41 protein-coding genes, 3 tRNA genes and 1 pseudogene (1 of these 45 running past the window's edge) are annotated in these 57,671 nt (G+C 68.3%); 22 read left to right on the forward strand and 23 right to left on the reverse strand.

Going from position 1 to position 57,671, the window contains the following annotated elements:
• Positions 1–315 precede the first annotated feature (315 nt).
• Positions 316–3,357 carry a TonB-dependent receptor domain-containing protein gene (locus AC1RTO_RS10580; protein ID WP_493160841.1) on the reverse strand — a complete coding sequence of 1,014 codons (3,042 nt, stop codon included), beginning with the start codon at positions 3,355–3,357 and terminating at the stop codon, positions 316–318.
• Positions 3,358–3,610: 253 nt separating this feature from the next.
• On the opposite strand from AC1RTO_RS10580, the gene AC1RTO_RS10585 reads away from it, so the two are divergent.
• The gene (locus tag AC1RTO_RS10585; RefSeq protein WP_493160842.1) at positions 3,611–5,446 is read left to right on the forward strand and encodes an amidohydrolase family protein; all 1,836 of its coding nucleotides are present in this window, start codon (positions 3,611–3,613) and stop codon (positions 5,444–5,446) included.
• 221 nt (positions 5,447–5,667) lie between these two features.
• On the opposite strand, the gene AC1RTO_RS10590 is transcribed toward AC1RTO_RS10585, so the two are convergent.
• From AC1RTO_RS10590 to AC1RTO_RS10600, 3 genes are read right to left on the reverse strand one after another with little or no spacing between them, the layout of a single operon-like run.
• The gene (locus tag AC1RTO_RS10590; protein WP_493160843.1) at positions 5,668–7,215 is read right to left on the reverse strand and encodes an N-acyl-D-amino-acid deacylase family protein; all 1,548 of its coding nucleotides are present in this window, start codon (positions 7,213–7,215) and stop codon (positions 5,668–5,670) included.
• Positions 7,212–8,342 carry a serine hydrolase domain-containing protein gene (locus AC1RTO_RS10595; RefSeq protein WP_493160844.1) on the reverse strand — a complete coding sequence of 377 codons (1,131 nt, stop codon included), beginning with the start codon at positions 8,340–8,342 and terminating at the stop codon, positions 7,212–7,214. Before AC1RTO_RS10595 ends, AC1RTO_RS10590 begins: the two co-directional genes overlap by 4 nt.
• Before the next feature lie 3 nt (positions 8,343–8,345).
• The gene (locus AC1RTO_RS10600) at positions 8,346–9,176 is read right to left on the reverse strand and encodes an HpcH/HpaI aldolase/citrate lyase family protein (protein WP_493160845.1); all 831 of its coding nucleotides are present in this window, start codon (positions 9,174–9,176) and stop codon (positions 8,346–8,348) included.
• A gap of 80 nt (positions 9,177–9,256) precedes the next feature.
• Between AC1RTO_RS10600 and AC1RTO_RS10605 the strand changes: the two genes are divergently transcribed.
• Complete coding sequence (locus AC1RTO_RS10605) at positions 9,257–10,447, forward strand: BaiN/RdsA family NAD(P)/FAD-dependent oxidoreductase (protein ID WP_493160846.1); 1,191 nt, start codon at positions 9,257–9,259, stop codon at positions 10,445–10,447.
• Here AC1RTO_RS10605 and AC1RTO_RS10610 read toward each other — a convergent pair whose 3' ends face one another.
• From AC1RTO_RS10610 to AC1RTO_RS10620, 3 genes are all read right to left on the reverse strand, one after another.
• On the reverse strand, positions 10,448–11,686 hold the full coding sequence (locus AC1RTO_RS10610; RefSeq protein WP_493160847.1) for an arsenic transporter: 1,239 nt from the start codon (positions 11,684–11,686) through the stop codon (positions 10,448–10,450).
• A gap of 154 nt (positions 11,687–11,840) precedes the next feature.
• Positions 11,841–13,100: an MFS transporter gene (locus AC1RTO_RS10615; protein WP_493160848.1), complete on the reverse strand. Its 1,260-nt coding sequence runs from the start codon at positions 13,098–13,100 to the stop codon at positions 11,841–11,843.
• 97 nt (positions 13,101–13,197) lie between these two features.
• The gene (locus AC1RTO_RS10620) at positions 13,198–13,467 is read right to left on the reverse strand and encodes a hypothetical protein (RefSeq protein WP_493160849.1); all 270 of its coding nucleotides are present in this window, start codon (positions 13,465–13,467) and stop codon (positions 13,198–13,200) included.
• Positions 13,468–13,549: 82 nt separating this feature from the next.
• On the opposite strand from AC1RTO_RS10620, the gene AC1RTO_RS10625 reads away from it, so the two are divergent.
• From AC1RTO_RS10625 to AC1RTO_RS10635, 3 genes are all read left to right on the forward strand, one after another.
• Positions 13,550–15,292 carry a DEAD/DEAH box helicase gene (locus tag AC1RTO_RS10625; RefSeq protein ID WP_493160850.1) on the forward strand — a complete coding sequence of 581 codons (1,743 nt, stop codon included), beginning with the start codon at positions 13,550–13,552 and terminating at the stop codon, positions 15,290–15,292.
• A 2-nt stretch (positions 15,293–15,294) separates the two neighbouring features.
• Positions 15,295–15,759 (forward strand): YaiI/YqxD family protein, encoded by a 465-nt coding sequence (locus AC1RTO_RS10630; RefSeq protein ID WP_493160851.1) that lies wholly within the window; start codon positions 15,295–15,297, stop codon positions 15,757–15,759.
• A 100-nt stretch (positions 15,760–15,859) separates the two neighbouring features.
• Positions 15,860–16,966, forward strand: a complete 1,107-nt coding sequence (locus AC1RTO_RS10635; RefSeq protein ID WP_493160852.1) for a type I restriction endonuclease — start codon at positions 15,860–15,862, stop codon at positions 16,964–16,966.
• 98 nt (positions 16,967–17,064) lie between these two features.
• Here AC1RTO_RS10635 and lepA read toward each other — a convergent pair whose 3' ends face one another.
• From lepA to pnuC, 3 genes are read right to left on the reverse strand one after another with little or no spacing between them, the layout of a single operon-like run.
• Complete coding sequence (gene lepA / locus AC1RTO_RS10640) at positions 17,065–18,888, reverse strand: translation elongation factor 4 (RefSeq protein ID WP_293872805.1); 1,824 nt, start codon at positions 18,886–18,888, stop codon at positions 17,065–17,067.
• A gap of 41 nt (positions 18,889–18,929) precedes the next feature.
• Positions 18,930–19,451, reverse strand: a complete 522-nt coding sequence (locus tag AC1RTO_RS10645; protein WP_293872806.1) for an AAA family ATPase — start codon at positions 19,449–19,451, stop codon at positions 18,930–18,932.
• On the reverse strand, positions 19,448–20,041 hold the full coding sequence (pnuC, locus tag AC1RTO_RS10650) for a nicotinamide riboside transporter PnuC (RefSeq protein ID WP_493160853.1): 594 nt from the start codon (positions 20,039–20,041) through the stop codon (positions 19,448–19,450). The genes AC1RTO_RS10645 and pnuC overlap by 4 nt, the downstream gene beginning before the upstream one ends.
• 130 nt (positions 20,042–20,171) lie before the next feature.
• On the opposite strand from pnuC, the gene AC1RTO_RS10655 reads away from it, so the two are divergent.
• The 3 genes from AC1RTO_RS10655 to AC1RTO_RS10665 all read left to right on the forward strand — a co-directional run bounded on the left by AC1RTO_RS10655 (position 20,172) and on the right by AC1RTO_RS10665 (position 20,888).
• Positions 20,172–20,248 (forward strand) — tRNA-Pro (locus AC1RTO_RS10655).
• Between the two features lie 64 nt (positions 20,249–20,312).
• A tRNA-Arg gene (locus AC1RTO_RS10660) sits at positions 20,313–20,389 on the forward strand.
• A gap of 31 nt (positions 20,390–20,420) precedes the next feature.
• A complete protein-coding gene (locus AC1RTO_RS10665) occupies positions 20,421–20,888 on the forward strand; it encodes a hypothetical protein (RefSeq protein WP_493160854.1) in 468 nt (155 codons plus the stop codon).
• Between the two features lie 77 nt (positions 20,889–20,965).
• Here AC1RTO_RS10665 and AC1RTO_RS10670 read toward each other — a convergent pair whose 3' ends face one another.
• Positions 20,966–21,103 (reverse strand): hypothetical protein, encoded by a 138-nt coding sequence (locus AC1RTO_RS10670; RefSeq protein ID WP_493160855.1) that lies wholly within the window; start codon positions 21,101–21,103, stop codon positions 20,966–20,968.
• 297 nt (positions 21,104–21,400) lie between these two features.
• Between AC1RTO_RS10670 and dinB the strand changes: the two genes are divergently transcribed.
• The 4 genes from dinB to rplA all read left to right on the forward strand — a co-directional run bounded on the left by dinB (position 21,401) and on the right by rplA (position 25,127).
• Entirely contained in the window at positions 21,401–22,492 is a 1,092-nt protein-coding gene (dinB, locus tag AC1RTO_RS10675; RefSeq protein WP_493160856.1) for a DNA polymerase IV, read from the forward strand.
• A gap of 63 nt (positions 22,493–22,555) precedes the next feature.
• Positions 22,556–23,695, forward strand: a complete 1,140-nt coding sequence (locus tag AC1RTO_RS10680) for an SET domain-containing protein (RefSeq protein ID WP_493160857.1) — start codon at positions 22,556–22,558, stop codon at positions 23,693–23,695.
• Between the two features lie 303 nt (positions 23,696–23,998).
• A complete protein-coding gene (gene rplK, locus AC1RTO_RS10685) occupies positions 23,999–24,430 on the forward strand; it encodes a 50S ribosomal protein L11 (RefSeq protein WP_017978227.1) in 432 nt (143 codons plus the stop codon).
• Positions 24,431–24,434: 4 nt separating this feature from the next.
• The gene (gene rplA / locus AC1RTO_RS10690) at positions 24,435–25,127 is read left to right on the forward strand and encodes a 50S ribosomal protein L1 (RefSeq protein ID WP_293872820.1); all 693 of its coding nucleotides are present in this window, start codon (positions 24,435–24,437) and stop codon (positions 25,125–25,127) included.
• Between the two features lie 81 nt (positions 25,128–25,208).
• On the opposite strand, the gene AC1RTO_RS10695 is transcribed toward rplA, so the two are convergent.
• The 3 genes from AC1RTO_RS10695 to AC1RTO_RS10705 all read right to left on the reverse strand — a co-directional run bounded on the left by AC1RTO_RS10695 (position 25,209) and on the right by AC1RTO_RS10705 (position 29,317).
• Complete coding sequence (locus AC1RTO_RS10695) at positions 25,209–26,054, reverse strand: oxidoreductase (protein ID WP_493160858.1); 846 nt, start codon at positions 26,052–26,054, stop codon at positions 25,209–25,211.
• 93 nt (positions 26,055–26,147) lie between these two features.
• A complete protein-coding gene (locus tag AC1RTO_RS10700; RefSeq protein WP_493160859.1) occupies positions 26,148–26,666 on the reverse strand; it encodes a PilZ domain-containing protein in 519 nt (172 codons plus the stop codon).
• 161 nt (positions 26,667–26,827) lie between these two features.
• Positions 26,828–29,317 carry a PhoX family protein gene (locus AC1RTO_RS10705; RefSeq protein WP_493161200.1) on the reverse strand — a complete coding sequence of 830 codons (2,490 nt, stop codon included), beginning with the start codon at positions 29,315–29,317 and terminating at the stop codon, positions 26,828–26,830.
• A gap of 432 nt (positions 29,318–29,749) precedes the next feature.
• Here AC1RTO_RS10705 and rplJ point away from each other — a divergent pair, with 432 nt between their 5' ends.
• Both rplJ and rplL read left to right on the forward strand, forming a co-directional pair.
• Positions 29,750–30,265 carry a 50S ribosomal protein L10 gene (rplJ, locus tag AC1RTO_RS10710; protein WP_293872825.1) on the forward strand — a complete coding sequence of 172 codons (516 nt, stop codon included), beginning with the start codon at positions 29,750–29,752 and terminating at the stop codon, positions 30,263–30,265.
• Between the two features lie 75 nt (positions 30,266–30,340).
• Complete coding sequence (gene rplL, locus AC1RTO_RS10715; RefSeq protein WP_293872827.1) at positions 30,341–30,715, forward strand: 50S ribosomal protein L7/L12; 375 nt, start codon at positions 30,341–30,343, stop codon at positions 30,713–30,715.
• 197 nt (positions 30,716–30,912) lie between these two features.
• Here the strand turns inward: rplL and AC1RTO_RS10720 are convergent, their stop codons facing one another.
• Positions 30,913–32,001 carry a hypothetical protein gene (locus tag AC1RTO_RS10720; protein ID WP_493160860.1) on the reverse strand — a complete coding sequence of 363 codons (1,089 nt, stop codon included), beginning with the start codon at positions 31,999–32,001 and terminating at the stop codon, positions 30,913–30,915.
• A gap of 379 nt (positions 32,002–32,380) precedes the next feature.
• Here AC1RTO_RS10720 and rpoB point away from each other — a divergent pair, with 379 nt between their 5' ends.
• The 3 genes from rpoB to AC1RTO_RS10735 all read left to right on the forward strand — a co-directional run bounded on the left by rpoB (position 32,381) and on the right by AC1RTO_RS10735 (position 41,458).
• Positions 32,381–36,535: a DNA-directed RNA polymerase subunit beta gene (gene rpoB / locus AC1RTO_RS10725; protein ID WP_493160861.1), complete on the forward strand. Its 4,155-nt coding sequence runs from the start codon at positions 32,381–32,383 to the stop codon at positions 36,533–36,535.
• Positions 36,536–36,699: 164 nt separating this feature from the next.
• The gene (gene rpoC / locus AC1RTO_RS10730) at positions 36,700–40,989 is read left to right on the forward strand and encodes a DNA-directed RNA polymerase subunit beta' (RefSeq protein WP_493160862.1); all 4,290 of its coding nucleotides are present in this window, start codon (positions 36,700–36,702) and stop codon (positions 40,987–40,989) included.
• A gap of 241 nt (positions 40,990–41,230) precedes the next feature.
• Positions 41,231–41,458: a hypothetical protein gene (locus AC1RTO_RS10735; protein ID WP_493160863.1), complete on the forward strand. Its 228-nt coding sequence runs from the start codon at positions 41,231–41,233 to the stop codon at positions 41,456–41,458.
• 17 nt (positions 41,459–41,475) lie between these two features.
• Here AC1RTO_RS10735 and AC1RTO_RS10740 read toward each other — a convergent pair whose 3' ends face one another.
• Together AC1RTO_RS10740 and AC1RTO_RS10745 are read right to left on the reverse strand one after the other, a co-directional pair.
• The gene (locus tag AC1RTO_RS10740; RefSeq protein ID WP_493160864.1) at positions 41,476–42,147 is read right to left on the reverse strand and encodes a response regulator transcription factor; all 672 of its coding nucleotides are present in this window, start codon (positions 42,145–42,147) and stop codon (positions 41,476–41,478) included.
• 112 nt (positions 42,148–42,259) lie between these two features.
• Positions 42,260–43,087: a metallophosphoesterase family protein gene (locus tag AC1RTO_RS10745; RefSeq protein WP_493160865.1), complete on the reverse strand. Its 828-nt coding sequence runs from the start codon at positions 43,085–43,087 to the stop codon at positions 42,260–42,262.
• A 203-nt stretch (positions 43,088–43,290) separates the two neighbouring features.
• On the opposite strand from AC1RTO_RS10745, the gene AC1RTO_RS10750 reads away from it, so the two are divergent.
• Both AC1RTO_RS10750 and AC1RTO_RS10755 read left to right on the forward strand, forming a co-directional pair.
• Positions 43,291–45,414, forward strand: a complete 2,124-nt coding sequence (locus tag AC1RTO_RS10750) for a histidine kinase dimerization/phosphoacceptor domain -containing protein (protein ID WP_493160866.1) — start codon at positions 43,291–43,293, stop codon at positions 45,412–45,414.
• A gap of 99 nt (positions 45,415–45,513) precedes the next feature.
• A complete protein-coding gene (locus tag AC1RTO_RS10755; protein WP_493160867.1) occupies positions 45,514–46,689 on the forward strand; it encodes a GGDEF domain-containing protein in 1,176 nt (391 codons plus the stop codon).
• A gap of 3 nt (positions 46,690–46,692) precedes the next feature.
• Here the strand turns inward: AC1RTO_RS10755 and AC1RTO_RS10760 are convergent, their stop codons facing one another.
• Complete coding sequence (locus AC1RTO_RS10760) at positions 46,693–47,214, reverse strand: biliverdin-producing heme oxygenase (protein WP_493160868.1); 522 nt, start codon at positions 47,212–47,214, stop codon at positions 46,693–46,695.
• A 248-nt stretch (positions 47,215–47,462) separates the two neighbouring features.
• On the opposite strand from AC1RTO_RS10760, the pseudogene AC1RTO_RS10765 reads away from it, so the two are divergent.
• From AC1RTO_RS10765 to AC1RTO_RS10775, 3 genes and pseudogenes are all read left to right on the forward strand, one after another.
• A pseudogene (locus AC1RTO_RS10765) lies at positions 47,463–48,122 on the forward strand (DUF47 domain-containing protein); the annotation flags it as partial.
• A 3-nt stretch (positions 48,123–48,125) separates the two neighbouring features.
• On the forward strand, positions 48,126–49,127 hold the full coding sequence (locus tag AC1RTO_RS10770) for an inorganic phosphate transporter (protein WP_493160869.1): 1,002 nt from the start codon (positions 48,126–48,128) through the stop codon (positions 49,125–49,127).
• A 4-nt stretch (positions 49,128–49,131) separates the two neighbouring features.
• Positions 49,132–49,539: an MAPEG family protein gene (locus tag AC1RTO_RS10775; protein WP_493160870.1), complete on the forward strand. Its 408-nt coding sequence runs from the start codon at positions 49,132–49,134 to the stop codon at positions 49,537–49,539.
• A gap of 227 nt (positions 49,540–49,766) precedes the next feature.
• On the opposite strand, the gene AC1RTO_RS10780 is transcribed toward AC1RTO_RS10775, so the two are convergent.
• From AC1RTO_RS10780 to galA, 5 genes are all read right to left on the reverse strand, one after another.
• Positions 49,767–50,513: a DUF3658 domain-containing protein gene (locus AC1RTO_RS10780; protein ID WP_493160871.1), complete on the reverse strand. Its 747-nt coding sequence runs from the start codon at positions 50,511–50,513 to the stop codon at positions 49,767–49,769.
• Positions 50,514–50,931: 418 nt separating this feature from the next.
• A tRNA-Gly gene (locus AC1RTO_RS10785) sits at positions 50,932–51,005 on the reverse strand.
• 71 nt (positions 51,006–51,076) lie between these two features.
• Positions 51,077–52,774: an N-acetylglucosamine-specific PTS transporter subunit IIBC gene (gene nagE / locus AC1RTO_RS10790; RefSeq protein WP_493160872.1), complete on the reverse strand. Its 1,698-nt coding sequence runs from the start codon at positions 52,772–52,774 to the stop codon at positions 51,077–51,079.
• Positions 52,771–55,263 carry a phosphoenolpyruvate--protein phosphotransferase gene (gene ptsP / locus AC1RTO_RS10795; RefSeq protein WP_493160873.1) on the reverse strand — a complete coding sequence of 831 codons (2,493 nt, stop codon included), beginning with the start codon at positions 55,261–55,263 and terminating at the stop codon, positions 52,771–52,773. The genes nagE and ptsP overlap by 4 nt, the downstream gene beginning before the upstream one ends.
• A 547-nt stretch (positions 55,264–55,810) precedes the next feature.
• Positions 55,811–57,671 carry the 3' portion of a beta-galactosidase GalA gene (gene galA, locus AC1RTO_RS10800; RefSeq protein ID WP_493160874.1) on the reverse strand. 1,058 nt of this gene lie beyond the right edge of the window, so 1,861 of the gene's 2,919 nt are visible here — the last part of the coding sequence; its start codon lies off the right edge, out of view; it ends in the stop codon at positions 55,811–55,813.

Here is a 57,671-nt window from a genome sequence, read left to right on the forward strand (position 1 = left end):
TTGAATACGCCGCAGACCGCAAGCCGCCGCCCACATGTCCCTTCATCAATCAACAATGTCAAAGAGCCGACAAAAACACCGGCACAGCTCCCTTACCCCTTTTTCTCGGGGCGGTCAGCGCGCCAGGTCTGTTGTGACTGCCTCAGCGACCATCCGGCCACCGCTGCGGTGACACCCATCTAGGCCCACACCCAACACCCGTCAACTCCAAATTACAGTTTTTTGGCAAAACACCCAAACCAACCCCTCAACAGCCCACTCCGGGGCATCAAGGGCCATGCCAAAGCATGACCCTGCCCCACCTCGCTGCGAGGCTCAGAACTTCACCTCCGCGCTCATCGTGAACGAGCGCCCGCGCGGATCCGCGATCCTCGGTTCCCATGAACCGCCCGCCCCGGTGTTGCCGTCATAGGTGACGGCAAACGGCGGATCGGTGTCGAACAGGTTGCGCACGCCCGCGGTGATCTTGAACCCCGGCAGACCGATATAGCTGACCGACGCGTTGTAGATGGTATAGTCGTCCACGTTCGTGTTGTAGTCGGGCCGGGTGATCGTTCCCGCCGCGATGCCGGGCAGCGCGAAGTTCCTGTAGCCCTTTCGGAAAATCTGGGTGAGCGACAGTACGACGTCGTCGTTCGCATAATTGACGAAGGCGTTGTGCTTCCAGCGCACGCCGAGGTCGCCTGCGAAGGTGAACACGCCGATCAGACTGGCACCATAAGGCGAGGTCGGGGTCAGCTTCTCGCGCTTCTTGAGCAGCAACGTGCCATCGATGCCGGTCGAGACAACGCCGCCCAGGGCCTCCACCCCGCCGCGCGCAGCGACTTCGAGGCCCTGTGTTCGGCGCGAGCCAGCGTTGATCCATGTATCGTCGATCGCGACGATCTCGTTGATTGCGGAATCGCGGAGGAAGCGGTCGGTGAACAGCGCCGCATTGTCGATCAGCTGCCGCAACGTCAGCGTCTGGATCGTGTCGTCGACGTCGATCTTCCACCAGTCGACCGATGCACTGAAGCGTGGCGAAGGCTGGATGACCACGCCGGCACTGAACTGACGCGCGGTTTCCGGACCGAGCGTCCGGTTGCCGCCCGTCAGGATGTTCGGCCGGATCAGCACGCAGGCCGGATTGGCCGTGTTGGGGACGCCGCCGGGGCACCGGGTCGGATCGGCTAGGTCGCTACCCAAATAGGGAGATTCCGTGAGGCCATTGAAGATCTGGTTGAAGGAGGGAACGCGGAAGCCGGTGTTGTAGGAGGCGCGGAACAGCAGCGGTTCCCACGGGCGAAACTTGATCGATACCTTGGGATTGGTCGTGGTGCCGAAGCCGGTGTAATCGTCGACGCGCACCGCGCCAGTGACGTCGAGCCCGGGCAGGATCGGCACCAGCATTTCGGCATACGCCGCCTTCACCGTCCGCGTCTGCTTCCGCAGCGCGTTGACGTTGTCGAAGGCGGCGAGGAAGATCACAGGCGCGGTGGCGGCCGCTGCATCCGAGCCGTTGAAACTGTAGATTTCGCGGCGGTAGTCGATGCCGGCGGCAAGTTGCACCGACTGGTCGCCCCAGAGGCGGACGAGCGGGCCGGACACCGAGTAATCGAACTGCTTCACCTCATACTGGCCGCCGTACAGCGTCTGGCCGAACGCCGACACCGCCTGCAGGCCGGCAAGACCCGCATCGCTCTGCGTCAGGCTGAACGGGTTGAGCAGGCCGGCGTTTATGAGCCCCGCGAGACCCGGCCCCGCCGCCCCCGGCGCGGTCGGCGCCGACGGGTCGTAGGCGCCGCTGGCCAGCGTGCCGCGGTAGTAATAGCCGGTGCCGAGCACGGACGCCGCCTCGCTGCGCGCATAGGAGGCGCCGGCCCGATAGTCCCAGCCGGTCCACAGCGGCCCCTCCATCGCCGCGGCGACGCGGATCGTCTTCGTCTCGGTCCTGTATTCGCGCGGACCGCAGGCGATGCAGCGCCAGCGGAAGGCGATCGGCTTGCCGTAATTGGCGGCGACGCCGGGGAATTGCGCCGCGATCGCATTGTAGACCGCATTGTAGCTCGACGCGGTCAGCGCATTGAGCGGATAGGCGACCTGGAAGTTCGAGGTGTTGCTCGACACCTGCGCATTGGAGAAGCTCTTCGCCGATTTGGCGTCCGAGCCGGTCACCTCCAGCGACAGCTCGTGCTCCTGCGCGATCCGCACGACGCCGCGGGCATAATAGGTCAGCGTCCTGATCGGCTGCTGGATCACCGCGGCGCGGCCGGTATCCCAGGCGCAGGCATAGCGCGCGTTGGGCGCATTCCACAGCGCGGCGTCATAGGCCATGCCGCCGTCCATCGTCTCGCACCCCGCCCCGCCGGGCAGGTTGAGGAGGTTGATGCCGCCAGCGCCATAGGTCGTGGTCAGTCCCGGCACCTGCAGCCCGGCGAGCGGCGCGGTGTTGGTCGCGCCCCCTGCCCCCAGGGTTCCCGTGGTGCCGCCGAGCAGCGTGCCGATCTGCCCCGCCGGCCCGCGCGGCAGGAAGGCGCCGTTGTTGAGCGCGAAGGCGGTGGCGATCGGCGTGCCGCGGGTGTCGATCGACAGGCCGCGATTGGGCTGGTTGCCGTTGACGAAGTCGCGATCCGACCCGCGCAGGATGTTGTTCCAGCTGTAGCTGACCGCACCCATCACGTTGAAGCCCTGTTCGGCGAGATCGCCGTAACCGGCGATGCCGGACAGGCGATAGATGTTGCCGCCGCCCGCTTCGGTGATGTCGTTGAACGCCTGGAGCCCCAGCCCCCGGTAATCCTTGCGCGTGATGAAATTGATGACGCCGCCGATCGCATCGGTGCCATAAATCGCCGAGGCGCCGTCCTTCAGCACCTCGACCCGCTCTATCGCGGCGAAGGGTATCTGGTTGACGTCGACCGCCGCGCCGGACAGGCCGTGCGCCGCGACGCGCCGGCCGTTGAGCAGCACCAGCGTCGCTGCCGACCCCTGCCCGCGCAGATTCGCCGCCGACAGGCCGTTGGTGCCGCGTTGCGCACCCGAGGTGACGTCGGCGTTGGAGGCGAGATTGTCCGCACCGCTGCCGTTGGTGGTCAGGAAGGCGATCAATTGTTCGGGATTGCTGATGCCGTTGCGGGTCAGTTCCTGATTGGTGATGATCTGGAGCGGTAACGCGCTGTTGTTGGGATCCTGCTTGATGCGGGAGCCGGTGACGAGGATGTCGCCGTCCGCCGCGGGGACGTTGGTGATGCCCGCTCCGGTGGCGGGCGTCGCCGCCCCGGTCGGGGTCGCGGCATCGGGCGTCGTCGTCTGCGTATCGACGCCCTGCGCGACGGCCGCACCGGCGCCGCCACAAACCAGCGCGAGTCCGCACCCGCTCATCAAGATACGCCGCAACGCGTTGTTCGCCATGTGTTTTTCTGCCCCCTGATACCGTCCCCCGACGGCGTTGACGGATTAGCAACGAAAACGTCACGAAACGCCAGCGCAGAAACGCGGCGGCGCACCATTTTTTGCGTGCCGTGGCTGCGGGGCGACAGATTGGATCACGCGCGCCAATGGCACGCCATAAAGTGCTTGCCCGTTGCCGTCCGCTGCTGCGACTGTCGCCTACGATGCAGGAAGGAACGCCGGCATGATCCGCACTCTCGTCGCGATGCTGATGGCGCTGCTGGTCGCGGCGGCATCGCCCGCACCCGGAGACATCATGCTGATCCGCGGCGTGCGGGTGTTCGACGGCAGCGGCGCCGCGGTCTTCGTCGCCGACGTGCTGGTCCGCGGCGACCGGATCGCGGCGATCGGCACGCGCCTCGCCCGGCCGCGCGGCACCCGCATCGTCGAGGGCCGGGGCATGACGCTGCTGCCGGGGCTGCACGACCTGCACACGCATATGCGTGCGCCGGGATTTTACGCGGCGGACGACCTTGGCAAGGCCTATGCCGCCTATCTGCTCGCCGGGGTGACCGACGCGAACGATTATTCGCTGAGCGGCGAGATGCTCGCGCCCATCCGCGCGATGACCGGCGACGGCAGCGTCCCCGCGCCGCATCTGGCATTGGCGGTGCGACTGGGGGTGCCGGGCGGGCATGGCACCGAATTCGGCTGGGGCAGCGCCTTCACCTTGCAGGCAGCGACGCCGCGCGCCGCGCATCTCGCGATGCGCACGGCCCTGTCCTACCGCCCCGACGTCATCAAGGTGTTCGCGGACGGCTGGCGATATGGCCGGTCGCCCGACCTCGGCGACATGAACACGCCGACGCTGGCGGCGATCGTCCACGACGCGCATGCCGCGGGGATCCCGGTCATCACGCATACGGTGACGCTGACGGGCGCGAAGATCGCCGCCGCCGCGGGGGTCGATGCGGTCGGCCACGGCGTCGGCGACGCGATGGTCGACGATGCGCTGATCGCGGCGATGCGGGCGGGCGGCACCGCCTATATCCCGACGCTGGTCGTCTACGAACCACAGGAGGACCGGACGTTCGTGCCCGCAGAATGGCAGGCGCTGCGCCCGCCCGAACGCGAGGGCGAGGCCGCGCGGATAGCGGCGGCACCGGAACCGGTCCCGGCGCTGGATAGCCGGCGCTGGACGATCATGCAGGCGAACGTCGCCCGGCTGCGCGATGCGGGCATCCCGATCGGCGTCGGCACCGATGCGGGGGTCGGCGGCGTCTATCATGGCTGGTCGACGGTGCGCGAGGTCCGGCTGCTCGGACGGTCCGGCCTGTCGCCGCGGCAGGCGCTGGCGGCGGCGACCGCCGTGTCGGCGCGGATCATGCGCCGCACCGATGCCGGCCGCATCGCGATCGGGCAGCGGGCGGACCTGATCCTGGTCGACGGCCGGCCCGACGTGCGGCTCGACGACCTGCACAAGGTGGCGCGCGTCTTCCTGTCCGGGCGCGAGGTCGCGCTGCCACCACTGCGGCGGCTGGTCGACGGCGACCCGCCCTCGCCGCTGCCGGCGGTGCGGATGACCGGGCCGATCGATACGGGCATGCGCGGCGACGGACGCACCGACCTCGACACGCTGCCGGTCGACAGCACCGAACCGGGGATCGACCACAGCCATCTCGACATCGTCCGCCCCGACGACAGCGCCGCGCGGCGGCTGTTCGCGGTCGCGCGGCTGGGGGCGGCGAGCCGGCCCTATGCGCAACTGGTCGTGCCGCTGACCCGCGGTGCGATCCTGCGGGCGGATGCGCGCGGGTTCACCGGGGTGGCGTTTCGCGCGCGCGGGATGGGGCGATACCGACTGACGCTGGACGGTTACGGGCTGGCCAGCCCGTTCCGCGCGAGCTTCGCCGCGGGCGCGGACGAGGCGAAGGTGCGACTCCCGTTCGCGGCGTTCGCCAGCGGCGACGGCTCGGCGCGGCTGAATGTGGCGGCGCTGCGCGCGCTCGTGTTCCGGTTGGAAGGCGAGCCGGGCGGGCGGGCCTGGCTGCAGCTGGGGGATCTGCGCTTCTACCGGTAGCCCGGCGGGGGTTAGTTCGCGCAGAGGCGCGGAGGACGCGGAGGTGTCGCACTCGCCGGACCGGAGGTCTTCTTCTTATACCGGAGAGATGACAGGTGCTTAGCTGCCCCGCGCGCAACACCTCTGCGCCCTCCGCGCCTCCGCGCGAACACATTCTTCTTTTCAGGGCGCGGCGTACCCCGACGACGTTGATGGGGAATGACGGATATTCTCCAGCCGCTTCAGTCGCAGCCCCTTGGCGTGTGGTGCGGCAGGGCGCGGCCGGCGGCGGCGCCGGTGAGGCGGCCGTTGTCGACCGCGATCACGCCGTTGACGACGACCGTGCGGACGCCCGCCGCGGGCCGTTCGGGCTGTTCGTAGGTGGCGCGGGCCGCATAGCGGCGAGGATCGAACACCACGACGTCGGCGAACGCGCCGGGGCGCAGGCGGCCGCGGCCCTCGAGGCCAAAGGTGTCGGCGGTCAGCGCGCTGCTGCGCTCGATGAAGGCGCGCAGCGGCAGCACCCGGTCGGCGACGACGTATTTCGCATATTTGCGGGCGAAGGTGCCGTAGACGCGCGGATGGCCGGTCGAGGCGTCGGAGCCGGTCATCACCCAGGGGCGACGCATGAAGGCGGCGATGTCCGTCTCGCTCTGGTTGAACGAGGCGACCGCGGGATCGGCGACGCGGATCACTGCGATCGCTGCGGCAATCGCGTCGGTGCCCCGCGCGGCGGCGACCGCGGCGAGCGTGCGGCCCTTTTCCGCGCCTTCGGTGATAAGCAGCGCTGCCGCGCCGCCGCGCTTGCGCAGGTTCTCGACCATGTCGGTGCGCAGCCGCGCCGCCAGCGCCGAATCGGCGAAGCGCGCGAGCAGGGCCGGGCGGCCGCCGTCCTGCGCCCATAACGGCACCAGCGACGCGACGAGGCTCGTGCCCGAGGCGCTCCACGGATATTGATCGGCGGTGACCGCCTGCCCCGTGCGGCGTGCCGACTCCACCTGCGCGATGATCGCGGGCGCGCGGCCCTGCACGTCCACGCCGAGCGCCTTGATGTGGCTGATGTGGACCGGCAGGCCGGCGTCGCGGCCGATCTGGATTGCCTCGTCGATCGCGGCGGCAAGGCCGACGGTATAGCTCGATTCGTCGCGGATGTGGCTGTCGTAGACGCCGCCGCGCCGCGCCGCCTCGCGCGCCAACGCGACGACCTCCGCGGTGGTGGCGAAGCTCTGCGGAGCATAGAACAGTCCGGTCGACAGGCCGAGGCCGCCGCCGCACATGCCCTTCGCAACCAGGGCGCGCATCGCCGTCAGTTCCGCCGCGGTCGGCGCGCGCCGCGCCTCGCCGATCACCGCGGTGCGCACCGCGCCGAAGCCGACATAGGCGCCGTAATTGATCCCGACCGGGCGGCTCCGGGCGCCGGCGAGCACCCGCGCGACATCGGGATCGCCGCCGCCGTCGTTGCCGATGAAGGCGGTGGTGACGCCCTGCATCAGGAACGGCACGACCAGCCGGCGGCGCGGATCGACATCGGCGAGCATCACCTCGACATGGGTGTGAGGATCGATGAAGCCGGGCGCAACGATCAGGCCGCGCGCATCGATCGTGCGGCGGGCGGTCACCGGACGCGGACCCACCGCGACGATCCGGTCGCCGCGGATGGCGACGTCGCCGACGAAGGGCGCGTCGGACCCGGTGAAGACGGTGCCGCCGCGGATGAGGAGGTCGACGCGCTCCGGCGCGGGGGCGACACCGAGCGCGGCAAGCGCGACGAGGATTGCGGCCTGCCTCATCGCCCGGCCGCCAGCCGTTCTTCGGTCGCGGTATAGGCGGAATGCGCACCCGGCGCGGCGGACACGTCGGTCGCGACATAGGCGACGCCGGTGCCGGCGGCGGGATCGACCCACAGGCCGGATCGCAAGCCATACGCCTCGCCGGCATGGCCGAACCGCTGCCGGCCGTCGCCGAACGGATCGTCGTGGCAACCCGGCGCCTCGGTCGCGAGGAAGGCGACCGCGAGGCCGTAGCGGCAGGTGAAGCCATTCTCGCTGGTGCCGTTGCCGCCGTCCTGCCGCCACAGCGGGGTCGCGAGCAGCGCGGCGGTGCGCGGTGAGAGCAGCCGCACGCCGTCGACGGTGCCGCGGCCGAGCAGCAGCCGGCCGATCGTCGCGAGGCCCCTTGCCGAGATGCGCAGGCCGCCCTGCGGTGCGAAGATCGCGCCGTTGACGCCCGGTAGCCAGCGGTCGAGGTCGCACGATCCGTCGCGCGCGGGGGTGACCGGGCAGGTGGTGGCGGCGGCGGCGTCCTTCACCGGCTGGCCGTCGCGGTACAGCACGACCGCGCGCGCCACCGTCGCGCGCCTGCACGCCGCCCAGTTGAAACAGGCGTCGAGCCCGAGCGGGCGGAGCACCAGCCGGTCCATCAGCCGGTCGAAGCGTTCGCCGGTGGCGCGCTCCATTACCGCGGCGATGACGGGGAAGTTGAAGTTGGTGTAGCGGAAATACGTCCCCGGTGCGTGGTCGGCGTCCCAGGCCGCGGGGTCGGCGAGCGTCGCCCGCATGTCGGCATCGAGCGGCAGGACATAGTCGATCCGGTCGGTCAGGCTCGACCGGTGCGACAGTAGCAGGCGCAGCGTGATCGGCACGTCGGGATGCGCCGGGTTGCGCAGCCGCCAGCCGAGCAGCGCGGAGACGTCGGCATCGAGGTCGAGCCGCTTCGCCTCGACCAGCCGCAGCACGCCGATCGCGGTGACCAGCTTGGAGATCGAGGCGACGCGGACGGGATCGTCGGGGCGCATCGCCCGGCGCTGCGCCACGTCGGCGAGGCCGCTCGCCGTGGCGGTGACGATGCCGTTGCGGTCGAAGGTCACGCGGGCGGTGGCGACCGGTTGCGCGGCGGCGAGCAGCAGGAGCGACAGCATCGGCTAGCCGCCCGCGCGGGCGAGCAGGGCGCGCGCCTGCTTGAGATGCGGTGCATCGATCATCCGCCCGTCGAGCTGCAGCGCACCCGCGCCGGGGTGGGCGGCAAAGGCGGCGACGATCCGCTCCGCCTCGGCGAGCGCGTCAGCGGTGGGGGAGAAAGCGGCGTTGATCGCGGCGACCTGCGCCGGGTGGATCGCCATCATCCCCGTAAAGCCGTCGCGCGCGCCCCGTGCGGCATAGGCGGATAGGCCCGCGAGGTCCTTGATCGCCGGATAGACCGTCTCGATCGCCGCGACGCCGGCGGCATGCGCGCCCATCAGCGCGAGGGTGCGGACCAGTTCGTAGGGCGGGGTATAGCGGCCGTCCGCCTCGCGCGCGGTCGATGCGCCGATCGCGGCGGGCAGGTCCTCCGCGCCCCAGGTCAGCCCGGCCAGCCGCTCCGCCACCGCGCGATAGCCGCCGAGGCCGAACACCGCGAGCGGCGTTTCGGTCGCGACCGGCAGCACCGGGACGACGTGTGCACCCATCGCCGCGACCAGCGTCGCGACGTCGGCGGCGGATCCGGCCTTGGGCAGCATCACGCCGTCCGCGCTGCGCGCCGCCGCGAGGTCGTCCGCCAGCCCGTCGCTGCCGAGGGGATTGACGCGGACGAAGCGCGTCACCGCCGCCGGCTCGCGCAGCCACCTCGCCACCGCCTCGCGCGCCGCCGGACGCGCGGCGGCAGCGACCGAATCCTCAAGGTCGAGGATCACCGCATCCGCGCCGCTGTCCGCCGCCTTGGCGAAGCGTTCGGGGCGGTCGCCGGGCACGAACAGCAGGGACCTCAACCGCATGGCATTCTCCTCGACGTCAGGGCGTAGCGTGCCGGGAGGATGCAAGACAAGCGCGCGGCGAACCGCTACACGCCGCCGCCATGCCGCCTGCCCCTTATCCTGCCCCTTATGATGCGATCGTCCTCGGCGCCGGTGCCGCTGGCCTGATGTGCGCCGCCGTCGCGGGCCAGCGCGGCCGGCGCGTGCTGCTGGTCGACCATGCCGACGAGGCGGGCAAGAAGATCCTGATCTCGGGCGGCGGCCGCTGCAACTTCACCAACATCCACACCGCACCCGACCGCTATCTGTCCGCCAACCCGCATTTCGCCAAATCGGCGCTCGGCCGCTACACCGCCACCGATTTCCTCGGCCTGGTCGAGCGCCACGGCATCCGCTGGCACGAGAAGACGCTGGGGCAGCTCTTCTGCGACGGATCCGCGCGGCAGATCGTCGCGATGCTGCTCGGCGAATGCGAGATGGGGCGGGTCGAGCTCGCGCTGTCGTCCGCGATCCGCGAGGTCGGACATGACGGCAACGGCTTCACCGTCGCCCTCCCCGGCCGCAGCGTCACCGCGCCGCGGCTGGTGATCGCCACCGGCGGGCCGTCGATCCCTAAAATGGGCGCGACCGGCTTCGCCTATGACCTTGCGCGCCGGTTCGGGCTGAAGGTGGTCGAGCCGCGGCCGGCATTGGTGCCGCTGGCGCTGGGCGGCGAGGAGGCGCTGTTCCGCACGCTGTCCGGCGTCGCCGCGGATGTCGTCGCCAGCGCGGGCAAGGCGCGGTTCCGCGAGGCCGCGCTGTTCACGCATCGCGGCCTGTCCGGCCCGGCGATCCTGCAGGTGTCGAGCTACTGGCGCGCGCGCGAGCCGATCACGATCGACTTCGTGCCCGACGCCGCCGCGCACTGGCTGGTCGAGGCGAAGCGCACGCAGCCCCGCACCACGCTGCGCCGGGCGCTGGCCGCCACCCTGCCCGACCGGCTCGCCGAGGCGCTGGCCGAGCGGCTGGCGGTGACGGGCGAACTCGCCAACGCCCCGGACCGCCGGCTGGACGAGGCGGCGCGGCAGCTGTCGGCGTGGCGCTTCACCCCCAATGGCAGCGAAGGCTATGCCAAGGCGGAGGTGACCGCGGGCGGGATCAGCACCGCCGACCTCTCCTCGCAGACGCTGGAGGCGCGGCGGGTGCCGGGTCTGCATGCGATCGGCGAGGCGGTCGACGTCACCGGCTGGCTGGGCGGCTATAATTTCCAATGGGCATGGGCGAGCGGCTGGGCGGCGGCGCAGGCGCTGTAATCACCCGATCAGCACCCGCACGCCGATCGCCAGCACCAGCGCCGGGACGGTCGTCACCACGCCGACGCGCAGGAACTGGAGGAAGGTGACATCCTCCCCCTCGCGGCGGATCGCGATCAGCCACAGGATCGTCGCCAGCGATCCGGTGATCGACAGGTTCGGGCCGAGGTCGACACCGATCAGCAGCGCATCGACGACGACCGCGGGCGGATGCGCCGCCGCGATCGTCTGCGCCGCGATCAGGCCGGCGGGCAGGTTGTTGACGAGGTTGCTGCCGACCGCGAGCAGCCCGCCCGCCACCGCCGCGGTCGTGCGCGGATCGCTCGCCGCGCCGCCGGACAGGCGCACGGCGAGCCAGCCGATCAGCCCGGTCCCCGCCAGCGCCTCGACCATCACGAACAGCCCGGCGACGAGCAGCAGCACCGACCAGGACACCGCACGGACGAGCGGCAGCGGCGAGGCGCCGGCGCGCCACTGCACGACGAGGGCCGTCGCCACGCCGGCAACGAAGGTCGGCCAGCCAAGGTCCCAGCCCAGCGCCGACGCCAGCGTCAGCAGCGCCGCGGTCGCCCCGATCCCGGCCAGCGCCATCCGGCCGCCCCCGCTGAGCGCGACCGCAGCGCCCTGCTCGGCCGGCCCCGACAGATCGGCGCGGAACAGCCAGCGCAGCGCCAGCCATGTCGCTCCGATCGCCATCACCGACGGCAGGGCGAAGGCCGCCAGCCATGCGCCGAGCCGCGGCAGGTCGCTGGCATAGAGCACGAGGTTGGCCGGGTTGGAGATCGGCAACAGGAAGCTCGCGGCGTTCGCCACCAGCGCGCAGGCGAACAGCAAAGGCAAAGGCGCGACCTTCGCCTGTCGCGCCACCGCATAGACGGCGGGGGTGAGCACCACCGCGGTCGCATCGTTCGACAGGAAGGCGGTCACCACCACGCCGACGAGGAACACCAGCGTGAACAGTCGCGCCGCCGATCCGCGCGCGCCCGCGGCGGCGCGATGCGCGACCCAGTCGAACAGGCCGTGTCCGCGCGCCGCTTCGGACAGGAGCATCATGCCGATCAGGAACAGATAGACGTCGCCGCCCTTCAGCACTGCCGCCCAGGCGGCCGGCGGCGCGATCAGCCCGGTAACGAGCAGCAGCGCCGCGCCGAGCACCGCCCACACCGCCTCCGGCCAGCGATACGGGCGGACGATGACGCCGGCGGTTGCGGCGGCGCAGATGGCGACCGTGGCGATCATCGGGCGGGCGCGCGATGCGGATGCGGGGGTGGGCTTTCCCCTCCGTCACCCCGAACTCGTTCCCGGGTCGACCGGGCTGCCGGGGGCACTGCTGAATGCACGAACACTGCCCCTCGCCGCGGGGTGGAGGGCGTTATGGCATCACCGCCACCCATCACGCCGGCTTCGTCTCCGGCATCGCGACCGCGTAGAGGCCGAGCCCGACACCGGCGATTGCCGCAAGCGTCATGAAGCTCGCGCCATAGCCAGCCCAGACGATGATCGTCCCCGCCAGCGTCGCGCTGAGCGCGGCGCCGAGACCCTGCGCCGTCGCGACCGCACCCTGGCTGACGTTGAACCGGCCGGTGCCCTTGGTGAGATCGGCGATCACCACCGGGAAGAGCGCGCCGAAGATGCCCGCGCCGACCCCGTCCAGCGCCTGCACGCCGACGAGCCACCATGGATCGTTCGACAGCGTATAGAGCGCACCGCGCGCCGCGAGCACGCCGAACGCGACGAGGAACAACGGCTTGCGGCCCCAGGCGTCGACGTTGCGCCCGACGATGACCGCGACCGGCACCATCACCAGCTGCGCCGCGACGATGCACGCCGCGGTCAGCGAGGTCGCCGAATCCTTGCCGACAGTCTTGGCGAGCAACTGGCTGACCGAGGTCAGCATCGCCGCATTGGCGAGGTGGAAGAGGAAGGCGATGGCGGCGAACAGCAGCAGCGGCCGGTTCTCGACCAGCACCCGCCAGCCGCCGGGCTCGTCGCAGCCCTCCTCGGGTTCGCAGTCGAGCCCCCGCGCAACCGCATTGTCGATGTCGCCGTTGCGCACGCGCAGCGCGGCGAAGACGCTTGCCACGGTCAGCGCGCCCATCAGCCAGAACACCACGACCGGCCCGAAATTCCACGCCAGCGCGCCCGCCAGTGCGGCGGACACCGCGTTGCCGGCATGGTTGAACGCCTCGTTGCGGCCGACCCGCTTCGAAAACAACTTCGGTCCGAACAGGCCAAGCGTGATCGCGCTGATCGCCGGCGCGAACACCGCGCCCGCCACCGCCGCGATCGACTGCGTCGCGGTCACCACCGCGAACCCGCTGACGAAGGGCAGCGACACGCTGCTGAGCGTCACCAGGATCGCCGCGATGATGACGATGCGCGGCTTGTTGCGGCTGCGGTCGATCAGGCCGCCGGCCGGCGTCTGCGACACCAGCCCGACGATGCCGGCGATCGTCAGCACCAGCCCGACGGTCGCCTCGTTCCAGCCATGCGCCGGGCCGCGCACCGCCAGCAGGTAGATGGCGAGATACGGCCCCAGCCCGTCGCGCACGTCGGCGAGGAAGAAATTGAGCGCATCCAGCGTGCCGCCGGCATGATGACCGGGCGTGTTCCCCGGCGGGTGCAGCGGTGCAGGCGGGGCAAGGCTGGCCATCGGGTCGTCGCTCCGTCGCGGGGTCGGTCCACGATGGACATCCGCTCGCGTCGCGGCTCAACCGGCCATTCGCACAATCGATCCGGCCCGGCCGGAATTATGTTGCGAACCATTGCTGTGGTGGCGGATCGGCGGCGACCGCGGGTTCCCGACCGCCCGTCATCCGCTGCAATTGCAGCCGGTATCCGGCGGCGAGTTGCGCGAACGCGCGATTCAGCGTAGGAGCTGCGGCGCGGCCTCGCTCGGCCTCGGCTTCGCGGATTAGGCGACGCAGGGTCTCTGGGGTCACGGTCACGGCCATGATGCGCGGATACAAGCGCCACATTGCGCCCGTATTGCCGCCCGCACTGGCCCGCGATTTTGCCATCGCGACTCTGTTGTCCCTGCTGCGTTCCCGCCCTGGCCCAAGGCCGCGGCTTCGGGGGCGTCGCCGTATTCTAGGTTACCCCATGCCCTTTTCCTCCCTGCCCCCGCTTCTCGCCGAAGCGCTCGTTGCCCGTGGCTATGAAGCGCCCACCGCCGTCCAGGCCTCCGTCATCGAACCCGAGGCGACGGGCCGCGACCTCGTCGTGTCCGCCCAGACCGGGTCGGGCAAGACAGTCGCCTTCGGCCTCGCCATGGCCGGCGAGCTGATGGCGGACGGCACCCTGCCCCCGCCTGGCCTGCCGCTCGCGCTCATCATCGCGCCGACCCGCGAACTCGCGTTGCAGGTCAGCCGCGAGCTGATGTGGCTGTACAAGGGCGCGCATGCCCGCATCGCCACCTGCGTCGGCGGCATGGACGCCAGCAAGGAGCGCCGCTCGCTCAGCCACGGCGCGCATATCGTCGTCGGCACCCCCGGCCGCCTGCGCGACCATCTGGAGCGCGGCGCGCTCGACCTGTCGGCGCTGCGCGTCGCGGTGCTCGACGAGGCCGACGAGATGCTCGACATGGGCTTCCGCGAGGACCTCGAGGGCATCCTCGACGCCTCACCGACCGAACGCCGCACGCTGATGTTCTCGGCGACGATGCCACGGCCGATCGTGGCGCTCGCCAAGCGCTACCAGCGCGACGCGCTGCGCATCTCGACCGTCGGCGAGGATCGCGGCCATGGCGACATCGCCTATCAGGCGGTCACCGTCGCGCCAGCCGATATCGAACATGCCGTCATCAACCTGCTCCGCTTCCACGAGGCGGAGACGGCAATGCTGTTCTGCGCCACCCGCGACAACGTCCGCCACCTGCACGCCAGCCTCGTCGAGCGCGGCTTCGCGGCGGTCGCGCTGTCGGGCGAGCATAGCCAGAGCGAGCGCAACTCGGCGCTGCAGGCGCTGCGCGACCGCCGCGCCCGCGTCTGCGTCGCCACCGACGTCGCCGCGCGCGGCATCGACCTGCCCTCGCTCAGCCTCGTCGTCCATGTCGAGATGCCGCGCGATGCCGAGACGCTGCAGCACCGTTCGGGCCGCACCGGCCGCGCGGGCAAGAAGGGGACCGCGGTCCTCATCGTCCCCTATCCGCGCCGCCGCCGCGTCGACATGATGCTGAAGCAGGCCAAGATCGCCTGCGACTGGATCCCCGCCCCCTCCGCGGACGACATCCGCAAGCAGGACCGCGAGCGGTTGATCGCGACCTTGCTCGCGCCGATCGAGTTCGACGACGAGGATCGCGAACTGGCGACGCGCCTGATCGCCGAGAAGTCGGTGGAGGATATCGCGGCCGCGCTGGTCCATGCCCATCGCGCGTCGATGCCGCAGGCCGAGGATCTGCTTGATTCGGCCGCGCCGCAGCAGTCGGATCGCACCCAGGGCCACCGCCCGGGCTTCGAGGATACCGTCTGGTTCCAGATGGATATCGGTCGCCGCCAGAATGCCGATCCGCGCTGGCTGCTGCCGCTGATCTGCCGCCGCGGTCACATCACCAAGGCGGAGATCGGCGCGATCCGCATCAACCCGAACGACACGATCTTCGAGGTGCCGCGCACCGTCGCCGACCGCGTGCTCGCCAGCGTGCAGCGCACGGCGAACCCCGAGAATGACGAGGGCAGCCTCCAGATCATTCCGTTCACCGGCAACCCGCGCGAGGCCGGCGGCAGCGGCGGCGGCGCCCCCCGTGGCCCGCGCGCGCCGCGCGACAATGCCGCCCGCCCGCCGCGTACCGGCGGCGCGCCGGTCCGGCATCAGGCGAAGCCCTATCGCAAGGGCCCGCGGGGCTGACGATGGCCGTGGGCGTCCGTATCCTGGTCGACGCGGACGCCTGCCCGGTCAAGGACGAGATCTACAAGGTCGCCTGGCGCCGCGAGGTGCCGGTGACGATCGTCAGCAACAGCCACTTCCGCGTGCCGGTCCATCCGCTCATCACCCGCGTGGTGGTGAGCGACGGCTTCGACGCCGCCGACGACTGGATCGCGGCGGCGGCGGATGCGAGCGCGGTGGTGGTCACCGCCGACATCCTGCTCGCCGACCGCGCGCTGAAGGCCGGCGCGACCGTGCTAAGCCCGACCGGCAAGCCGTTCACCACCGCCTCGATCGGCGGCGCGATCGCGACCCGCGCGATCATGGCCGACCTGCGCGCGGGCGGCGACCAGCTCGGCGGCCCCAAACCTTTCGCCGCCGCGGATCGCAGCCGGTTCCTGCAGGCGCTGGACACGGCGCTGGCGCGGTTGGGCCGCGTTTTACCGTAGTCTTCCTCACGCGGCCAGTTTCATCGTAATCAATCAATGGTGAGAAGTGACACGACACCTCTTGCCAACTGAAAAAATGTCGTCAGTCTACCGGTCCATCATGGCTGAGAGGCAAATGACGATGGATTTATCGACCAAACTCGTTGAATTGGAAAAACGGACCAGCCAGCATCGAGAATTACTACTGACAGAAGAGGCCGCAAAAACGGCCCTCGTCATGCCATTCTTGCAGGCATTGGGATATGACGTCTTCAATCCTCACGAGGTCGTCCCGGAATTCACAGCCGATGTTGGGATAAAGAAGGGAGAGAAGGTCGACTACGCTTTGTGCATAGACGGCCGCTTGAGCATTCTCGTCGAATGCAAGCCATCATCTGTAGATCTAGACCTCAAGCATGCATCTCAGCTTTTTCGGTACTTCGCGACAACGGATGCTCGCGTCGCGGTGCTCACCAATGGCGTAGTGTATCAATTCTACTCAGACACCGAACAACCGAATAAAATGGACGAGAAGCCATTTTACGTCTTTTCACTTGATGCAATAAAGCGAAGCGATCCAACAACGCTTGAACGGTTTTCGCCAAGCGCGTTTAGCATTGAAGGAATCGTTGCCGAAGCTGGCCGTCTCAAAACGGAATCGTTGACCCGAACCGAACTGGAAAAGGAATTCGCTTCTCCGTCCGAAGAGTTCGTCCGCATGATAGCCGCGCGGGTTTTGCCGGGAAGGCTCACGGCAATAGCGAAAGAACAATTTCAAACGACTTTGGCAGCATCCATAGCTGCCATTGTACGCGACCGAGTGAATGAACGCATTACATCCGCGCTCAACGTCGCAAATCCTCCCGCGGAACCCATTGAGGACGGCGGGTCAGATGACATGTCGAACGCTGACGGCATCATCACTACCGAAGATGAAATTGCAGGATTCCGCATTGTACAGGCAATTGCGTCGAGACACGTGGACCCAAAACGCGTCGTCATTCGTGACTCAAAATCCTATTGTGCCGTACTTCTAGATGATAACAATCGTCGAACATTAGTACGACTGTACTTTAACAGTCCAACTACACGTTACGTCGGAACGTTCGAAGGAAAGAACGAGACCCGGCATCCCGTCCAAGCAGTTACCGACATCTACAAACTCGAACAGCAAATCGCCTCACGTATCGCGGAATTTGCAGGGCAGGCCGCAAGTTCAACTGCGTGATATTGGCAGAGAAACTTTGCAGCATGACTAAGCAATAATGGCCCCATCATGCAGCAAACTACCTACCAAGCGGACACTTTTACCGCACAACAGAATGACTACCCCTCATCCCCCATGCGCAGCGCGGCGATGAAGGCTTCCTGCGGGATACTGACCGAGCCGTATTCGCGCATCTTCGCCTTGCCCTTCTTCTGCTTGTCGAGCAGCTTGCGCTTGCGGGTGGCGTCGCCGCCGTAGCATTTGGCGGTGACGTCCTTGCGCATCGCGCTGATCGTCTCGCGCGCGATCACCTTGCCGCCTATCGCCGCCTGGATCGGGATCTTGAACAGGTGGCGCGGGATCAGTTCCTTCAACCGCTCCACCATGCCGCGGCCGCGCGTCTCCGCGGTGCCGCGGTGGACGATCATGCTCAGCGCGTCGACCGGCTCCTCGTTGACGAGGATGCTCATCTTGACGAGGTCGCCCTCGCGATAGCCGATCTGGGTATAGTCGAAGCTGGCATAGCCCTTCGACAGCGATTTTAGCCGGTCATAGAAGTCGAACACGACCTCGTTGAGCGGCAGTTCGTAGGTCGCCTGCGCACGCCCGCCGACATAGGTCAGGTTCTGCTGGATGCCGCGACGGTCCTGGCACAGCTTCAGGATCGAGCCGAGATATTCGTCGGGAACGTAGATCGTCGCGTTGATCCACGGCTCGCTGATCGTCTTGATCTTGTTGACGTCAGGCATGTCGGCGGGATTGTGCAGGTCGATCTGCGTGATCCCGGCCGGATCGGGATGGGTCAGCTCGATCTGGTAGACCACCGACGGCGCGGTGGTGATGAGATCGAGGTCGTATTCGCGGGTCAGCCGCTCCTGGATGATCTCCAGATGCAGCAGCCCGAGGAAGCCGCAGCGGAAGCCGAAGCCCAATGCCGCCGACGTCTCCATCTCGAAGCTGAAGCTCGCGTCGTTGAGGCGAAGCTTGCTGATGCTCTCGCGCAGCTTCTCGAAGTCGTTGGCGTCGACCGGGAACAGGCCGCAGAACACCACCGGCTGGACCTCCTTGAAGCCCGGCAGCGCCTCGGCGGCGGGCTTCTTGGTGTCGGTCAGCGTGTCACCGACGCGCGCCTGCGCGACGTCCTTGATCTGCGCGGTGATGAAGCCGATCTCGCCGGGGCCGAGGTCGGTCAGCTGCTCGATCTTGGGCCGGAAACAGCCGACGCGGTCGACCAGATGCGTGGTGCCGGCCTGCATGAAGCTGACCTGCTGCCCCTTCTTCAGCACGCCCTCCATGACGCGGACGAGGATGACGACGCCCAGATAGGGGTCGTACCAGCTGTCGACCAGCATCGCCTTCAACGGCGCGGTCGCATCGCCCTTGGGCGCCGGAATGCGCGTGACGATCGCCTCGAGGATCTCGTCAATGCCGATCCCCGACTTGGCGCTGGCCAGCACCGCCTGCGACGCGTCGAGGCCGATGACGTCCTCGATCTCCTTGCGCACCATCTCGGGTTCGGCGGCGGGCAGGTCGATCTTGTTGATGACCGGCACGATCTCATGGTCGTGCTCGATCGACTGATAGACGTTGGCGAGCGTCTGCGCCTCGACCCCCTGCGCCGCATCGACCACCAGCAGCGCGCCCTCGCAGGCGGCGAGGCTGCGGCTGACCTCATAGGCGAAGTCGACGTGGCCCGGCGTGTCCATCAGGTTGAGCGTATAGGTGATGCCGTCCTTGGCCGGATAGGACAGGCGCACGGTCTGCGCCTTGATCGTGATGCCGCGCTCCTTCTCGATATCCATATTGTCGAGCACCTGGCTCGACATCTCGCGGTCGGTCAGGCCGCCGGTGCGCTGGATCAGCCGGTCGGCGAGCGTCGACTTGCCATGGTCAATATGGGCGATGATCGAAAAGTTACGGATCGTGGAAAGCGGGGTCGTCATGCGCGGCCCCTAGCAGGGTGTCGCGGGCTTGCCAAAGGGGGTCAGCGGGTCAGCTGCTCGATCGCCCGCAGCGCGTTGAGGTAGCGCACCGAACCTTCGCCGGAGACGAGCGCCCACGGCACGCCGCGTTCCTCCAGGATCGCTCGGCTGAGGTCGAAGAAGCGCCGCCGGTCCCGCGCTGATCCGAACATGCGGGTGCCGTCCTCGACCCAGGGCAGGTCGATGTCGAACAGCAGGTACAGGTCCGCGGTGTTCGTCCAGGTCGCGAACCACGGATCGCGCCGGCCGAACATCATGTCCGCCCACACCGCGGTCATCAGCGGATCGGTATCGAGGATCACGGGATAATGCCGCTCGGCGAGCGCGCTGCGCGTCTTGGCGTCATGCCCCTTCCCGATCTCGACCAGGTCGGCCATCGTCAGGTCGGTGCCGAATGCCTCGCAATAGGTGCGGCCGAATTCGGCGACGCTGGGCACGCCGCCGAAATGCTGCGCGAGCCGGGGCATCATCGTCGACTTGCCGCTGCTCTCCGGCCCGTGCAGGCAGATCGAACGCGGCGTCATGCCGGCACCAGCGTCCGCGTCTGTGCCTGCGCGCGCCGCCAGCCGGACAGGCCGTAGAGCGACAGCGCCAGCAGCACGCCATAGAGCGCACAGGTGAACCACAGGCCCTTGGCGGCGTAGAGCGGCATGCTCGCGACATCGACCGCGATCCACAGCCACCAGCTTTCGATCCTGCGGCGCGCCTGCAACAGCTGCGCCGCGACCGAGGCGATGGCGATCGCCGCATCCCACCACGGATAGGAGGCGTCGGTGTAGCGGTGCATCAGCATGCCCCACAGCGCGCAGGTCGCGATCCCGCCGGCCAGCCACACGGCCCGCGCGGCGGGATCGAGCCGCTCGACCACCACCTCCCCCGCCTGCGCCCGGCTGCGCGTCCAGTTCGCCCAGCCGTAAAGATTGGCGGCGAAGAAGAAGCCCTGCAGCAGCATGTCGCTGTAGAGCCGCGCACCGGCGAAGACCCAGGCGTAGATCGCGACCGCGACCAGCGCGACCGGGAAGTTCCACATGTCGCGCCGCGCGACGAGCGCGACATTGACCACGACCAGCGCGGCGGCGAGGGGTTCGACGAAGTCGGGGACCGTGTTCACCATGCCTGCCTAAAGCGATGCGCGCGCTTTTCGCAAGACCGCACATCCGGTGCTTGCATCCCGTTTCGGGCGTGGCTATAGGCGCGCCTCCAAGCACGGTCGCCCCTTTGAAAGGGCAGTGACCGAACTCCGTCGGGGAGTAGCTCAGCCTGGTAGAGCACTGTCTTCGGGAGGCAGGGGCCGGAGGTTCGAATCCTCTCTTCCCGACCATTTCCACTGCTTCGGCAGTGGATTGCCTGGTACATCAGGGGCGGTGCCCGAACCGCTCCGCCATGCGCCCGTAGCTCAGCTGGATAGAGCATCAGACTACGAATCTGAGGGTCGGACGTTCGAATCGTTCCGGGCGCACCATCTTCTAGAATCATTAGCCGGAGCCGCCGCTTTGGTCGACAAGAGCTGGGGCGCCGCCCCGTCGACGCCGCCGTTCCGCGTCAGGACCAATGACAGCCCCGACCAGCGCGCCGCCGAACGCGCCCGTGCCCGCGAGGACCGCAGCCGCGAACGCGCCGCGGCGATGGAACAGCGGCTGGAAACCCGCGCGGTCGAGCGCGAGGCCGATATCCGTGCCCGCGAAGAGGCACGCACCGCCCGCCGGATCGAGGAAGAGCGCAAGGCGGAGGGTGATCCCCATGCCGCCGCCGCGCAGCGTCGCCGCGGCTCGGGGCGCAAGGACGTGGTGCGTGAACAGCGCGACACCCGCGGCTATACGACCATCGTCGACATCGGGCGGATGCGCGAACTCGCTAGGCGCGGCGCGTCGGTGTCGGGCCTCGCCGGCGCATTCGGCATCACCGAGGCGGAGGTCGAGGCCGCGCTCGCCGGCGCCGACGCGGAACAGCCGGCCGAATAGCGCGACCGGTATCCGAAACGACGAAGGGGCCGGACGGCAACCGTCCAGCCCCTTTCGGTCGGTCGATGCGGAAAGGATTATGCGGCGCGGGCGAACCGCACGGCATCGGCACGATCATTGGCAACGGTGCGCGTCGGCTGCATCGGCGCGGCGATGCGGGCCGCGGCGGTGGTCTGGCGGCGATAGGAAATGACGGCGGCGATTAGGCTGAACATATCGGGCTCCCGGGGAGGATTGCTGCAATGCAACATTAGCCCCGCATATGTTGCCGGGAGGTTAGTGCCGCAATTGCAATATGGCTTGGCACGATTGCGTCCGGTGCAATCGCAGTCCTGAGTTGCTCTGCCCTCACCCTTCCGCCGCTACGCGGCTCCCTCCCTCTCCCGTTGGGAGAGGGAAAGACGCCGAAGGCGGCGAAGGGTGAGGACGGGGTAACGGTCCGGTCAGTTGTCGTCAGCCCGACGCATATCCCAAGCCCTTGATCCGCGACGCAAATGGAACGAAACGGGGACATGGCCGATGACGAAGCGCCGCCGCAGAGAAAGGTGATCCATGTCGACATGGACGCTTTCTATGCGTCGGTCGAACAGCGCGACGACCCGACGCTGCGGGGACGACCAGTCGCGGTCGGCGGGTCGCGCGCCCGCGGCGTGGTCGCGGCAGCGAGTTACGAGGCGCGCGCCTTCGGGGTACGCAGCGCGATGCCCTCGGTCACCGCGATCCGGCGCTGCCCTGACCTCGTCTTCGTGCGGCCGCGGTTCGACGTCTACAGTGGGGTGTCGCGGCAGATCCGGGCGATCTTCGCCGATTACACCGACCTGATTGAGCCGCTGTCGCTCGACGAGGCCTATCTCGACGTCACCACCGACCTGCGCAAACTGGGCTCGGCGAAGGCGATCGCCGAGGAGATCCGCGCCCGCATCCGCGCCGATACCGGCCTCACCGCCTCGGCCGGGGTGAGCTACAACAAGTTCATCGCCAAGCTCGCCTCGGACCAGAACAAGCCCGACGGCATCTGCGTGATCCCGCCGCACAAGGGTGCGGCCTTCGTCGCGTCGCTGCCGGTCAAGCGTTTCCACGGCGTCGGACCGGTGACCGCCAAGAAGATGGAATCGCTCGGCATCCTCAGCGGCGCCGACCTGCGCGACCGGCCGCTCGCGTTCCTGCAGGCGCATTTCGGCTCCTATGCCGACTATCTGTTCCGCGCGGCGCGCGGCGAGGACCACCGGCCGGTCCGCGCGCACCGCCAGTCGAAGTCGGTCGGGGCGGAACGGACGTTCGAGACCAATTTGTCCGACCGCGCCGATCTGCACGCCGCGCTCGCCCGCGTCGCGGAGGCGGCATGGGTGCGGATCGACCGGTCCGGCACGCGCGGGCGGACGGTGACGCTGAAGCTGCGCCACGCCGATTTCCACACGATCACGCGGGCGCGCTCCTTCACCCTGCCGGTCGCGGACGAGGCGGCGTTTCTGGCGGCGGGAATCGACCTGCTCGACGCGCAGCTGCCGGTGCCCGACGGTGTGCGGCTGCTCGGGCTGACGCTGTCCGGCATCCTCGGCGACGCCCCCGACGCGGATGAGGTGCAACCCAGCCTGCCGCTCTGAATCCCCTCCCCTCGACGGGCCGCTGATTGTCGGTTACCGATCGTTAACCAAGCGGGTGGGGGCATGACGGGCGAGGCGTGGTTCATTGCGGCGATGGTGCTCGGCCTGGCGGGCTATGGCCTCTACCTCGCCGGGCTGCGCCGTCATCTGGTCGAGCCGAGCCGCGCCTCCTGGCTGATCTGGGCGGTGGCGACCGGGGTGGAGGCCGCGACCTATCTGGCGGTCAATCCCGGCGAACCGCAGGGCCTCGTCTTCGCGATCTCGGCGATGGCGTGCATCGTGGTGACGCTGGCGATGTGGCGGCGATCGCGCTGGACCGCCCCCTCTCCCACTGAAACCATCTGCATGGCGGCGAGCTTCGTCGCGATCGTGCTGTGGCTGCTGCTCGAGGAGACGTTCTGGGCGCATATGCTGGTCGTCGCGGCGGTGCCGCTCGGCTTTTGGCCGACCTGGGCGAGCGTGTGGGAGGATCGCGCCCGCGAACGCTCGCCGGCCTGGGGATTGTGGACGCTCGGCGACCTTGCCACGCTGATCGTCGCGACGCGCAGCAGCGGGTCCGGGGTCGGCGAATATGCCTATGTGATGGTCGAGCTGCTCTGCCACGCCAGCGTGTGGCTGATGGTCGGGCTGGCGACGCTCAACCCGCTGCGCTCGTTCGGGCGGCGCGAGGGCGGGCTGCGCGTGCTCGACGCCTATCTGCTCGCCAATCCTTTCGCGGTCGCGGAGACGCATCTGGGCAAGGCGGTGTTCGCGGCGCAGGGCTTCGCCGCGGGCGAGACGATCGTGCGCTTTTCCGGGCGGACCGTCCCGGCGTCGCGGTTGCCGCGCGGCCTCAGCGGCGCGACCGACCGCTTCCTCCAGGTCGCGCGCGACCGCTACATGGGCCCGTCGGGACGCATAGACGACCTCATCAACCACAGCTGCTCCCCCAACGCCGGCCTCCGCTTCACCGACGGCGGCGTGTTCCTGATCGCGCTGCGCGCCATCGCGCCGGGGGAGGAGATCGCGTGGGACTATTCGACGACGCTGGCGGATGCCAACTGGTCGATGCTCTGCGCCTGCGGCAGCCCGCAGTGTCGCGGCGTCGTCCGCGCCTTCGCGCTGCTGCCCGCCGAGGTGCAGGACCGCTACCGCGCCAGCGACATCGTCGCCCCCTATCTGCGCGAACCCGCTTACGAATCGACCCGCGAAGCGGCGGCGTAGGACGCGACCACCCGTAACGCGCTGACGTCGCTGCACGATATTGCCGGGCCTGTCCTACGCGCCCGGGCGTCGCTAGGCGGATCGGTCGACCGGTCGCGTGTTCCTGTGTCGCAGATATGGAAACGATCGGATGGGATTGTTTTCGCCAAGGTGTTCATGTTGTCCATGTTGCCGCTTCCGCCCGCGCTCTTGCCCGCGGGCCGGATTGCGGCTAAGGGCCCGCGCTTCCACGCTCATGGCTGGATGCTTGCGGGAGGGTGCCACGGCGCCCGTCTGGACCGCTAAACTTGAAACGAGAGTGACATGGCAAAGAAAATCACAGGTTACATCAACCTGCAGGTTCCTGCAGGCGACGCGAAGCCCGCCCCGCCGATCGGCCCGGCGCTGGGTCAGCGCGGCGTGAACATCATGGAATTCTGCAAGGCGTTCAACGCGCAGACGACCGACATGGACAAGGGCACGCCCCTGCCCACGAAGATCACCGTCTATGCCGACCGGTCGTTCTCGTTCGAGATCAAGACGCCACCGGCCTCGTTCCTCATCAAGAAGGCCGCCGGCCTGAAGTCGGGCTCGAAGGAGCCGGGCAAGGTCGTCGCCGGCAAGATCGCGCGCAGCAAGCTCGCCGAGATCGCCCAGACCAAGATGAAGGACCTGAACGCCAACGACATCGAGGCAGCGACCAAGATCATCGAAGGCTCCGCCCGCGCGATGGGCCTCGAAGTGACGGAGGGCTGAGATCATGGCCAAGCTGACCAAGAAGCAGAAGAGCAACGCGATCAATCCTGAGACGCTGCACGGCGTCGATCAGGCGATCAGCCTCGCCAAGCAGAATGCCACCGCCAAGTTCGACGAGACCATCGAGGTCGCGCTGAACCTGGGCGTCGATCCGCGCCATGCCGACCAGATGGTCCGCGGCGTCGTGACGCTGCCCGCCGGCACCGGCAAGACCGTCCGCGTCGGCGTCTTCGCCCGCGGTGCGAAGGCCGAGGAAGCGCTGGCAGCCGGTGCCGACGTCGTCGGTGCGGAAGACCTGATGGAGACGATCCAGGGCGGCACGATCGACTTCGATCGCTGCATCGCGACCCCGGACATGATGGGCGTCGTCGGTCGCCTCGGCAAGGTGCTGGGTCCCAAGGGCCTGATGCCGAACCCGAAGCTCGGCACCGTGACGATGAACGTCGCCGAAGCCGTCAAGGCGGCCAAGGGCGGCCAGGTCGAGTATCGCGTCGAGAAGGCCGGCATCATCCATTCCGGCATCGGCAAGGCGTCGTTCACGCAGGAAGACCTGCGTCGCAACTTCGACGCGCTGGTCGACGCGGTCGTGAAGGCCAAGCCGTCGGGCGCCAAGGGCAAGTATGTCCGCAAGGTCGCCGTCAGCTCGACGATGGGCCCGGGCATCCGCGTCGACACCGCCGAGGTGGCTGGCGCGTAAGCGTTCCAGGCTCACGACGACATGAAAAGGGCCGGGAGCGATCCCGGCCCTTTTTGCGTGCATCGCCCGCGACGACGATGGCTATGCCGGAAAGTCCGCCCCCAGCGCCTGTTCGCGGCGGCTTTCGATCTCGGCCAGCCGCTCCTTCAACTTGCCCGTGACGGCGTCATAGCCGAACTGGCCGAGCACCAGATGGCGCGGCGGATTGGGCTCCTCCGTCACCGCGATGATCGCCTCGCCGGCGCGGACCGGGTCGCCGGGCTGCTCGCCGCTATAGCCGCGCGTGCTGTCGAGCCGCGCACCGGCGGTGTCGGCATAGTCGACGATCGTCACCGGCGTCTGCTGCAACGAACGCCCTGCCCAGTCGGTGCGGAACGGCCCCGGTTCGACGCAGGTGACCGCGATGCCGAGCGGCCCCACCTCGGCGGCGAGACTGTCCGACCAGCCCTCGACCGCATGTTTCGACGCGGCATAATAGCCCGAGCCGGGAAAGCCGACGAGGCCAGCGACGGAGGTGAAGTTGACGATATGCCCCTGCCGCCGCGTGCGCATGCCGGGCAGGGCGGCACGGGTGAGCGCGAAGAGGCCGAAGACGTTGGTGTCGAACTGGGCGCGGATCGCATCCTCCTGCCCTTCCTCGACGCTGGCCTGATAGCCGTAGCCGGCATTGTTGACGAGCACGTCGATCCGCCCGAAGCGATCCTCCGCCGCGGCCACCGCGCGGGTGACGCCGGGCGCATCGGTGACGTCGAGTGCGAGCGCCAGCGCGCGATCCCCATGTCCCTCGACCAGATCGGCGACGCGCGCCGCATCGCGCGCCGTCACCACGGCGCGCCAGCCGCGATCCAGCACCAGCCGCGCGAGGTCGCGGCCGAAGCCGGTCGAACAGCCGGTGATGAGCCACACGGGATCGGTGGGTAACGTCATGCGATTTCACCTTGGGAAGAAGGACGGATGCCGCAGCAATGCCGCAGCCCCGCGCCCGGTTCCCCCGGCATGCCCGTGCCGGTCAGGCCTGGATCAGGGCGTCGCCTGATCCGCGCCGTGCGTGGCGCTGCCGTCGAGATTCGCGCCGATGGTCGCGAACGGGCGCGACAGCACGCTGCCGATCTCGCTCGCCATCAGCAGCGCGGCGGTGCCGACGACCGCGATCATCACTGCAAACTGGACCATGCGCGCGACGTACCGGCTGCGCGCCTCGCGATCGGCGATCGACGCGGAGGGCCGGTCGGCCGCGCGACGATCGTCCTGCGAGGGCGCGGGCTTGTCGGTCGGCGGCTTGGCGGCGAGGATGCCGTCGATATCGATCCGGTCCTGCGTGCGGACGCCGAAATAGGCGCCCTTCTGCCAGACAACACGGCCGATGATGACGTGATGGATGCGGCGGATCTCGATCACCGTCCCGCGCGGACACGGCGTGTCGGCGGTGGCGAGCAGCCCGCGCGACGACATGTTATGGATCAGCACGTCGCCCCAGTCCGCGCCGCAGCGCATGCGGGCGCGCAGCATGACCTTGCGACGGGGTTCCCGCTGCTTCACCAACGCCGTCCGGCGCAAGCGCGATCGGTGATGAGCATGGCGGACGTCATCGCAACGTCATGCACGGGAGAGGTTAACAGCGGGTAAGTCGGACCGGAATGGACAGGTGTCGCCAATGGGCGTGCCGGGGACGCATCGACGTCCCCGGCAGCCTGTGGGCCTTACAGACCGACGATACCGCCATCCGTCTTGGTAATGACGATCGTCGCCGAGCGCGGGCGACCGGTGCCGGTCCCCGTCGCCTGGCTCTGCGGCCAGTTGCTGGTGATATTGGTTGGGCCGCCGCCTTCACCCGGATGCTGGATGTTGACGAACAGGGTACGGCCGTCCGGCGTCGAATCGATGCCGGTGATCTCGCACTGTTTCGGCCCGACGAGGAAGCGCTTCAGCGCCGCACCCGGCGCCTTGCCGATCCGCGTCGTCTGCGATCCGACCGCGCCGTTGAGGCTGTTGGTGATCGTCCGCGTGCCGCCGTCGCCGACACTGCCCGGGATCGCGGCCAGCATCATGCAATTGGTGACGTCGGTATAGGCGCCGTCGTCGGTCTGGATCCACAGCAACGGCGTCCCCTGCCCCGCGACATTGGTCGGACGCGCGAACCACAGGCCGTCCGGCGACGAGAAGTCGTTAGTGGCATCGAGGTTCGACAGGTTGATGTTGGCGGGGTTGAGGTCGCTGCCCGCACCAAAGGCATAGATGTCCCAGGTGAAGCTGAGCGATTCGCTGCTGTCCCCGGTTTCGCGAAGGCGGAAGACATGGCCGTTGGCATTGCCGTTGGTCGCGCCGCCGGTGGTCTTGGGATCACTATAGGCCCGCGGATTCGCCGCGTCGGTGGTGGCGACGGTGCGCGAGGAATTGTTGGTCAGCGTCAGGTACATCTCGCCGTTAACCGGATTGACCGCGGTCCATTCCGGGCGATCCATGCGGGTCGCGCCCAGCGCGTCGCCGGCGAGGCGGGCGTGGGTGAGCACGTCGGCCTGGTCAGCAAAGGCATAAGCGGCATTGGCGCCCGTCAGCGGCGCGGTGCCGAAGGTCAGCGGCAGCCACTGCCCGCTGCCATCGGCATTCATCTTCGCCACGTAGAGCGTGCCGCTGTCCAGATATTTGTCGCCGATCGCGAGGCGATTGGCGGCGGTTGCATCCGCTGCGGCCCAGGGCGTCGCGGAGACGAACTTGTAGACATATTCGTTCTGCGCATCGTCGCCCATGTAGAAGGCGGGCCGGATCCCCGGCACCATCCGGCCCGGCACGACGCCCTCGTGGTTCATCCGGCCGAGCGCGGTGCGCTTGCGCGGGGTCGAGGCGGGATCGAACGGATCGATCTCGACGATCCAGCCGTACTGGTTGGGCTCGTTGCGGAAATCGCCGGTGCCGCTGGCGGGCTGCGCCGGGTCGAGCGTCGCGTTGAACTTGGCGATGCGGGTGTCGCCTGCCGCCGGGGCCGTCGCGGTCGCCCAGACGTAATTGCCCTTGCGCAGGGTGTCGCCGCTGCTCATGCCGAGCCCGTAGCGGTTGAATGCGACGACCGAACGCGCACCGAGCGCCGTCGTGCGGCGGGCGTTGTCACCCGCCTCGCGCCGGTAATAGCCGGCCCAGTTTTCCTCGGCGGTGCAATAGGTCATCCACGGCATCGTGCCGTTGGCGCAATTGTTGATCGTGCCGCGGCCTGCGCGTCCCGTGGGCGAGAAGGCGGTGAACAGCAGGGCATTGCCCGCGACCGGGCCCGAGAAGCTCATCGGCGTGAACGGGGTGATGCGACGGTTGAGGCCGCTGGCCGGTACATAGGACCAGCCGGTGGTGCCGCGCGTGATCTCGATGACGCTGACGCCGTGCGCCTCGATCTCCTTGAGCGCCTCGGCGGTCGGGCGCGGGCCGTCGGCGAGGTTGGTCGGGCCGTTCGGGTGCAGATAGCTTTCGGTGATGTTCTCGTGGTTCATCACCAACAGGCCGCGGCTGCTGTTGTTGGCATCGGGGGTGGTGCCGGTCGCGGCGAGGCCGAAGAAGCTCATGCCGTCATGATGATCGCCGGCGCGCGCCGAGAAGGTCGTGTCGCTGCCGTCGTTGGCATAGGCGCCGACGCTGGCGTTGATCGGATCGCCGAGGCGGTAGAGCACGGTCACCTGATAGCCCGACGGCACGGCGACGATATCCGCGAGGCTCTTGGGCACGGCGGTGAAATCGAGCGTGGCGGGCGCGACGGTGACGGTGGTGTCGGCGGTCGAGGTAATGCCGTCCGACGAGCGGCTGCTGAACCGGAAGCTGAGCACCGTCGATGCGGTGACCGCGGGGGCGGTGAAGCTGGCGGTGCCGGTGGCGCCGTTGGTCAGCGTCACGATCGGGCCGCCGATCTGCGTCCAGCTGGCGGCCGAGGAATTGCCGCTGGTCACCGCACCGCTGAGCGTCACGGTCTTGCCGGCCGAGGTGGTGATCGCCGACCCGGCGGTGACGGTAGTGGCGCGGCGATCGTCGTCCTTGTCGCAGGCGGTCAGCATCGTGCTGCCGAACACCGCCGCGGTCATCGCCGACAGGCCGCCGTGCAGCGTCTGGCGGCGCGAATAGCGCGAGGCGATCAGATCGGCGATATGCGGGTTGGCGGTCTGGTTGGTATCGATGTCGCCATCGTCGTAGCCGATCGTCGGCTGGGTCGGCATGGTCATGATTTTTCCCCCGGATTTTTTGCGGCAGCGCGCCGCCGATGCCGTTGCTTTGCAGGGAGAAAGCGGCATTCCGGTTGCACCCGGATGACGGGACGATGAAGCGGAGATGACGGATCGGAGACGGTGCCGGGCAGGCACCCGTGCCGGTTGACTTGCCGCCGCTTTCCGCTATGAGCGCGGCCTTGCCGACGGGTTCGCCCGCCGTGCATCCGTCCGAGACAGCAGGTGCCGCGGAATATGCCGCAGCTTAATGTCCTGCCGAGACGGGGACAGGAATTCACGATCCGCACCGCGAGACGATCGCGCGCGGGTCTGCCGCCCTTCACGGGTGCCTTCCCCATCGATGGACAACCCCGGCGGGGTTTTCCCCACCGGTTTGTAACCGGGTGGGCTGTTTGCGCAGTCCGTTCAAACGTGGAGAATGGCATGGATCGTGCTCAAAAGGCCGCGGCCGTTGCCGAGTTGAATCGCACCTTTTCCGAGGTCGGCGTGGTGGTTGTCACCCGCAACAACGGAATGACGGTTGCCCAGTCCACCCGACTGCGCAACGCGATGCGTGATGCCGGCGCGACCTACAAGGTCTCGAAGAACAAGCTTGCCAAGATCGCACTGGATGGCACCGATTACGGTTCGGTGGGCGACATGCTCACGGGCCCCGTCGGCCTCGCCACCTCGATCGATCCGGTCGCCGCAGCGAAGGTTGCGGTCGAATTCGCGAAGACGAACGACAAGTTCGAAATCGTGGGCGGAGCGATGGGTGCGACCCCTCTCGACCTCGCTGGCGTGCAAGCGCTCGCTACCCTGCCCTCGCTGGATGAACTCCGGGCGAAGATCGTCGGCCTCATCGTTGCTCCGGCAACGAAGCTCGCGACCATCACCCAGGCTCCCGCGGCGCAGATCGCGCGCGTGCTGTCGGCTTATGCCGAGAAGGAAGCCGCCTGAATTTCAGGCGCTTTTGGACAAGCGAATTTCAACTGACACTGTGGGGCGCATGCCCCGACATATGAAGGAAGTACCATGGCAGACCTGAACGCGCTCGTTGAGAGCCTGAGCGAACTGACCGTCCTCGAAGCAGCCGAGCTGTCGAAGCTGCTCGAAGAGAAGTGGGGCGTTTCGGCCGCAGCAGCGGTCGCAGCACCGGCAGCCGGCGGTGGCGCAGCCGCTCCGGCCGCTGAAGAGAAGACCGAATTCGACGTCATCCTGACCGGCGACGGTGGCAAGAAGATCAACGTGATCAAGGAAGTCCGCGCGATCACCGGCCTGGGCCTGACCGAAGCGAAGGCTCTCGTCGAGGGCGCGCCGAAGGCCGTCAAGGAAGGCGTGAACAAGGACGAGGCCGAGAAGGTCAAGAAGCAGCTCGAAGACGCCGGCGCGACCGTCGAGCTGAAGTAAGCCGCAGTATCGGGGCTCGCTCGCGCAAGCCCCGATACAAGGCCGGCCGGCGCGGCCAGAAGCCGCGTCCGACGTCATGGGCTTTGCCCATGACCGGCCCAGCCAGCCAAGCGACACGAAAAAGGGCGGCTCCCGCGAGGGAAGCCGCCCTTTTTTGCGTTTACGAAAGATGCCGCGCGGCCCCGGCGCCCCTCCCCTCAGCGAGCGATCGCCGCCGCATAGGGGCGCGTGCCGAGCGCATCGTACATGCGCGCCGGCTGGTCGAGCCACAGCGGCGCCAGCTTGGCGCTGTCGACGCGCTCGACGCCGATTGCGAACGCCTGCGCCGCCTGCCCGTCCGCCACGCCGGCATCGTAAAGCGCATTGACCGCGACGACCGGCACGAACATCGCCCGCCCGCCGGCATCCAATGGCCGGATATCGGCGCGCGGAAGCGCGACGACGATCCGCACGCGGCGCTCCTCGCCGGGGGCGAGCGCGAAGGGGGGCGTGACCGGGCGCGCCACCGGCTGCGCGAACACGGCAGCGACATCGCCCGGCGGTCCGGCCGAGGCACCGATCAGCACGGCACCGATGCGGATGCCGGTCGCCGGCACGACCCCGTCGTTGCGGACCAGCAGTTCGCCCTCCACCGTCGCGCTGAGCAGGTTGAGGCCGGCGCGCCGCGGCTGGAGTTCCAGCGCGAGCCGTGCACGATCCGCAGCGACCGGCGCCGGAGCGGGCGCGACCGGCGGAACGACGGGGTCGGGCTCGACCGACGGCGCCAGCAGGGGGACCGCGACGCGACCGCGCGCGCGATACCACCAGACGCCCGCCGCGGCCGCCAGCACGACACCGCCGATCGGCCAGAGCGGCCAGCCGTCCCCGCTTTCCGGCGGGACGGCTGCCGGGACGAGCGTCGCGGTCGCGGTCGCGGTCGCGGTCGGGGACGCCTCGGGTGCTGGTGCGAGGACCGGCGTCGCGCTCGGCGCGGGCGTCGGCGTCGCGCGGGATGTGGGAGATGCGGTCGCCGTCGGCGTCGGGCGCACCTCGACCCGCGGCGTCGCCCGCGCCGTCGGGGTCGGGCGCGGTGCCGGGGTCGCGGCGGGGGTCGGTGTCGGGGCGGGCGTCGTCTCGGGGCTCGGCACCGGCGTGGGGGTCGGCTGCGAGGAGGGCAGGCTGAACCCGTCGAGGCCTGGGATCGTCTGGGGCGGCGTGCCCCCCGACGTCTGCGCCGCGGCGCCGGTCGCCGTTCCCGCCAGCAGCATGGCGATCGCGCCTGTACGCGCGCGCCGCGAAATGTTCATGGACCCTGTACTCACCCGAAAGCCTTTGCGCGCTCCTTAGTGAACCGCGCCACGCCGCCATCCGTGCTGCGACGAAACGCCCCGCCGGGTCGGCAGGGCGAGGCACGCCGTTGGACCGGCGTTGGCCCCTCCCCCTTTGACAGGCACCAACACTGGTCCTATATCCGCCTTTCACCACCGCTTTCGGGACATGATGCGCCGTCGCGCAGTGCATCGTACGAATAGGGAGCCGCGGTTTCATAGACGCTGAAGGCCGACGCACTGCGATGCGATCGGCTTTTTTGCGTCGCTGCTCGCGTCCCGCTCCGGAGGTTTCCGGGCACGATATTCCGGCCGCACCCGCGTTCGCGGGCAGGCCACGACTGAGGGCATAACGATCATGGCCACCAAGGCGATCCAGGGCAGCACCGCAAAGCGGCGCATCCGCAAGATCTTCGGGGACATCCACGAAGTCATCCAGATGCCGAACCTGATCGAGGTTCAGCGCGAAAGCTACGAGCAGTTCCTGCGCTCGGACAAGAGCACCGGCCATGTGTCGGGCCTCGAGAAGACGCTGCGCAGCGTCTTCCCGATCCAGGATTTCGCCGGCACCGCCTATCTCGACTTCGACGATTACGTCCTCGAGCCGCCGAAGTTCGACGTCGAGGAATGCCGCCAGCGGGGCATCACCTATGCCGCGCCGATGCGCGTCACGCTGCGCCTGACCGCGTTCGAGGTCGATCCGGATACCGAGGCCAAGTCGGTCATCGATATCAAGGAGCAGGACGTCTACATGGGCGACATGCCGCTCATGACCGAGAACGGCACCTTCTTCATCAACGGCACCGAGCGCGTGATCGTCAGCCAGATGCACCGGTCGCCGGGCGTGCTGTTCGACCATGACCGAGGCAAGACCCACGCATCGGGCAAGTATCTGTTCGCCGCCCGCGTCATCCCCTATCGCGGCTCGTGGCTCGACTTCGAATTCGACGCCAAGGACATCGTCAACGTCCGCATCGATCGCAAGCGCAAGCTGCCGGTGACGGCGCTGCTCTATGCGCTCGGCATGACCAGCGAGGACATCCTCAACCACTTCTACAACCGCGTTACCTACGTCCGCGGCCAGGGTGGCTGGATCATCCCCTTCGCCGCCGAAAACTGGCGCGGCGTGAAGCCGCTGTTCGACATCGTCGACGCCTCGTCGGGCGAAGTGGTGTTCGCCGCGCAGCAGAAGATCAGCCCCCGCGCCGCCAACAAGGCGGCCAAGGACGGCCTCACCCAACTGCTGATCCCGACCGAGGAGATCTTCGGTCGCTATTCGGCCTATGACCTCATCAACGAGACGACGGGCGAGATCTACGTCGAGGCCGGCGACGAAATCGGCGCCGAGAACCTCGAGGCGCTCGACAAGGCGGGCATCGACACGATCGAGCTGCTCGACATCGACCATGTCTCGACCGGCGCGTGGATCCGCAACACGCTCAAGGCCGACAAGGCCGAGGAGCGCGAGCAGGCGCTGTCCGACATCTATCGCGTCATGCGTCCCGGCGAGCCGCCGACGCTGGAGACGGCCGAAGCGCTGTTCGCCGGCCTGTTCTTCGATCCGGACCGCTACGACCTGTCGGCCGTCGGCCGCGTCAAGCTCAACATGCGCCTCGACCTCGACGCCGAGGATACGGTGACGACGCTGCGCAGCGAGGATATCCTCGCCGTCATCAAGACGCTGGTCGGCCTGAAGGACGGCAAGGGCGAGATCGACGACATCGACAACCTTGGCAACCGCCGCGTGCGTTCGGTGGGCGAGCTGCTCGAGAACCAGTATCGCGTCGGCCTGCTCCGCATGGAGCGCGCCGTGAAGGAGCGCATGTCCTCGGTCGACGTGTCGACGGTGATGCCGAACGACCTCATCAACGCCAAGCCGGCGGTGGCCGCGGTGCGTGAATTCTTCGGCTCGTCGCAGCTGTCGCAGTTCATGGACCAGACCAATCCGCTGTCCGAAGTGACGCACAAGCGTCGCGTCTCAGCGCTCGGGCCGGGCGGTCTGACGCGTGAGCGTGCGGGCTTCGAGGTCCGCGACGTTCATCCGACACATTATGGCCGCATCTGCCCGATCGAGACGCCGGAAGGCCCGAACATCGGCCTCATCAACAGCCTCGCCTCGTTCAGCCGGGTCAACAAATACGGCTTCATCGAGACGCCGTACCGCAAGATCATCGACGGCAAGGTAACCGACGACGTCGTCTATCTGTCGGCGATGGAAGAGGCCAAGCACACGATCGCGCAGGCTTCGGCCGAACTGAAGGACGACAGCAGCTTCGCCGAGGAGCTCGTGTCCGCGCGTCAGGCCGGCGAATTCCTGATGGCGCTGCCCGAGACGATCACGCTGATGGACGTTAGCCCGAAGCAGTTGGTCTCGGTCGCCGCGTCGCTCATTCCGTTCCTGGAAAACGATGACGCCAACCGCGCGCTGATGGGCTCGAACATGCAGCGTCAGGCCGTGCCGCTGGTGAAGGCGGAAGCGCCGTTCGTCGGCACCGGCATGGAAGAGACCGTGGCGCGCGATTCAGGCGCCGCGATCGCCGCCAAGCGCGCCGGCATCGTCGACCAGGTCGATGCCAGCCGCATCGTCGTGCGCGCCACCGGTGAGGTCGATTCGGCCAAGTCGGGCGTCGACATCTACACGCTGATGAAGTTCCAGCGTTCGAACCAGTCGACCTGCATCAACCAGCGTCCGCTGGTGAAGGTGGGCGACGTGGTCAACGCCGGCGACGTCATCGCCGACGGCCCCTCGACCGAGTTCGGCGAGCTGGCGCTGGGTCGCAACGCGCTCGTCGCGTTCATGCCCTGGAACGGCTACAACTATGAGGATTCGATCCTCATCAGCGAGCGGATCGTGAAGGACGACGTGTTCACGTCGATCCACATCGACGAGTTCGAGGTGATGGCCCGCGACACCAAGCTCGGGCCGGAGGACATTACGCGCGACATCCCCAACGTCGGCGAGGAAGCGCTTCGCAACCTCGACGAGGCGGGCATCGTCTATGTCGGCGCCGAGGTCGAGCCGGGCGATATCCTCGTCGGCAAGATCACGCCGAAGGGCGAATCGCCGATGACGCCCGAGGAGAAGCTGCTCCGCGCCATCTTCGGCGAAAAGGCGAGCGACGTGCGCGACACCTCGCTGCGTCTGCCGCCGGGCGTCGCCGGTACGATCGTCGACGTCCGCGTCTTCAATCGCCACGGCATCGACAAGGACGAGCGCGCGATGGCGATCGAGCGCGAGGAGATCGAGCGCCTGAAGAAGGACTCGGACGACGAGCGCACCATCCTGAACCGTGCCACATGGTCGCGTCTGCGCGAGATGCTGCTCGATCAGGTGGCGACCGCCGTGCCGAAGGGCCTGAAGAAGGGCTCGACGATCGACATGGACCTGCTCGACAGCGTCGACCGCCACGAATGGTGGAAGTTCGCGGTGCAGGACGACAAGGTCCAGGCCGACCTAGAAGCCGTCAAGCAGCAGTATGACGAGGCGGCAAAGCGGATCACGGACAAGTTCCACGACCGTCGCGAGAAGCTGGAGCGGGGCGACGAGTTGCCGCCCGGCGTGCTCAAGATGGTCAAGGTCTTCGTCGCGGTGAAGCGCAAGCTGCAGCCGGGCGACAAGATGGCCGGCCGTCACGGCAACAAGGGCGTCATCAGCCGCATCCTGCCGGCGGAGGACATGCCGTTCCTCGCCGACGGGACGCCGGTCGACCTCGTGCTCAACCCGCTGGGCGTGCCGAGCCGCATGAACGTCGGGCAGATCTTCGAAACGCATCTCGGCTGGGCTGCCCGTAACCTTGGCATGCAAGTCGCCAGTGCGCTCGAGGACTGGCGTGACGCCAATCCGGACGCCAAGGCGGGCGAGATGCCCGACGCGGTCAAGGCGCGGCTGATCGAGGTCTATGGCGATCATTATGCCGAGGACATCCAGAGCCGCGATCCGGACGAGATCGTCGAGCTGGTGCACAACATCCGTACCGGCATTCCGATGGGCACCCCGGTGTTCGACGGCGCGCGCGAGAGCGACGTGTCGGCGATGCTGGAGCTGGCGGGCCTCGACACGTCGGGCCAGTCGGAGCTGTTCGACGGCCGCACGGGCGACAAGTTCGACCGCAAGGTGACGGTGGGCATCATCTACATGCTCAAGCTGCACCACCTGGTGGACGACAAGATCCATGCGCGTTCGATCGGGCCGTATTCGTTGGTCACCCAGCAGCCGCTGGGCGGCAAGGCGCAGTTCGGCGGCCAGCGCTTCGGCGAGATGGAGGTCTGGGCGCTCCAGGCCTATGGCGCGGCGTACACGCTCCAGGAAATGCTGACGGTGAAGTCCGACGACGTCGTCGGCCGCACCAAGGTCTATGAGGCGATCGTCAAGGGCGACGACACGTTCGAGGCCGGCATCCCGGAGAGCTTCAACGTGCTCGTCAAGGAAATGCGCAGCCTCGGCCTCAACGTCGACCTCAAGACCATGCAGGACGTGGACGACGAGGGCGGCATCGCGATCGCGGCGGAGTAAGCCACCCCTCTCCCTCTCCCGTCAGGAGAGGGAGGGAGCGGCCGCAGGCCGCGGAAGGGTGAGGACGGTTCGCTGCCCTGCCCTCACCTTCCCACCAGCTTCGCTGGCGGGCCCCTTCCTCTCCCGTTGGGAGAGGAGAAAAGAATTCTGAGAGGTTCATCCCCATGAACGAACTGACCAACTTCGCGAACCCGATCGCAAAGCCTGAGACCTTCGACCAGATCCAGATCGGCATCGCCTCGCCCGACAAGATCCGTTCGTGGTCGTTCGGCGAGATCAAGAAGCCCGAAACCATCAACTATCGCACGTTCAAGCCCGAGCGTGACGGCCTGTTCTGCGCGCGCATCTTTGGTCCGATCAAGGATTACGAGTGCCTGTGCGGCAAGTACAAGCGCATGAAGTACAAGGGTATCGTCTGCGAGAAGTGCGGTGTCGAAGTCACCGTGTCGAAGGTCCGCCGCGAGCGGATGGGCCATATCGAGCTCGCCGCCCCGGTCGCGCACATCTGGTTCCTGAAGTCGCTGCCGTCGCGCATCGGCCTGCTGCTCGACATGCAGCTCAAGCAGCTCGAGCGCGTGCTGTACTTCGAGGCGTATATCGTCATCGAGCCGGGCCTGACCCCGCTCGAGAAGTTCCAACTGATGACCGAGGACGAGCTCCTCGAGGCGCAGGATCAATATGGTGAGGACGCCTTCTCGGCCGGTATCGGCGCCGAGGCCGTGCGCATCATGCTCGAAAGCCTCGACCTCGAAGGCGAGAAGGTCGCGCTGCTCGAAGAGCTGGCGACGACCAAGTCGGAGCTGAAGCCGAAGAAGATCATCAAGCGGCTGAAGGTCGTCGAGAGCTTCCTCGAATCGGGCAACCGTCCGGAGTGGATGATCCTCGAGGTCGTGCCGGTCATCCCGCCCGAGCTGCGCCCGCTGGTGCCGCTGGACGGCGGTCGCTTCGCGACGTCGGATCTCAACGATCTGTACCGCCGCGTCATCAACCGCAACAACCGCCTCAAGCGGCTGATGGAGCTGCGCGCGCCGGACATCATCGTCCGCAACGAAAAGCGCATGCTGCAGGAAGCCGTTGACGCGCTGTTCGACAACGGCCGTCGCGGCCGGACGATCACGGGTGCCAACAAGCGTCCGCTCAAGTCGCTGTCCGACATGCTCAAGGGCAAGCAGGGCCGCTTCCGTCAGAACCTTCTCGGCAAGCGCGTCGACTATTCGGGCCGCTCGGTCATCGTGACCGGTCCGGAGCTCAAGCTGCACCAGTGCGGCCTGCCGAAGAAGATGGCGCTCGAGCTGTTCAAGCCGTTCATCTACGCGCGCCTCGACGCCAAGGGCCTGAGCATGACGCTCAAGCAGGCGAAGAAGTGGGTCGAGAAGGAGCGCAAGGAAGTCTGGGACATCCTGGACGAGGTGATCCGCGAGCATCCAGTGATGCTGAACCGCGCACCGACGCTCCACCGTCTCGGCATCCAGGCGTTCGAGCCGGTGCTGATCGAGGGCAAGGCGATCCAGCTGCACCCGCTGGTCTGCTCGGCGTTCAACGCCGACTTCGACGGCGACCAGATGGCCGTGCACGTCCCGCTGAGCCTCGAGGCACAGCTGGAAGCGCGCGTCCTGATGATGTCGACCAACAACATCCTGTCGCCCGCGAACGGCAAGCCGATCATCGTGCCGTCGCAGGACATGGTGCTGGGCCTCTATTATCTGTCGATGATGAAGGAAGGCGAGCCGGGCGAAGGCATGCTGCTCGGCGACATGGCCGAGGTGCATCAGGCGCTCAACGCGCAGGCGGTGACGCTGCACACCAAGATCATCAGCCGCGTTCCGCAGACCGACGAGGCCGGCAACCAGTACCTCAAGCGCTACGAGACGACGCCGGGCCGCATGCTGCTCGGCGAGACGCTGCCGCACAGCCACAAGGTGCCGTTCGAAACCGTCAACCGCCTGCTCACCAAGAAGGACGTGGGCGACGTGATCGACGAGGTCTATCGTCACACCGGCCAGAAGGAGACCGTGCTGTTCGCCGACGCGATCATGGCACTGGGCTTCCGTCACGCGTTCCGCGCCGGCATCTCGTTCGGCAAGGACGACATGATCATTGCGCCGGACAAGGACAAGCTGGTCGATGAGACGCGCGATCAGGTGAAGGACTTCGAGCAGCAGTATCAGGACGGCCTGATCACGCAGCAGGAGAAGTACAACAAGGTGATCGACGCCTGGAGCCGTTGCGGCGACCAGGTCGCGAACTCGATGATGAACGAGATCAAGGCTGTCCGTCATTACGAAGACGGTCCCAACAAGGGCCGTGAGAAGGACATCAACTCGATCTACATGATGGCCCACTCCGGTGCCCGTGGTTCGCAGGCGCAGATCAAGCAGCTCGCCGGCATGCGCGGGCTGATGGCCAAGCCGTCGGGCGAGATCATCGAGACGCCGATCATCTCGAACTTCAAGGAGGGCCTGACCGTCCTCGAATACTTCAACTCCACCCACGGCGCCCGCAAGGGCCTCGCGGATACGGCCTTGAAGACGGCCAACTCGGGCTACCTCACCCGCCGCCTCGTCGACGTGTCGCAGGATTGCGTCATCGTCGAGGAGGATTGCGGGACCGAGCGCGCGCTGGAGATGAAGGCGATCGTGCAGGGCGGTTCGACCATCGCCTCGCTCGGCGAGCGCATCCTCGGCCGCACGACGGCGGAGGACGTGGTCGATCCGAAGACCAACGCGGTCCTCATCCCGACCGGCACGCTGCTGGACGAGCCGATGATCGCGCAGATCGAGAAGATCGGCATCCAGGGGATGAAGATCCGCTCGCCGCTGGTCTGCGAGAGCAAGATCGGCGTCTGCGGCAAGTGCTACGGGCGCGACCTCGCCCGCGGTACGCCGGTCAACATCGGCGAGGCGGTCGGCGTGATCGCGGCGCAGTCGATCGGCGAGCCGGGCACGCAGCTGACGATGCGCACGTTCCACATCGGTGGCGCGGCGCAGCTCAACGAGCAGTCGAACCTGGAAGCGCCGGTGGACGGCAAGGCGGAGTTCCGCGACCTGCGCCTGATCGTCGATCAGCGTGGCCGCCGCGTGACGCTGTCGCGTTCGGGCGAGATCGCGATCGTCGACATGGACGGCCGTGAGCTCTCGACGCACCGCATCCCGTACGGTGCCTATGTGATGTTCGACGACGGCCACGTGCTGTCGAAGGGCGATCGCATGGCCGAGTGGGACCCGTTCACCATGCCGGTGATCACGGAGAACTCGGGTATCGTGAAATATGTCGATCTGACCGAGGGCAAGACGCTCACCGAGCAGACCGACGAAGCGACCGGTATCGCCCAGCGCGTCGTCATCGAATACCGCACCTCGTCCAAGTCGAAGGAGGATCTGCGTCCGCGCCTGACCCTCACCACGACCGAGGACGGCGAGGCGGCCCGCTATATGCTGACCACCGGCGCGGTGTTGTCGGTCGACGACAATGCGCAGGTCCAGGCCGGCGACGTGCTGGCGCGCGTGTCGCGCGAGAGCGCGAAGACCCGCGACATCACCGGCGGTCTGCCGCGGGTCGCCGAACTGTTCGAGGCGCGCATCCCCAAGGAAGCGGCGATCATCGCCAAGGTTTCCGGCCGGGTCGTGTTCGGCAAGGACTATAAGGCGAAGCGCAAGATCGGCATCCAGCCAGAGGACGGCGGCGACGTCGTCGAATATCTGGTGCCGAAGTCGAAGGTGATCGACGTTCAGGAAGGCGACTACGTCAAGCGTGGCGACAACCTGATCGGCGGTTCGCCGAACCCGCACGACATCCTGGAGACGATGGGGATCGAGCCGCTGGCCGAATATCTCGTCAGCGAAATCCAGGAAGTCTATCGACTGCAGGGCGTGAAGATCAACGACAAGCACATCGAGACGATCGTTCGTCAGATGCTGCAGAAGGTCGAGATCACCGACGGCGGCGACACCACGCTGCTGAAGGGCGAGCAGGTCGATCGCGAGGAAATGGACGCGACCAACGAGAAGCTGGGCGCGAACGAGGCCCCCGCGCACGGCAAGCCCGTCCTGCTCGGCATCACCAAGGCGTCGCTGCAGACCCGCAGCTTCATCTCGGCGGCGTCGTTCCAGGAAACCACCCGCGTCCTCACCGAGGCGGCGGTCCAGGGCAAACAGGACACGCTGATGGGCCTGAAGGAGAACGTGATCGTCGGTCGCCTGATCCCGGCGGGCACGGGTGCGGGCATGAACCGCCTGCGCGTCGCGGCCTCGTCGCGTGACGCGGCGCTCCGTGCGCAGCAGCGTTCGCTCGCCGCGGCGATCGTCGCACCGGCATCGGCCGCGGAACTCCGCGCCGCCGAGGCGCAGCGTTCGAAGCGCGAGGACACCGGCACGGGTCCCGACCCGCTCGCCGAGGTCACGCCCTCGGGCGACGGCAGCGATGCCGCTGCCGGCGAGTATCTGAACCAGGAGTGATCCCGGTTCGGGCTACGGCCTGATCGCATGAAGGAGCCGCCGTCCGGGCAACCGGGCGGCGGTTTCTTTTTGCGCGCACGCCCTCCCGGCGATCGGCACGGTCCCGGCAAGCCGGCGGCGGCCCCGCCCCGCCCCGCCCCGCCCCGCCCCGCCCCCACGGGACCGGATTGACCGATCGGCTCTTTCATCACCCATTACGGACCATAACGTATATTAATGACGGCTATAATATTATAGACCGGTGATCGCCACAGCATGGAAAGCGAACGTCGCTATGTCTCCGGAAATGCAGTCTGTTCATAACGACGCAGCGGCGCTGCAAAAACTGGGCGCCCTGCTCGGCGAGGCCATCGGGATCGCCGATGAACTCGGACTAGATTTCACCGCGATCCGCATCGCCGAAGCGATGACCGCGATCTGCAACCAGACCGACAATCCGGTCTGGGAGGGAGTCCCCCTGCTCAACTGATCCCGGGCGCACCGCGCTCAGTCGACGTGCAGCGCCGGGTTCACCATGCTGCACACCTGCGCGATGAAGGCGATCCGCAACGCCTGCGACAGCGATTGCGCGTCGAGCTTGGCCATCACGTTGGCGCGATGGATCTCGACCGTGCGGGCGGAGATGGCGAGGCGGCGCGCGATCTCCTTGTTCGACCAGCCCCGGGTCAGGCCCTCGAGCACCTCGCGCTCGCGGCCGCTGAGCTGATCGAGCGCAGCCTGCACCCGGCGCATCGTCGCGGCCCGGCGCTGCGCCTGCTTCAGGCGATAGCGGGCGACACCCATCGCCTCGTACAGGCGGCCTTCGTCGATCGGCTTGGGCATGACGTCGATCGCGCCGCGCCGCATCGCCGCCACCGCGGTTTCCATATCGGCGCGGGCCGTCGCGATCACGCACGGCATGCCGATCGCGGGACTGGCCAGCCGCGCCTGCAGGCCCGCGACGTCGACGTCCCCCACGAACGGGTCGATCACGACGCAGCCCGCATCCGCCGCGTCGCATCCGTCGGTAAAGTCGGCCACCGACGGCCATGGCTGGACGACGAACGCCCGCCGCGTCAGCGCATCGGATATCCGCCGGAATGCCGCCCCATCCTCGTCGACGACATGCACCCGGACGATGTCCAGCGCCGCCGCGTCCGGATGCAGATTCAGCTTCATGATCTCACACCCTGTTACGACCGGTCGCTATCACCTTAATCTCGTTAGGGAAAATGTGAAAGGACCAGCGCCGGGGAATGACCGTCCCGACGCGGAACGGCGGCCCGCGGCGTCACACGTGCGGGCGGGCGCTGTCCTCGCTGATCGGGCGGCCGCGCGTCGCCTCTTCCCCCTGTCCCTCGGCCCCCCGCACTTCATCCCCCCGCACTTCATCCATCGTCCGCGCGATGGTTTCGAACCGGCCGTCGCGGATGCGGATCTCGTTGAACGCCGGCGGCGAGTTGCGCACCCGCTTCGACAGGGTACCCGCACCGATCATCCGCACCGTCCGCCCCTCGCGCTCGACCGGTACGTCGAACGGGTCGTGGACATGGCCGGAGAGCACCGCATGCGCCCCGGCCTGCGCCAGCGCGGTGAGCGCGCCGTCGCCATGGCGGGTCTTCGCCGTCCCCTTCGTACCGCCCTCGATCAGCGGATGGTGCGCGGCGACGAAGATCAGCCGCCCCGGCGGCGCCTGTTCGATCATCGCAAGCGCGCGGCGCAGCGACCCGGGGCTGACCCGCCCCTTCGACCAGTTCCACCGCCATTGCGCACGCGCCGTCGTCTTGAGCGGCACGATCGTCACCTCGGGCAGGTCGAGTTCGCGCTCGATCATCCGCTCGACCGCCGCATAGCGCTGATAGGGGGCGAACAGGCGGCGGAACGGGTCCCAGTAATAGGGAATGTCGTGGTTGCCGACCTCCAGCGTCACCGGCACGCCCAGGCTGCGCAGCCAGTCGCCGCCGCGCTGGAACTCGTCGCGTGTCGCTCGCATCGTCAGGTCGCCGGTCATGATGACGGCATCGGGCCGTTCCGCCGCGACCCGCTCGCCGAACCAGGCGATTGCCTCGGGGTCTTCCGCACCGAAATGAACGTCGCTGACGTGAAACAGCCTTATCATGATCCCCCGGATGCGCCCGCGGACGCGATAGTCGTCGGCACGCTGCTAGGCCCGCACGCAATGGTTCGGCAAGTGCACCCGTCGCCCAACCCGTGGCCGGCCGAGCCGTTCCGCCGCCGCGGGTTGATCGAAATCAGTCAGCGCCTGATTGTAATGCGGGTCCGCCCGGCCCATGCTCGCTGCAACCACTATCAAGAGTGACGATGGCGATACCGACGACGACCGACCCGACGCTCGACTTGACCGCATGCGACCGCGAGCCGATCCATATTCCGGGAGCCATCCAGCCGCACGGCCTGCTGCTCATCGCCGACGCCGCGGACGCGCATCGTGTGATCGCAGGGGCCGGCGACCTCGAGGCGCGGCTGTCGCCCGACTGGCTCGACCGCCCGCTCGCCGCCCTGCTCGGGCAGGACGTGGATCGCGCGTTGCATGCCGCGGTCGGGCCGACCGCACCGATTCCGGAGCCGGTCGCGGGGATCGACGAACGCTTCGTCGCGACCGTGCACCGCAGCGGCGACCGCCTGCTGGTCGAACTGGAGCCGATCGTCAGCGAGCCGATGACCGCGACCGCGATGCTCGCCTGGCTCGACGCGGCGGCCGGCACGTTCGAACGGGCGATGGACACGCAGACGCTGTTCGATCGCGCCGCCGTCGCCTTCCGCACGCTGACCGGGTTCGACCGGGTGATGATCTATCGCTTCCTCGACGACGATGCCGGCCGGGTCGTCGCGGAGGATCGCGATCCCGCGCTCGACACCTTCCGCAACCATCATTTCCCCGCCTCGGACATTCCGAAACAGGCGCGTGCGCTGTACGTCCGCAACCGCGCGCGCGCGATCCCGCAGCTCGACTATGTCCCCGCCCCGCTGCGTCCGGCGGGCTTTGCCGCCTGTGACCTCAGCGACGTCGCGCTGCGGCACGTGTCGCCGATCCACCTCCAGTATCTGCGCAACATGGGCGTCGGCGCGTCGGCGTCGATCTCGATCGTCATGGACGGCCTGTTGTGGGGCCTCGTCGCCTGCCACCACAACGGCCCGCGCCTGCTGCCGCCGGACGTGCGCAGCGCCGCCGCGACGCTGGCCAGCGGCCTCGCCCGCCAGATCCGCGCCAAGGAGGAGGCCGCCGCCTATCGCGAGCGTATCGCGCTCCGCGCCGCGGAGGACAGCGTCGTGCCGCGCCTCAACAGCGAGGAGCCGCTGCGCGAGGCGGTGATCGCGGTGAAGGAAGAGCTGCGGACGATGCTCGACGCGGACGGCTTTGCGATGGTCGCGGGCAATCAGGTCGAATTGGTCGGCCATTGCCCCGATGCGCGCACGCTGATCGCCATCGCCCGCTGGGTGCGCGGCCGCGGCACCGAACCGGTCGCGACGCACGAACTGTCCGCGCTCTTCCCCGCGGCGCGCGATCATATCGGCCATGCCAGCGGCCTGCTCGCGCTGCCGCTGCACGACGAGAACGCGATGCTGCTGTGGTTGCGCGCCGAGCATGTCGAAACGATCGCCTGGGCGGGCAATCCGCACAAATCGGTCGGTCTCGTCCCCGGCGAGACGCTGACCCCGCGCGCCTCGTTCGACAGCTATGCGGAGACGGTGCGCGGCCGGTCGCGGCGCTGGACGCTCGAACAGATCGAGGCCGCGCATCGCCTGCGCCGCCGTTTCCACGAGGCGCGCCAGCATCTGCAGGTCCGCATCCTCAACCGCGAACTCAACAGGACGCTGGCGGAGAAGGACGCCCTGCTCGCGCAGAAGGACGTCCTGATGAAGGAGGTCAACCACCGGGTGCAGAACAGCCTGCAGCTGGTCGCCTCGTTCCTGCGACTGCAGGCGAAGACCGCGGGCGGCACCGTCGCCGACCATCTGGCGGAGGCGCAGGCGCGGCTCGCCGCGGTGGCGCTGGTCCATCGTCGGCTGTACCGCGACGACCAGGTCGAGAGCGTCGACCTGTCGCGCTACATCGACGAACTGGTCGCCGACATGCGCACCTCGCTGGGCGCGGAATGGGGCCGGCACATCCGCCTCGACCTCGCGCCGATCCTCGTGCCGACCGATCGTGCGGTGAACATCGGCCTGATCCTCACCGAGCTGGTCATCAATGCGAGCAAATATGCCTATGGCGGCGGTCCCGGCCCGATCGCGATCGCGCTGGAACAGCATGGCGCGAAGCTGCGGCTGATCGTCGCCGACGATGGCCGCGGCAAGGGCGACGGCGAAGGCTTCGGCAGCCGCATGATGAGCGCGATGGTGCAGCGGCTCGACGGCACGATCGAATATGGCGACAACCATCCCGGCCTGCGTGCGATCATGACCGCACCGATCGCGGACTGACGGTCGCGCCGGCTCGCCGGCAAATATGTTGGAGTCGTTTCCTCGGCAGAACGACATCGTCATAAGGAAAGCTTCATCGCCTTGCGCTATCGCCGCCGTATGACGGGGATTGGCGGGACCAGGGCGATGCATGCGGCGATGGCAGCGAAGGACGGCAGCGACGGCCGCGGTGCCGCGGTACCGTTCATCACCTCGCGCATGTCGCGGTTGTCCGCCTGGATCGGCGGCGCGGCGATCGCCGATGCCGACGACGCCGGGCTGATGCCCGATCCGAACCGCGACGGCCATCGCGCGCTGTTCGCCGATATCGGCGCGTTCCTCGACCGGCATGCGCTGGAACCCAGCGTCGCCCATTACCAGATCGCCCGCACCTACATCCTGCGCGAAAGCCATCAGCTGTCGCGCTCGATCGACGACCGCCTGTGCGCCGGCGGCACGATCGATGCGGCCTTCCTGCACCGGCTGACCAGCCGGCCGTCGCACGATCCCCTCTCTCCCGAACGGATCGCGGACATGGCGGATGCGCTGGCGGCGCGGCTGACCGAAACCGAATGCACGTTCCGCCAGAGCCATGATTCCGCGCGCGACTACGAACAGGCGCTGACGGTCGAGGCTGGTTCGGTCGGCAGCGACCCGGACGGCACCGTCAAACGCCTGCTGGCGCTGACGACGCAGGCGATCGCGCGCAACCGCCAGCTCGCCGACCGGCTGGAGGAAACGCATCGCGAAACCAACCAGCTGCGCCGCAACCTGCACGACGCCCGCCGCGCCGCGGACGAGGATCACCTGACTGGCCTGCCCAACCGCCGCTGCTTCGATCGGCGGCTGAACGCCCTGCCCGCGACGCAGGACGGCGGCGCCCCGCATTGCGTCGCCCTGTGCGACATCGACGATTTCAAGGCGATCAACGATGGCCACGGCCACGACACCGGCGACCGCGTGCTGAAGCTCATCGCCCGCCACCTGACCAACGAACTCGGCATCGCCGTGCTGGTCGCGCGCCATGGCGGCGAGGAATTCGCCTGCCTGTTCGAGGATTGCACGCCGGAGGTCGCGTTCGAGCTGCTCGACGCGGCGCGCGAGACGCTGGGCGGGCGCATCCTCGTCAACCAGACGACGGGGAACGGCATCGGCCGCATCACCTTCTCGGCCGGCGTCGCCAGCCTCGGCGACGACCCCGGCACCGCGATGCGCGCCGCCGATGCCGCGCTCTATGCCGCCAAGCGCGCCGGCAAGGACCGTATCGCCTTCCCTCCGGCGGACGACGTCGGCTAGATCCTAGGCCGCGGCAGCCCGCGCGTAGAGCGCGAAGGTCGCACGCGCCCCCGCCAGCGCCGCCTCGCACCACGCCGCGCCGCAGGCCGCCGCACGCGCATCGAGCGCGGCGAGCAGGCGCCGCCATTCGCCCGGCTGGTGCCGCGCCGCCAGATAGGCCGCGGGCAGCCCCGCCGGCACCGTCCGCGCCAGCAACTGCCCGCCGAGCCGCGAGCCCTCGATCACATAGAGCGCACCCCATCGCGCGGCATCGCCGGTCGCGTCGAACGCGAAGGGCTCCGGCATCGCCGCCTCCATCGCCTGAAGATCACCGGCCAGCGCGGGCGTGCGCGATCGCCAGGCCGGCAAGGCATCGTCGGCCGCCGCCGTCGCCAGCGCCGCCTCGACCGCCGGCAGGGCGCGCGCATGCGCCAGCAGAAAGCGGCGATAGCCGGCAGCATCGTCCAGCGCGAAGCCGCCGAACGCCGCGTCGACGGTGTCGTGATCGCCGGCGGTCGCGGCGCGAAGCTGTTGAACGAAGGACATGAATGTCCCCTGCCCCGCCGGCCCGATGCTGTCGAGGGGGTGGCCGGCGGCGCTCAGGCGGTGCGGTCCACCGCGCCGCTGTTCGCGCCGCCCACAGTCATGCTATCGTCATGCGTGCTCGCCATGGTCAGTCTCCATTCCCCTGGATCGGAACGCCGCGAGAGCGTGGCCGGTCCACTACGGTCCGGCGCAACCGGCAGAATCGGCTTGCACGCCGGTCCGCCGGGCCCCATGCGCGCCGCGCCATCAACGAAAGGTCTCTTATGGTTGCCTGGTTCCAGGCGCTGATGCCGAAGCAAGGTCGTTTCTTCGATCAGTTCGAGGCGCATGCCGCCACGCTGGTCAAGGGCGCCGACGCCTTGCAGAAGCTGTTCAGCGGCGACGGTGCGATCGCACAGCATATCGCGGAGATCGTCGATCGGGAGCATGAGGCCGACGACATCACCCGCGACGTGCTGCAGGACGTGCGCCGGGTGTTCGTGACGCCGTTCGACCGGTCCGCGATCACTGACCTGATCGGCGTCATGGACGATTCGATCGACCAGATGAACCAGACCGCGACCACCATCGAACTGTACGAGGTGTCCGAATTCGCGCCCGACATGCGCGCGATGGTCGATCTGGTGGTCGAGGCCGCCCGGGTGACCGCGGAGGCTATCCCGCTGCTGCGCAAGCTCGACGCCAACGCCGGTCGCCTTCACGACCTCACCGCGCGGCTCGTGTCGCTCGAGGGACAGGCCGACGAATGCCACGCCCGCGGGCTGAAGGCGCTGTTCAAGGCGTGCGGCCCCGACAATCCCATGCGCTTCATCGTCGAGCGCGAGATCTACAGCCATCTGGAACGCACCGCGGACCGGTTCGAGGACATCGCGAACGAGATCCAGGGTCTCGTGATCGATCACGCCTAGGCCATGACCATCTCCTTCACGCTGCTGGTCGCGTTGATCGGCGTGGCGCTGCTGTTCGACTTCCTGAACGGCCTGCACGATGCCGCCAATTCGATCGCGACCGTGGTCTCCACCCGAGTCCTCAAACCGCATCACGCGGTGCTCTGGGCCGCATTCTTCAACTTCATCGCCTTCGCCGTCTTCGGCCTCCACGTCGCCCAGACGGTGGGCAAGGGGATCGTCGATGCGCAGATCATCGATCCACAGGTCATCTTCGGCGCGCTGATGGGCGCGATCGCGTGGAACGTCATCACCTGGCGCTACGGCATCCCGTCCAGTTCCAGCCATGCGCTGATCGGCGGGCTGCTCGGCGCGGGCATGTCCAAGGCGGGTTTCTCCGCGGTCGTCTGGGTCGGCGTCGGCAAGACCGTCGCGGCGATCTTCCTGTCCCCCACCGTCGGCCTGGTCCTCGCCCTGCTGCTGGTGCTCGCGGTGGCGTGGAGTTCGCTGAAGCTGACGCCGATGGGCGTCGACAAGCGCTTCCGCAAATTGCAGCTGATCTCTGCCGCGCTCTACAGCCTCGGCCACGGCGGCAACGACGCGCAGAAGACGATGGGGATCATCGCCGTGTTGCTCTATTCGCAGGGCATGCTCGGCGGCGAATTCCACGTACCCTTCTGGGTGGTGCTGTCGTGTCAGGCGGCGATGGCGCTCGGCACGATGTCGGGCGGGTGGAAGATCGTCCATACGATGGGGTCGAAGATCACCCGCCTCACCCCGGCGCAGGGCTTCTGCGCCGAAACCGGCGGCGCGATCACGCTGTTCATGGCGACGATGGGCGGCATTCCCGTCTCCTCGACCCACACGATCACCGGCGCGATCGTCGGCGTTGGCTCGGCCCGCCGCCTCAGCGCTGTGCGCTGGAACGTCGCCAGCCGCATCGTCGTCGCCTGGGTCGTCACCCTGCCCGCCGCCGGGCTGATTGGTGCGGCCTTCTACGAACTGGCGATCCTGCTGGGGCGCTAACCCTATGAACCGGGGGCCGGACATGCCGACCGAACTGCTGGTGCTGGGCGCATCGACCATCCTGTCCTTCGCCCACATCATGATCCAGGCCCAGGCCGCGACCCGCGAGCGCGGCCTCGACTGGAATGCCGGCGCCCGCGACGGCGCCCGGCCGCCGCTCGGTCCGCTCGCCGGACGCGCCGCCCGCGCGCTGACGAACTTCCAGGAAAGCTACCCGATCTTCATCGCGCTGGCGCTCGGCCTCGCCGTCACCGGCCACACCGGCGGGCTGGGCGCGGCCGGTGCGATCCTGTGGTTCGCCGCACGCATCGCCTATATCCCGCTGTACCTCCTCGGCATCGCCTATGTGCGCAGCCTCGCCTGGCTGCTGTCCATCGCCGGTCTGCTGCTGATGCTGATCCGGTTTTTATAGGGCGCACCGCAGGACGATGTTCGGGAGGCGGTGGTCGCACGGCTGCTGAGCCGGCCCTATCGAACGCCGCGCTCGATCTGACCATCTGCCGTCGTGCTATCGATGGGGGCTGGCCACTCTACAGTGGAGCGGGTGAAGGGAATTTCCCTAGATCACCCGTCCGGCTGCGAAGCGCGAATTTCTGTAAAACCATAGCTTTACGATGGCATCTTGGCACCTTTCGGCTGTCAAGTGGGTCGTCGCAGTTCGCAGGATTGCATATTGTGCAAGTCTCCCTGCCATTCCAGTATGCCGGTCTCGGCAAGCCTGACGAGGCGAGCGGCGAGGACAAGATCGCCTGTCTGGAACACGCCCGACTGACTGAACTCGACAAGTGTGCGACCTACAATCATCGCCATTTTTTGCCACTTTTCCGTGATATGGCCGAATAAAGCGCTGTCGAAATAGTCCATCGGCGCCGAAATCAGCTTGCCTTCGCTCAAGATGCGTAAGGGTGCATTCTCGCGCTTAAGCTGCTTCCACAGGACGAGTTCGTTCGCCCGTCTAGCGTCCGATAAAGGTTCGGCTTTGTCGAGCAACTCGCCCAAGGCATCAGGACCGAGCAGGCTCAAAAGCGGCACGTCCAGCACCAAGCAGGGTTTGTCTGCCATAAACGAAAGCCACCAGAGAAAACCCGCGACGCTATGGGCGCTATCTGGAGAAACCCACGCGATAAGCGGCTCGGTAGCTTCTTGGGATGCTTTCAGAACTGGCACGCTTTCATCGGAAAACTCTTCCCAGGCAGAATAGCCTAGCTCGCTTTCGACCCAGCGAGCACGCACCTCGGCGTCGTCGGTTTCTATAGGGCCAAAGCTGAAATCGTCCAATGGGGCGATTACCAATCCCGCTCGCTTGGTAACCTTTAGCGCCTGCCGCAAAGTCCCCGCTGCGGAGGCGCCGAAGACGACGTGAAGCTGAGGTTTTTCTGAACACATACGGTCAACCTACCGAATGGCACACCCGACTGCACGGTCGGATCGCGCAGAAAGAATAGAGCGCGGGTGGTGGTCCTCAGCCAATTTACGATCGTCAGGTAATGATCGCGACATCCGCACCTTTGAGATATATCTTGCGACCAAAAGCCGAAGCAAACGGCACCGACGCTCATCCAGACCGCGCCTCGCCGAGCGAAGCGATGATCGATTTCGTCAAAGCGCTTGCGCGAGTGCGCGAGAAATTGAGTACGAGGAGGCCAAAGCGGCTGCACGGCTGTTGGCCAAAAAACCGACGGACCGCCAGCTCATCCCTCCGGATTTTCGGAATTTGAGAGATTGGCAAGGAGGGTTGGTTTCTCTCGAACCCGAAACCCGCCTTAATGAATCTCTGTTTAATCGCGATTTTCTGGAGGATCGGTGGAGCGGGTGAAGGGAATCGAACCCTCGTCGTAAGCTTGGGAAGCTTCTGCTCTACCATTGAGCTACACCCGCACGGCCGGCATCCGCGCGGCTGAGCGGATCGCCTAATCGCAGCCGCGCGGGGATGCAAGGGCTGTTGCGCGTCAGGCCGGCATCAGCAGGTGCAGCGTGTCCGCCTTGACCCACGCCGCGGCACGGACGCCGTCGGCAAGCCGCGTATCGTCGACCTCCGCCCGGTCGGCGACGACCACGCGCAGGCGGCCGCCGTGGCGCGACACCGCGCCGATATTCGCCTGCCCGCCGAGCGCGGCAAGCAGCGCGGGCGGTACGGTCGCGGCTTCGGCCGCCGGTGCGGGGGCCGCGGGGGCCGCCGGTGTGCCCTCCCCCGCATCGATCGCGGCGCGCATGTCCATGGCGAGGCCGTCCGCGATGCCGCCGACGATCACCTGCACCGCCGTCGGCGATGGCCGCAGCACGCCGCGCGCGCCCAGCTGGCGCAACCGCGGCTCGTCGATCGCGGTCGCGTCGACCACCGCCAGCCGCAGCCGGGTCGCGCAGGCGTCGATCGCGCGCAGGTTCGCCCGCCCGCCCAGCGCCGCGACGAAGGCCGCGGCCTTCGCATCCGCGGTCACCACCGGGCCGGCGGCGGCGGTGGCATCCACCGCCTCGCGACCCGGCGTCGGCAGGTTGAACCGGACGATCGTCCAGCGGAACAGGCCGTAATAGACCGCGGCATAGACCGCGCCGATCGGGATCAGCAGCAGCGGCTTGGTCGCCTTGCCGTAGTTCAGCACATAGTCGAACAGGCCGGCGGAGAAGCCGTAGCCGAGCTTGACGCCCAGCGCGTTCATCAGCGCCTCCGACAGGCCGGTCAGCACCGCATGGATCGCGTAGAGCACCGGCGCGAGAAACATGAAGCTGAATTCGATCGGTTCGGTGACGCCGGTCAGGAACGAGGTCAACGCGAGGCTGAACAGCATGCCGCCGACCGCCTTGCGCCGGTCGGGCGCGGCGGCGTGATACATGGCGAGACAGGCGGCGGGCAGGCCGAACATCATCACCGGGAAGAAGCCGCTCATGAACCCGCCCGCGGTCGGATCGCCCGCGAAGAAGCGCGTCAGGTCGCCGGTCTTGCCCTGGTAATCGCCGACGACGAAATAGGCGACGTTGTTGAGGATGTGATGCAGGCCGGTGACGAGCAGCAGCCGGTTGAGCACGCCGAAGGCGAACAGGCCGAACCCGCCCGCCGCGACGACGCCGTTGCTCAAGGCGTCCATGCCGGCGTTGATCGGCGCATAGCTCAGCCCCAGCACCAGCGCGATGACCAGCCCGGCGATGCCGGCGATGATCGGCACGAACCGGCGCCCGCCGAAGAAGGCCAGGTAATCCGGCAGCTTGAACGTCGCGAAGCGGTTGTAGAACAGCCCGCCGACGAGGCCCGAGACGATGCCGATCGGCACCTCCAGCCGGTCGATCGCCGCGGCCTTCCATGCCGTCGACACGCCCGCGACCAGCGCGTCCGGCACGTTGGCGAGCGTCGCCGGCGGCACCAGCAGGAACACCTGCGCACCGTTGACCGACACGAGGTAGCAGACCACCCCCGCCATCGCCGCCGCGCCATTGCCGTCGCGCGCGAAGCCGGTGGCGACGCCGACCGCGAACAGCAGGCCGAGATTGGCGAACATCGCGTCGCCGGCCGCGCTGAGGAAGGCGATGTCGAGCAGGTCGGGCTGGCCGAGCCGCAGCAGCAGGCCGGCGATCGGCAGCACCGCGATCGGCAGCATCAGCGCGCGGCCGAGCGGCTGGAGGAAGGACATCACCGAAAAACGGGCGGCGGTCATCGGCTGGTCTCCTGGGCGAAACGGCGGGCGAGGTCGCGCACTCCCGCGGCGCTGGCGGCGGCGAGCGCCTGCGCCGCCAGGTCCTGCGCGGCGGCGAGCGTCAGCCCGGCGACCAGCGCCTTGGTCGCCGGCACCCGCGCCGGTGGGACGGAAAGAGTACGGACGCCGAGCCCGATGAGGATGGGGGCCGCGAGCGGATCGGCGGCGAGGCCGCCGCAGACGCTGACCGGCACGCCGCGCGTCGCGGCGCCGTCGCAGGTCATGCGGATCAGGCGCAGCACCGCGGGATGCAGCCCGTCGATCCCGGCGGCGAGCGCCGGATTGCCGCGGTCCATCGCCAGCACATATTGGGTGAGGTCGTTGCTGCCGATCGACAGGAAGTCGGCATGCGCCGCGATCAGGTCGGCGGTCGCGGCGGCGGCGGGCGTCTCGATCATCGCGCCGAGCTGCACCGGGCCGATGCCGAGTTCGCCGCGCAGGGCGTCGAGCGCGGCGCGCACCGCGATCATCTCGTCGACGCTGGCGACCATCGGCACCATGATCCGGCAGCGGTCGACCTCCGGCACCGCGAGGATGCCGCGCAGCTGCGCATCGAGGATCTCCGGCCGCGCCAGCGCGACGCGGATGCCGCGCAGGCCGAGCGCCGGATTTTCCTCCGCGGGGATCGCCAGATAGGGTGCGGGCTTGTCGCCGCCGACGTCGAGCAGGCGGATGACCACCGGCCGGTCGGGCAGCGCCGCGACGACGCCGCGATATTCGGTCGCCTGTTCGGCGGCGTCGGGCGGGGTCGTCCGGTCGAGGAAGAGGAATTCGGTGCGCAGCAGGCCGCAGCCCTCCGCACCCATCGCCGCCGCCGCGCCGGCATCCGACACCGAGCCGAGATTGGCATAGACATGGACCGTCACCCCGTCCGCTGTGGCGGCGGGGCGGTCGCCGGCGGCGAGCGCCGCCGCCTCCGCCGCCGCGCGGGTCGCCATCGTCGCATGGACCGCCGCCTGCCGCGGGGGTGCGGGATCGACGACCAGGGTGCCGGCATCGGCATCGAGGATCAGCGTGACGCCGTCGTCGACCGCGCGGATCGCATCGCCGAACGCGACGACCATCGGCACGCCCATGCCCGCCGCGAGGATCGCGACGTGCGAGGTCGGCCCGCCGCCCGCGACCGCAAAGCCGCCGACCTGCACCGCGGACAGCGCCGCGAGTTGCGACGGCAGCAGGTCGTGCGCCAGCACGATCGCGCCCGCGGGGACGCTGAGCGCGGCCGGCTCGGTACGGAGGATCGCATGGACGACGCGCAGCGCGACGTCGCGAATGTCGTCGGCACGCTCCGCGATGCGGGCGTTGCCCGAGGCGCGCAGCTGCGCCTCCTGCGTCTCGGCCGCGGTCATCATCGCCGCCGCCGCGCTCATGCCGTTGGCGATCGCCGCATCGGCGCGCGCGCGCAGATCGGGATCGTCGAGGATCGCGCGATGCGCTTCGAGCACGCCGGCGAGCTGCCCCGGCCGCGCCGCCGCGGCCGTCAGTGCCTCGGCCACCGACGCCAGGCCGCCCGCCAGCCGCGCCGTCTCGACCGCGACGCCCTCGCCGCTCGCCGGCAGGTCCGGCACCGCGACGTGCAGCCAATAGGCCGGGCCGATCGCCAGCCCGGGCGCGGCGGCGACGCCGCCGATCGCCCCCGGTTCCAGCGCGGCGGGCGCGCGCCGCACGGGTGCGGCCGGGGGCGGTGTCGGCGCAGCGTCGACCTCCGCGGTCAGCAGCGCGACGATCGCGTCGATCACCGCCTCCGCCCCGTCGCCACGCGCCTGGATCGTCACCGGCGTGCCGCACGCCAGCCCGAGCGAGAGCAGAGCGACCGGGCTCGCCGCCGATGCCGAACGATCCTCGCTGCGCACCGTCACCTCGGTGCCGCTCGCGCGCACCGCGGCGACGATCCGCGCGGCGGGCCGGGCATGCAGGCCATGCGGCAGGCGCACGATCGCATCGCGGCTGACCATGGCGCCGGCGACGTCCTCCGCCACCCCAGCGCGCGCCGTACCGACGATGCGCAGCAGCGGATCGCCGACCGCGACCAGCCCTTCGGGGGCGAGGTCGGCGAGCGTGACACCCTCGCCTTCGATCACGATCACCGGGGTCACGGCGGACGGTGCCGCCTGCACGACGCCGTCGAGATCGAAGCGGATCAGCGGATCGCCCGCCCGCACCCGGTCCCCCGGCGCGACCAGCACCGCAAACCCCTGCCCGTTGAGCGCGACGGTATCGACGCCGATGTGCATCAGCAGCGACACGCCGCCGCCCGCATCCAGCGTCACGGCGTGGCCGGCGGCGTGGACCGTCAGCACAATGGCATCACAGGGGGCGTGCAAAGTATCGCCGGTCGGATCGATCGCGATCCCCGGCCCCATCATCCCCTCGGCAAAGACCGGATCGGGCACGGCGGCGAGCGGCAGGACCCATCCTGCGAGTGGCGCCACCAGCTGCACGTCGGCCATTTGCATTCCCATCCCCGTCATCCACCACCCAGTCTATCGCACCGGCGCGGGCTGACAATACCTATTGCATACCATTTCGTGTCGAACGTGTGACGATTTGGTGTCACGCGGCGGACGTGGGGGAGGCATAGCAAGGATTTCAGTGGACATTTCGAGGAGAGGATGAGGTCGCGCAGAGGACGCGGAGGTGCTGCGCTGCCCGTACGGAATACGCCCCATCCGCCAAATAGGTAACGGGCCGCGTTGCCATCACAGGCGATCATGAGCGCCATCGATATTCAACGACGCCAACCCCACTAGTCATTCCCGCGCAGGCGGGAAACCATATACGCTACCGCTTCGGCAGTTTCGAAGGCTCGCGTGTACGATCTCCAGCCTTGGCAAGAATAACGGCACGAGGTGTGGCGAACAATCCAAGCCATCACCGCGAAAGTTCGATCCGCTTCAAGGGATACCCCTATGCGTCCTCCGCGCCTCTGCGCCTCTGCGCGACCCAAATCGCCTGCGCCCCGAAACCGACCGACGATCGCGCCCGACCGGCCAAGGGTCAGCGTTGTACGGTAACCGGCGCGACGATACCCGACGGCTGTCCGGGCTCCGGCCGCACGATCAGCACGACCGTTCGTTCGCCCGCGCCGGGCGGCAGCGCGGCCTCGAGTGGTCCAGGTGCCGCCGCAGGCTTATCGGCGAGCCGGCGCCCGTCGACCCAAAGTTCAGCGCGGCCCGCGATGCCGGCGAAGACGATCCGGCCACCCTGCGCCGCGACCGCGCGCACCGGCGTCACCCGCGCGCGGTAGAGCTGCCAGCCGGCGGCCGGTTCTGCGGGAGTCACGGTGCCGCTGCGCACGAACGCCCAGCTGTTGTTGTCGCCATCCGCCGGTGCCAGCGCCGGATCCGGACGAGGCGGCAGCAGCGGCGAGCGGCGCCATCCGTCGATCGTCCGCGGCGCCTGCGCAGGCGCTATCTGTGGCGCGGACGTCCGTGCGATCCGGTCGATACGCAGCACCGCGGGCGTCAGTCCGGGCGCGCTTGCGCGCAGAAGGATGGTGCCGCGTCCCGCCGCATCCGCCTGGACGATGACCTGCGCGAGGCCGTTGAACAACGACCGGGCGTCGCCCTTTTCGGGCTCGTGGCTGTTGGGATCGCCGTTTCCGAGGCCGATGATCGTCGCGCCGGCGATCGCGAAGCGCACCGGCAGGTTCGCGGTCGGCACGTGGCGCCCGCGCGCGTCGATCGCGTCGACGGTGACCGGCTGCACGTCCTCACCGTCGCCCGCCATCACCCGCCGCGCCGGCGTCAGCCGCAGCGCGACCGGCGGCCCGGCGGTCTCATGCCCCGCCCGCGCCACCACGCGGCCGCCGCGATAGGCGATCACCTCCAGCGTTCCCGGGGCATAGGGCACGGAAAAGCCGTTGCCCAGCAGTTGGTCGACCGCCGCCTCGCCGACGATGCGGCCGTTAAGCGTCAGCACGATCCGCTCGGCATTGCTGGTGACCAGCACCGGGATCGGCTGCCCCTCCCGCCCCGGCCACGTCCAGTGAGGGGCGATGCCGACCACCGCCGCATCGTCGATCCAGCCGGCACGGTGGATGTCATAGGCGGTCTTGCGGAACCCGCAGAGGTCGAGGATGCCGAAGAAGCTCGATATCGTCGGCCAGGCGTGCGGCGTCGGTTCGCCGTGATAGTCGAAGCCGGTCCAGACGAACCCGCCGGCGACGAAGGGACGCGCGGCGATCTTCGCCCAGCCCTTGCGATGCGTCTCGCCCCAGCCCGCCGCCTCGTCGTCCATCGACGAGATGACGTGCGCCGCGGCATCGGTCGCATAGGCGCCACGCGTCATGAACGCGCTGGTATCCTCCGAACTGGTGATCGGCTTGGCGGGGTTGAGGGCGTGGAATTTGTCATAATCACCCGGGTAATAGTTGAACCCGACGACATCGACGACGCTCGAGACGTTGGCGGGATTGAAGAACGATCCGTTCATCGCCGCGGTCACTGGGCGGCTGTCGTCGAGCCGCTTCACCGCCGCCGCCATCCGCCGCACCATCTGCACGCCCGCCTCGGTGCCCTGCATCGGCTCCTCGTTGAACACCGACCACAGGATGACGCTGGCATGGTTGCGGTCGCGCCGCACCAGCCATTCGAGCTGCGCCATATAATCGGGCGCCGGATTGAAGTTGCGGTTCTCGTCCATGACGAGGAAGCCCATCCGGTCGCACAGGTCGAGGAAGGCGGTGGCGGGCGCGTTGTGCGAACAGCGGATCGCGTTGCAGCCGAGCTCCTTCAGTCGCTCCAGCCGCCAGGCGAGCAGCGCATCCGGCACCGCGGTGCCGACGCCGGCATGGTCGAGGTGCAGGCACACGCCCTTCAGCTTCACCGGCTGGTCGTTGACGAACAGGCCTTGCGCG

This window comes from Sphingomonas sp. GW821-FHT10F09 (assembly GCF_058809195.1).

Coding starts and splice junctions, on each gene's coding strand:
- AC1RTO_RS10580 (WP_493160841.1), bottom strand. CDS start 3,357: ATGAGCGGGTGCGGACTCGCGCTGGTTTGTGGCGGCGCCGGTGCGGCC.
- AC1RTO_RS10585 (WP_493160842.1), top strand. CDS start 3,611: ATGATCCGCACTCTCGTCGCGATGCTGATGGCGCTGCTGGTCGCGGCG.
- AC1RTO_RS10590 (WP_493160843.1), bottom strand. CDS start 7,215: ATGAGGCAGGCCGCAATCCTCGTCGCGCTTGCCGCGCTCGGTGTCGCC.
- AC1RTO_RS10595 (WP_493160844.1), bottom strand. CDS start 8,342: ATGCTGTCGCTCCTGCTGCTCGCCGCCGCGCAACCGGTCGCCACCGCC.
- AC1RTO_RS10600 (WP_493160845.1), bottom strand. CDS start 9,176: ATGCGGTTGAGGTCCCTGCTGTTCGTGCCCGGCGACCGCCCCGAACGC.
- AC1RTO_RS10605 (WP_493160846.1), top strand. CDS start 9,257: ATGCCGCCTGCCCCTTATCCTGCCCCTTATGATGCGATCGTCCTCGGC.
- AC1RTO_RS10610 (WP_493160847.1), bottom strand. CDS start 11,686: ATGATCGCCACGGTCGCCATCTGCGCCGCCGCAACCGCCGGCGTCATC.
- AC1RTO_RS10615 (WP_493160848.1), bottom strand. CDS start 13,100: ATGGCCAGCCTTGCCCCGCCTGCACCGCTGCACCCGCCGGGGAACACG.
- AC1RTO_RS10620 (WP_493160849.1), bottom strand. CDS start 13,467: ATGGCAAAATCGCGGGCCAGTGCGGGCGGCAATACGGGCGCAATGTGG.
- AC1RTO_RS10625 (WP_493160850.1), top strand. CDS start 13,550: ATGCCCTTTTCCTCCCTGCCCCCGCTTCTCGCCGAAGCGCTCGTTGCC.
- AC1RTO_RS10630 (WP_493160851.1), top strand. CDS start 15,295: ATGGCCGTGGGCGTCCGTATCCTGGTCGACGCGGACGCCTGCCCGGTC.
- AC1RTO_RS10635 (WP_493160852.1), top strand. CDS start 15,860: ATGGCTGAGAGGCAAATGACGATGGATTTATCGACCAAACTCGTTGAA.
- lepA (WP_293872805.1), bottom strand. CDS start 18,888: ATGACGACCCCGCTTTCCACGATCCGTAACTTTTCGATCATCGCCCAT.
- AC1RTO_RS10645 (WP_293872806.1), bottom strand. CDS start 19,451: ATGACGCCGCGTTCGATCTGCCTGCACGGGCCGGAGAGCAGCGGCAAG.
- pnuC (WP_493160853.1), bottom strand. CDS start 20,041: ATGGTGAACACGGTCCCCGACTTCGTCGAACCCCTCGCCGCCGCGCTG.
- AC1RTO_RS10670 (WP_493160855.1), bottom strand. CDS start 21,103: ATGTTCAGCCTAATCGCCGCCGTCATTTCCTATCGCCGCCAGACCACC.
- dinB (WP_493160856.1), top strand. CDS start 21,401: ATGGCCGATGACGAAGCGCCGCCGCAGAGAAAGGTGATCCATGTCGAC.
- AC1RTO_RS10680 (WP_493160857.1), top strand. CDS start 22,556: ATGACGGGCGAGGCGTGGTTCATTGCGGCGATGGTGCTCGGCCTGGCG.
- rplK (WP_017978227.1), top strand. CDS start 23,999: ATGGCAAAGAAAATCACAGGTTACATCAACCTGCAGGTTCCTGCAGGC.
- rplA (WP_293872820.1), top strand. CDS start 24,435: ATGGCCAAGCTGACCAAGAAGCAGAAGAGCAACGCGATCAATCCTGAG.
- AC1RTO_RS10695 (WP_493160858.1), bottom strand. CDS start 26,054: ATGACGTTACCCACCGATCCCGTGTGGCTCATCACCGGCTGTTCGACC.
- AC1RTO_RS10705 (WP_493161200.1), bottom strand. CDS start 29,317: ATGCCGACCCAGCCGACGATCGGCTACGACGATGGCGACATCGATACC.
- rplJ (WP_293872825.1), top strand. CDS start 29,750: ATGGATCGTGCTCAAAAGGCCGCGGCCGTTGCCGAGTTGAATCGCACC.
- rplL (WP_293872827.1), top strand. CDS start 30,341: ATGGCAGACCTGAACGCGCTCGTTGAGAGCCTGAGCGAACTGACCGTC.
- AC1RTO_RS10720 (WP_493160860.1), bottom strand. CDS start 32,001: ATGAACATTTCGCGGCGCGCGCGTACAGGCGCGATCGCCATGCTGCTG.
- rpoB (WP_493160861.1), top strand. CDS start 32,381: ATGGCCACCAAGGCGATCCAGGGCAGCACCGCAAAGCGGCGCATCCGC.
- rpoC (WP_493160862.1), top strand. CDS start 36,700: ATGAACGAACTGACCAACTTCGCGAACCCGATCGCAAAGCCTGAGACC.
- AC1RTO_RS10740 (WP_493160864.1), bottom strand. CDS start 42,147: ATGAAGCTGAATCTGCATCCGGACGCGGCGGCGCTGGACATCGTCCGG.
- AC1RTO_RS10745 (WP_493160865.1), bottom strand. CDS start 43,087: ATGATAAGGCTGTTTCACGTCAGCGACGTTCATTTCGGTGCGGAAGAC.
- AC1RTO_RS10750 (WP_493160866.1), top strand. CDS start 43,291: ATGGCGATACCGACGACGACCGACCCGACGCTCGACTTGACCGCATGC.
- AC1RTO_RS10755 (WP_493160867.1), top strand. CDS start 45,514: ATGACGGGGATTGGCGGGACCAGGGCGATGCATGCGGCGATGGCAGCG.
- AC1RTO_RS10760 (WP_493160868.1), bottom strand. CDS start 47,214: ATGTCCTTCGTTCAACAGCTTCGCGCCGCGACCGCCGGCGATCACGAC.
- AC1RTO_RS10770 (WP_493160869.1), top strand. CDS start 48,126: ATGACCATCTCCTTCACGCTGCTGGTCGCGTTGATCGGCGTGGCGCTG.
- AC1RTO_RS10775 (WP_493160870.1), top strand. CDS start 49,132: ATGAACCGGGGGCCGGACATGCCGACCGAACTGCTGGTGCTGGGCGCA.
- AC1RTO_RS10780 (WP_493160871.1), bottom strand. CDS start 50,513: ATGTGTTCAGAAAAACCTCAGCTTCACGTCGTCTTCGGCGCCTCCGCA.
- nagE (WP_493160872.1), bottom strand. CDS start 52,774: ATGACCGCCGCCCGTTTTTCGGTGATGTCCTTCCTCCAGCCGCTCGGC.
- ptsP (WP_493160873.1), bottom strand. CDS start 55,263: ATGGCCGACGTGCAGCTGGTGGCGCCACTCGCAGGATGGGTCCTGCCG.